Here is a 55,711-nt window from a genome sequence, read left to right as displayed (position 1 = left end):
CAACGGCGTGGCCATGTTCGCGGTGGTGCTGCCGGTCGCCCTCGGCGACACCTCCTACCCGCCGGCCATCCAGTCCTTCGTCGCGGAGATCGTGCGGGGCGCCGAGCGCGACAAGCTGCTCGCCCTGCAACGCAGTCTGCGCAACGCCGGGATGGGCGTCGGCGGCCTCCTCGCGGGCGCGGCCCTCGCCCTGGACGACTCCGGGTTCTACGTCGTCGTCCTCGGGGCGGCCGCCGGCTATCTCGTCGCGGCCTGGCTGCTCAGCACGATCCGCCCCGCTGCCCCGGCACAGCCCTCGGGCGGCCGGGTCTCCCGCAAGGGCGGCTACCGGATGGTGGCGCGCAACCGCCCGTTCCTGGGCCTGACGCTCCTGAACATCCCGACGGCCTTCGCCTACATGGTGCTGTCCGTGGCCCTGCCGGTGTACCTCACCCGGGAACTCGACGCGCCCGTGTCGCTGGTGGGCATCGTGTACGCGGTCAACACGGTCGGCATCGCCCTGCTCCAGATCCCGGTCACCCGGTTACTGGTCGGGTACCGCAGAACGCGTGCGGTGGCGCTCGGCGCGGCCGTCTTCGCGCTGTCCTTCGTCACCTTCGCGGTGCTCGGCGGCCTGTCGACCGGGGCCGCACTGATTGCCGGCGTGTTCGCCGCGACCGCCCTGTTCACGGCGGGCGAGCTGCTGCACGGCGCCACGGCCTCCGCGCTGGTGGCCCAGGCCGCGCCGGAGGAGACCCGCGGCCGTCATCTCGCCGTCTACCAGCTGTCGTGGGCCGTGCCCATCGCGCTCGCCCCGACCGTGCTCACCGCCCTGCTGTCGCTGTCGGCCACCGGGATGTGGCTGCTCCTCGCGGCGGGCGCGGCCGGCTCCGCGCTCGGCGTGCTGCGCCTCGAACCCGGGCTGCCCCCGGCCGCGGTGCATCCCGTGCCCCCCGAGGCCGAACCGGGCGTGTCCGAACCCGGCCCCACCAGAAAGGTTGCGTGACCCATGGGGATGTTCAGTTGGCGTGTGCTCGGCGAGGAGGACCCGGAGTTCGCCCGGGAGGAGGCCGCCGGGCAGAGCGGTCTCGTCAGCCAACTACGCCCGCTGATCGTGGAGTTGACCGAGCCCGGCGACCTGGTGTTCGATCCCTTCGCCGGCTGGGGCACGACCCTGGTGGCCTGCGCGGCCGAGGGACGGCTCGGGGTCGGCCTGGAGATCAACCCGGCCCGCGCGCAGGAGGCGGCACGGCGCGTCGCCCGCCACCCGGAGCAGCGCATGCTCTGCGGCGACGCCCGCACGCCCCCGCTCGAACCCGACAGCGTCGACCTGGTCCTGTGCGACCTGCCGTACTTCGGCACGGCCCTGGACCTCGAAGCGCCCGACCCGGGGCAGCTGTACGCGCTGCGCGACTACGACGCCTATCTGGCGGCGCTCGACGAGGCCTTCGCGGCCGTCGCACGGGTGCTGCGGCCGGGCGCCCATGCGGTCGTCGCCGTCCAGAACCGGCGGATCGCGGACCGGTTCGTCCCGCTGGCCTGGGACGCCGCACGGGTGCTCGGCCGCCATCTGACCCTGGGCGACGAGCGCGTCCACCTCTACGACTGGCCGGTCAAGGACGACGACGACCCGCTGCGCACCAACCGGTCGCACGAATATCTGCTGATGGCCCGCAAGTGAGGACGCCCGGGAAGTGAGGACGCCCGGGAAGTGCGCCCGCCCGGCCGGGCGGGCGCACCGGACGACGGTCAGCCCGCCCGCCAGGGCCGGAGCTTGTCGGGGTTGAGGACCGCCCAGATCCGCTTGATCCGGTCGCCCTCCACGTCGAACGCCAGCACCGACACGGAGACGCCGTCCACCTGGGCGACCAGCCCCGGCTGACCGTTGACCGTGCTCTCCAGCAGCATCACGTCGGGCACCGCGTCCATCCGGCCGGCGAAGAAGTGCGCGATCTGCTCCGCGCCCTCGACCGGGCGGGGCGCGGCCGGGACGAGTCCGCCGCCGTCGCCGGTCGCCGTGGCATCGGGCGCGAGCAGCCCGATGAGGGCGTCGATGTCCTTGGCCTCCCAGGCCTGTTTGAAGGCCCGGACGGTGTCGGCGCGCAGGGCGGCCGGGGCCGCGGCGGACTGCGACGCGCGGATCCGGCGGCGGGCCGACGAGGCCAGCTGCCGGCAGGCCGTCGGCGTCCGGCCGACGATCGCGGCCACTTCGGCGAAGGAGTAGCGGAAGACGTCGTGCAGGATGAACGCGACCCGCTCGGCCGGGGTCATCAGGTCGAGGACGACGAGGAAGGCCATGTTGATCGACTCGTCGAGGGTGATCCGCTCTGCCGGGTCGGCCGCGGCGGTGCCGCCCCACCGCCCGCTGACCCACTGGCTGCCGTCCGGCAGCGGCTCCGGGACCCATTCCCCGACGTAGCGCTCCCGTCGGGCCCGGGCCGAGCCGAGCAGGTCGAGGCAGATGCGGCTGGCGACCGTCGTCAGCCAGGCGCCGGGCGTCTCGACGGCCTCCCGCTGCTGCGGCGACATGGCGTACCAGCGGGTGTAGGTCTCCTGCACGACGTCCTCGGCCTCGGTCAGCGAGCCGAGGAGCCGGTAGGTGAGATTGATCAGCTGCTGCCGCTCGCTCATGATCGCGCTCAGGCTCGGATCGGGCCTGCCGTGCTCGGACGCGGACGGGTTGGTCATGGTGTCGCCGGCTCCCTCGGTCGCTCTGCCCCCGTTCAGTTCGACGAGACAGGGCGGCGGAATGTGAGTCGGGCGCCGCGTCGCCTCACATCGCGCAGGGCTGCGTCGTCGTAACTGATGAACGGAAACCCTATCCCGGTGATGAGAGAAGGAAACCGATGTCTGAATCTGTGAATGTCTCGATCATTTACTACAGCTCCACGGGCACCGTGCACGCGTTGGCGCAGGCGGCCGTCGAGGGTGCGGAGCAGGCCGGCGCCAAGGTGCGGCTGCGCAAGGTGGCGGAGACGGTCGCACAGGAGGTGATCAACACCAGGCAGGAATGGGTCCAGCACCTCGAGGACACCGCCGACGTCGCCCAGGCGACCATCGACGACGTGGACTGGGCGGACGTGGTGCTGCTGGGCACTCCCACCCGTTTCGGCAACCCGGCCAGCCAGCTGCGGGCGTTCATCGAGACCACGGGTCCCCTGTGGTTCCAGGGCAAGCTCGCAGGCAAGGTGTACTCGGCCTTCACCAGCTCCAGCACCCCCCACGGGGGCCAGGAGTCCACCCTGCTCGCGCTGTCGAACACCTTCTACCACTGGGGCGGCGTCATCGTGCCCCCCGGCTACACCAACCCGGTCCAGGCCCAGCAGGGCAATCCCTACGGCGCCTCGCACGTGGTCGCCGGCGGCGCGCCCGGTGAGGAGTCCCTGGGAGCGGCCCGCCACCAGGCCCGCCGCGCGGTCGAGATCGCGGCCGCTCTCAAGGCCGGCCGCGCGGCCTGATCCGAACGGAGTTCATGGGCGGCTGACCGCCGAAGACTCCACCGCGCCCACGGTCGCCGCCGCCGACGACTGCCGTCGTCGGCGGCGACAAGGCACCGGCTCATTCCCTCGCCAGGAGCTGGGCCGGGGCGATCCGGGACATGGTCCGGACCGGGATGGACAGGACACCGCAGACCAGGACGACCCCGGCCAGCGTAGCCAGGAGGGCGGCTTCGGCCATGAGCAACAGCCGTCCCTCCCAGAGCCCCTGACCGATCATCAGGACCGTGGACAGCCCGGCGACGGCGCCGGTCAGGCCGCCCAGCAGGGCGAGGGCGGCGCCTTCGTACAGCGCGAGCCGGCCGAGTTCGCGCCTCGACCAGCCGGCCGCGCCGAGCACGGCGAGGTCGGCCGCGCGCTCCCGCTGGGAGAGGACCAGGACGTCCACCGCGCCGGCCGCGCCGAGCAGCAGGGACAGGGCGACGCTGAAGTAGTCGGCGGTACGGGCCTGGGCGACGACGGCGTTGCCCAGGAGCGAGCCGGCCACCTCGCCGCGGAAGGCCAGGGTGAGGGAGAGCAGCACCGTGAACGCGGCCACGCCGAGGGCGAGTCCGGCCGCGCCGAGCACGGTGCGGCCGGGCGTGCGCAGCAGGTTGTTCAGCGCGAGGCCGATGACGGTGCGAACGGTGGCCGCGCGGCGCGTGCCGGTCACGGCCGGCAGGACCGCGTCCAGCGGCCGGACCCGGGTCGCCCGCCACGCGGGCAGCGCGCCGGCGGTCAGCGCGAGCAGCAGGGCGACGGGCAGGACGAGGGCCGCCTTCGCCGCCGAGGTGGGCAGGCCGAGCAGGGCGCCCAGGCCGTAGGCGAGGAGGGCGCCGAGCGTGCCCGCGGCGAGTCCGATCGCCGCCAGTTCACCGAGGATGAGCCGGAGGATCTCGGACGCGCTCCAGCCGACGCAGCGCAGGGTGCCGATCTCGGTGCGGCGCGAGCGTACGGACGCGAGCGCGGCCTGCGCGAGGAAGAGTCCGCAGACCACCAGGACCAGGCCGAACAGCACCGCGCTCTTGGCGTCCACGGCCCGCAGGATTCTCAGGGCGACGCCCTTGGCGACCCAGTACTCGGTGACCTTGACGTCGCTTGGCAGGGTCACGGTCTGCGGGGCGGGCGAGGTGCCGACGGTGACGTCCACCTGGAGCGTCGGGTAGGCGGTACGGATCTGTCCGGCGACGGAGTTGACGCGGGCGCGCGAGGCGGGATCGACTCCGGTCACTCCGGCCACCCGGATGCGGATGGCGCTGACCGGTGCTTTCTCCTGCGCGGTCGGCTTTTTGCGGCTATGGGTGAGGACGGAGAGCGAGTCGAGGGTGGTGAGCAGGGTGGGCGGCGGGCTGAGGTAGCCGCCGAGGTTGCGGTCCGGGCGCAGTGGTCGGTTGCCGAGGGCACTGCGGGAGGTCTGGTCCGCGCCGGTGACCTGGGGGGAACGGTAGGTCTCCAGGGGAACTTGGGATAAGGGGGAGAAGCCGTGCAGTTTGTCGGTGTCGTAGCGGCCGACGATGTTCAGGACCGGTGTGGGACCGCGTCCGGCGTTCTCGTTCGTGCACGTCTTGAAGGCCATGCAGTCGGTGGAGGCGTGGGGCGTGACCTCACGGAACTGGGTAGCCGTGTTCTCCTCCGGGACGTTCTCCGTCAGGTCGTTCTCGTAGTTGGTGTTCCACAGGCCGGGGGGCTGGGCGGGCTTGGCCCGGACGGCGAGGCCGTCCTCGGTCTTGCTGTAGTCGACGGGGCCGACGGTCCAGTACAGATCCGCCACCAGGTTCTCGGCGTCCCTGACGGTGCGGAAACCGGTGGCGAGGTCGGCGGTCACCTCGCCGACGGGGCTGCCCTTCAGGCCGTTGACGTAGTCATGGGCCCGAGGGCCGGCCAGCTCGGCGGGCAGGGCGGCGGGATCGCCGACGTCGAGCCGCTGGACGGTGGCGTTCAAGGCGCCGGCGGTGAGGGCGCGGCTGCTGAGGATGACGGGGACCTGGTAGTCGTGCTGCCGCTCGGCCTCCACGGGGTTCTGGTCGAAGGCGTCGGGCCCCCAGACGGGCTTGTCCTCGTCGGTGAGCTTCCGGCCGGAGGTGACCGCGCCGCCCAGACCGACGAGTCGGTCCTCGGCGACCGGGTCGATCGCCGACAGGAGCACCGGGTAGGCGACCGGGATCTGTGCCGTGGCCTTGCCGTCGCCCGGTACGCAGGTCATCTGGGAGCGGGCGTCGGGCGTGAAGGCCGTCTCGGGGACGGGGTTCCACTGGAACAGTGGTTGGGGCAGCCGTTCACCCAGGTTGTCGAAGGTGTCCCCGTTCTTGTCCTCGTTGTAGAACCAGCACACCGCGTACTTCTTGTCGTCGGCGATCTCGTGCTGGAGGCCCGGCCAGATGGTCTCGGCCTCGTTCCACTTGTCGTACGTGACGATCGGGTTGCGGGTGAGGTAGACGTACTGGTCGGCCATCGGGTAGGTGCCGAGCCCGGCCTTCAACGTCGGCGTGAGGCGCAGGAGTTGGGCAGGTGCGTCGCTGTCGCGGAATGCGGAGACGTCCACCGGGACCGTGCTCTGCACCATGAGGTAGCCGACGTTGGCGACCGGTGCGGCGGTCTCGACGCCGGCGAAGGACTTGACGCGTTCGTACTGGGCGAGGGTGATACCGCCGAAGATGCCGGACAGGAAGTTGGCCTCGACCAGGCCCTGTTCCTTCTCGATGTCGGTGCCGGTGCCCGGCGGGCGGACCAGTATGTCGTAGGCGGAGCGGGCACTGTCCTCGACCAGGCCGGTGGTGTGGGCCTGGCTGGTGGTGACCGTCGAGGTGAGCAGGGTGAAGCTGGTGGCGGCGACCAGGATTCCGGCGGCCAGGCCCAGGGCGCGGGAACGGCGGCGCCAGAGCTGGGAGCGGATCATGCGGATCACGGACGCAGCCCTCCGAGACGGTCGAACACATCGGTCGCGGGGGTCAGTTGTTCGTCGGCCACGACCCGGCCGTCGCGCAGCCGCACGATCCGGTCACAGCTCACGGCGACCTCGGGGTCGTGCGTGGTGAGCAGCAGGGTCATGCCGTAGCGCTCGCGCAGCGACAGCAGCAGGTCGATGATCTCCCGGCCGGTCGCGCTGTCCAGATTGCCGGTCGGTTCGTCGGCGAGGAGCAGACCCGGGCGGTTGATCAGAGCGCGGGAGACGGCGACGCGTTGCTGCTGGCCGCCGGAGAGTTCGGAGGGCAGCGCGTCGGCGCGGGCCGCGAGACCCACCGCCTCCAGCAGTTCCATGCCCCGGGCTCTGCGGTCGAAGTCCACGCGGCGGGGCAGCACCGGGGCGAGCACATTGTCCAGCACGGTGAGCGCGGGCAGCAGGTGGAAGCGCTGGAACACGAATCCGATACGGCGTCGGTGCGCGTCCAGCCGACGGGGGATCAGTTCCTCTCCGTCGACCTCGACGGTTCCCTCGTCGGGCCGGTCCATGCCGCCGATCAGGTGCAGCACCGTGGACTTTCCGGAACCGGAGGGGCCGGTGACCGCGACCGCCTCGCCGTCGTCGATGTTCAGATCGACGGCGTCCAGGGCGACCAGCCCCGGATACCGGCGGGTCACGCCTGTCAACCTCACACCCACGGAGCACTCCTCATACATTGCGACAATGCAGCGGTACATTGTCACAATCCAGGAGGTGTGTAAATTGCCGCTGCACCACGCCGTGCTCGCCCTGCTGACCGAGGGCGAGAGTCATGGTTACGAACTCAAGGGCCGCTTCGAGGAGGCCATCGGCCCGCAGTGGGGCGGCCTCAACATCGGCCACCTCTACCAGATCCTGGACCGGCTGGTCCGCGACGGACGCGTCACCCGGTCCCAGATGGCCCAGACCGACCGGCCCGACAAGACGCTCTACCGGCTCACCCCTTCCGGGCAGGAAGAGGTGCTGCAGTGGGCCACCAGCGCCTGGGTGCGCACGGGCGGGTTCCGCGACGAGCTGTTCCTCAAGCTGTTCGGCGCGAGCACGCTCGGCACCCAGGCGCTGGACGCCTTCGTCACGGCGCAGCGCCAGACCTACCTCTCCGAGCTCGCCGGCCTGACCCGGCTGCGGCGCACCCACGCCGGCGACCCGCTGATCTCCCTCCTCCTCGACGCTGCCATCGGCCACACCAAGGCCGACCTGGAGCTGGTCGAGGGCGCGGCCGAGCGACTCGCGCCGGTGGCCGAGACGGCGGCCCGCGCCGACAAGGGCACCGCCGAAGCGGACCGCCGCCGCCCGGCCTGAGCGAACTCACCCGCGGGCCCGATGCCTCGCGGCGTGAGCATCAAGGCATCGCGTCCGCGCCCAGCCGCGACGGCCCAGACCCTGGCCGGTCTCGACCTGCCCCCGCAGGAGGTCCTGCACCACCTGGACGAGCAGGCCCAGCGGCTGGGCACGGACCGCATGGCGACCTGCCTGTACGCGGTCTACGACCCGGTCTCGCCTCCGCCGCCGGTTTTGCTGCACCTGGGCGGCCAAGCCGAGGTGCTGCGGGTGCCTGTCATCCAGTCCTCGCGGGCCTGTTCGATCTCGGCCCGGGTGCGGCCGACGAAGTTCCAGAACATATCGAACTTCGTTGCTGTTTTTGCAGGTCAGCGCTCTTCTGGCTGGCTGCCGGTCAGCAAACCGTCAGCATCAGTCGGTGGAGTTGGTTGGCCGTGGCGCAGGATTCGTTGGGGAAGAGGCGGGCTTCTCGACCCAGGACAAGGCCATCGAGCGCCTGTTGGAGATCTACAACGAGAAGAAGGCGACCCCGCAGGCTCAGACGAAGGCGGAGCGTATCCGGAAGTACGGGGCGATGCGGTTCGAGGAGTACGCCGAGGAGTGGAAGGCCGGGCAACGACACCTGGCCGAGGCCTCGGTACGGCACCTCGACTCGCTCCTGGAGCATCATCTCTACCCGGCACTCGGGAGCCGACGGATGGACTCCTTCGACCACAAGGTGGTTGACGGCTTCATCCGCACCATGGAACGCAGCGGCGCTGGTCTGGCCACTCAGTCCAACGCCTTCGACAAGCTGCGCGCGATCCTCCTCGACGCACAACGGCTCGGTGTCTTTCCCGACAACCCGGTGGTCGGCGTGAAGCCGCCGCAGTACAACCCTGAACGGGCCGTGATCCCGTCTCCCGAACAGTTGCGCGCGATACGCGCCGCAGGCGATGACGCGTTCATGTTGATCGTCGACCTGATGAGCGGCTGCGGTATGCGCAACGGTGAGGCGGCGGCGGTGAACCTCAACAACATCGTGGCCGAGGACGTGTATCGGGTAGCTGAGCAGGTCATCATGTCCACCCGGCGGCACGGACCTCTCAAGCACCGGAAGTTGGGTGAGTACCGAGATGTTCCCCTCCCCGCTCGGGTAAGAGAGACGATCAAGTGGTACACCGAGACGCATGGAACCATCGACGGATACCTGCTTCGACAGGCCACGGACCCCAACAAGCCGTATCCGCACTGGGGGGTGGGAAATCAGTGGCGTCGGATCAAGGCAGCGGGCGAGGTGGACATCCCGTCAGGGATGGTGCTCTACGGGAACCGTCACTTCTTCGCGTCGAACTGCCTGAGCAACGGCGTCCCGATCACGGACGTGGCTGAGTGGATGGGACACAAGAGCGTCGATATCACCTTCAAGGTGTACCGGCACCTTATGCCCGGCTCGATCAGCACGGCAGCGAAGGCGCTCAACCGTAGCCTCGCTGATTGAGCTAGAGGCTATGGATGGCTGAGGGGGCGCGTAACGTGGCCGGGATCCGTTGCCTGGTGTCTGCCGGGACGGGATGCTCACGCCAACGGCCTCATTGCTGAGGGTGGCACTGGTGGGTCCGGTCTTCGAGACCTCAACGGCCGACGCCTCCAAGGCGGTCACCGCCTGTCGGCTGCCCTTCGTGGGCCAGCCGCTGGGGTCGGTCACCGGCCGGCACGGACACCGGGACGACGCGAGCGGCAAATCCACCGCTTGGCCGGTACGGCGTGGGAGCACAGCGCAGCTCCCACGCCGGACAACGCGGGTTGTCTGCTAGGAGGGTGGGTCAGTAACGGGTAGGCGATCAGTTGGCCGTGATCGATGGGATCGGTCGCGGTCGGCCCTGTTGGTGTCCTGCGGGGGTGGTGAGCGGGGGACCGGGATTTCGGCCTGCTGACCGGCCGGGGAGGCCCGGCCGGTCAGCAGGCCAGGGCGGCGAGCCCGGTGGTTCCGGTGTGTCGGAAGATCTTGCGGAGGTTGTGGCAGGCGGCCAGCAGGCGCCACTCGCCGCGGGCACCGCCCTCGCCGCGCAGGAGGAGCTGGCGGCCGTTCTGGCAGGTCATGATCTGGCCGAAGACGGGTTCGCCGATGGCCTTGCGACGCCGGTAGGCGGCCTTGCCGGGCTTGGTCCGCTGCTTGCGGGCCATGCGTTCCTTCAGCGTGGCGTTCGCCGGTATCCGTCCGTGTGGTGCGGGCGGGACCTGTTCGTCGTGGGCCAGGCGGCCGGTGGCCATGAACGTGTCTGTGCCGCAGGCCAGTTGGCGGTCTCTTGCGGCCTCAAGGTTGGCCTCGGAGCAGTAGCCGGCGTCGACCAGGGCCTGCTTGGGATGGATGCCGGTGTTCGCCGTGCACTGGTCGAGCATCGTGGTGTAGTTCAGCGCGTCCGAGGCGTTGGTCGTCACGTCGGCTGCGGTGATGACCTGGTGTTCGGCGTCCACGACGGCCTGGGCGTTGTAGGCCTGGATGAAGGCGCCGTCGCTGTTCTTCATGATCCGCGAGTCGGGGTCGGTGAAGTTGGCCTGCGCCTTGGGCTTGGGACGGGCCTTCGCGGCAGCCTTGTACCCGGCGTCGGTGACGGCCTGCTCGTCGCCGGTGCCGGTGCGCTCCTGGCGGCGGCATTCGATCTCCTGGGCGTGCTCGCGTGCCTTGCCAGCGGCTTCGGCCTCGATCTGCGCGCGGGCGGCCTGCAGTCTGGCCAGGCGCTTCTGGCGCCGGTCGAGCTCGACGGGCAGGTCCACGTCCTTGCCGTCGATTGTGAAGGCGGCCTCGATGGTGAGCGGGCCGGCCGGTAGCGCGCCGGCCGGCGGACGGACGGCCGGCTCGGACACGGCTTGGAGCGGCGCCGACCCGATGCGCAGGGCCTCCAGCCGGACACCGGGGACCTCGGCGGCACTGCGCCCGAGGGCTTGGACGGCCGCTTGCTCGGTGATCGACGTCCCGTCGTGGGGCCCGCCGAGCGGGAGCGGCCGGCCCAGGTCGCGCTGGCGTCGTACTGCCTGCGTCCACGCCTCGGTCACTGGCCTCTCACGCTCTTTCTCCACGGCCGCGGTTCTCTTCCCGCGGCGCTCTGCCCGAATGTCCGCGAGAGGTCGGGACAGGAGCCTCGGGCCGCTCGTCGGACCACCCCGTCTCACGCTCCACAGCCAGGCAAAAGGTGCTAAAAATACTATAATTCGAGTAATAGGTGCCTTATGTCCTCATCAGGGAGGAATATCCCAATGACTGAGAACACCGGCGTCAAGCTCGGCGCTGCGCCCGGTTCTCGCGGCCGGACGACCATCGCCGATGTGGTGGTGGAGAAGATCGCCGGAATGGCGGCACGGGACGTGCTCGGCGTCTATGCCCTGGGCAGCGGATTCGCCCGCTCGATGGGATCCATGCGAGAGCGGATGCCCGACGCCGGCAGCGGCAAATCCGCCACACGAGGGGTCGGCGTCGAGGTCGGAGAGCTGCAGGCGGCCATCGATCTGGAGATCGTCGTCGACTACGGCGTCTCGATCACGGACGTGGCCGGTGCGGTGCGGGAGAACGTGATCTCCGCGGTGGAGCGGATGGCGGGTCGGGAAGTCGTGGAAGTCAACATCACGGTCAGCGATGTGAAACTGCCGGAGGACGAGGAGGACGAAGGGGGGGAGCGGCAGCGGATCCAGTAGCCGGGGAGGAACAGCGCACTTGAGTGGAGGAGCGCGAAATGAGCAGGGCCGTGGTGGGCTTGATGGCCGGAATGGCGCTGGGTTTCGCCGCGTATTTCGGTGACTTCTGGGCTTTCCTGCTGGTGCTGGTGCTGGGCCTCGTCGGTCTCGTCATCGGGCGGTTCACAGAAGGTGATCTCGAACCGGGCGACTTCGTCCACCGCCGGGACCGGCAGGATCGGATCCGCGATGACCGGCGACAGGCCCGGGGAGACTGGCGGCGGTGAGCGGGGAAGCCGATGAGCGCCCGGGCGTCCCCCGCGGGGAGCGCGGGGCGACCGCCGTCACCGACCGGGTCGTCGCAAAGATCGCGGCCCGGGTGGCGCGGGAGGCGCTGAGCCGGTTCGCCGAGTCGGCCGGCCACGTACCACCCGGCCGCCGGATGCCACACGTGAGCACATCGGTACGGCGGGCACCGGAGCGCACCAGCGCAGGACGGGACGCCGAGTCCGCCGCCGGACGGCAGGCGGTGCTCGGCGAGGCACGGCTGCACATCACCGTTGAGCTCGGCTATCCGTCCGACATCGGGGCGCAGTGCGCCGCGGTGCGCCGGGAGGTCACCGAACGGATCAGGACATGGGCCGGCATGGAGGTGTCCGACCTCGCGGTATCGGTCGAGCAACTGCACTCGGCGCATACGCGGCACACGGATCGGGAGAGGGTGAGGTGAGACGAGCGCGAACACCTCGCGGCAGCCGACCGGTGACAGCGACCTCTCCTCCGGTCCGGGACAGGCGGCTCCGTCCGCCGACGGCACCCAGGGGCGGCTGCGGGCGCCACGAAGGTGACCGACGGATCAGGCCGGCCGGCGCACCGTTTCTGGTCCACGCGGCGGCTCCCCGCCGCCATCGTGGCCCTGCTGTCCGCCGCGGCCGTCGGACTGCTCCTGTACGACGTGGTTTCGGTGCGGGCAGGCCGGAACGCGATGCACTGGCGGCGGCGGCTCGCCGAGGAACTGGCCACACGGCCCCTGGACGACGTCTGGATGATCGTCGGGGCCGCTGTGGCGATGGCCCTCGGCCTGGGGCTGTTCCTGCTGGCGGTGACGCCGGGACTGCGCAGACTGCTGCCCATGCGGCGGCCCACCGGCATCCCTGGGAGAGAGGACGTCCGAGCCGGGCTCGACCGCCGCGCGGCCGCTCTGATTCTGCGCGACCGGGCCATGCAGGTGCCCGGTGTCCAGTCGGCACAGGTCGATGTCGGCCGCCGGAAGGTCAAAGCCCGGGCACGGGCACATTTCCGCGATCTTGAGGAGGTCCGCGGGGACCTGGACGCCGAGCTGGGCGAAGCCGTGACGTCTTTGGCCCTGGCCCGGGAACCCACACTGGCCGTCCGCGTCCGGCGCCCCAAGAAGGGCTGAGGTGATGCTGATGCTCAAGACGGCGAACCGGGTGCTGCTCGGACTGCTCGGCCTCGCACTGTTCGCCCTCGGCGGCGGCGTGCTGCTGGGCGCACTGGACCTGCAGCGCCACTGGGATTTCGACGTGCCGGGCTGGTGGCCCTTTCGTGGGCCGGACGATGTGGTGCTGGGCGCCGAGGGACGCACCCGGTGGCGGGAAGAGGACTGGTGGTGGCCGACCGTCATCGCCGTGCTCGCCGTGCTGCTGGCCCTGCTGCTGTGGTGGCTCCTCGCGCAACGCAGACACCGCCTGGACCGTGTTCTCGTCAACAGCGAAGACGGCGCGGCAGCCCGACTCGACGGCCGCACGCTGGAGAACGTCATCGAGCAAGAGGCGCAGGCCTTGGAGGGGGTCTCGCGGGCCCATGTACGGCTGACGGGCCGACGTACCGCTCCGACCGCACGCGTGCGGCTGCTGTTGGAGCCTCACGCCGATCCAGCGCGGGCTCTCGGGCAGCTGAGCCGCGAAACGCTCGCACACGCACGAGACTCGGCCGGCCTGGACCGCCTCCCCTCGAAGGTCCGCCTCCGGGAAGCCCGCCACCGCGCCCAACGCGCCGCCTGAGATCCTCTGGGCCGAAGCCCCGTGGGGGTACAGGCAGCGAGGCGCCCGGGATTCTGGGAACCCGAGCGTTCTGGCACGCGGAGGATCCAACGAACAGCTCGCCGCCTGGCGCACTCGCTTTGCTGACGGCGTGCTCGAAGACACCGGCCCTGGTCGTCGTCGGCATCATCCTGAGACCTTGGAGTCGGTGGGGCACGTCGTCGGCAGACGCCACCTCCACCCTGGTGGCGGCCTTTTGCGCCGGGGCCGTCACGTACCCACCCTCGGCGACGCGACATCGAGCACAGGCACAACGTGTCCTGCCGTACCGCGAGACCACGCAGATTTCGCATGGTTCCTTCCCGGGAGGCATCCCGTCATGGTCCTCTTCCTGATCCTGCTCATCGCCGGAATCGCTCTGGTCACCATCGGCGCGGCCGTCGACGGCATGCTCTACCTGATGTCCATCGGCGTACTGCTTCTGATCGTCGATCTGCTCTACCTGGCGGCCCGCTCCATCTGGCGCTCCACCCGGCGCCCGGCCCGCTGACCGGCTCCCGAAAGCCCCAGATCAGCCCGGGCCTGACAGCACAACAGCCAGGCGCAACCGTTGGTGCACGGTGCACCCGGCGCGGTTCAGCGGCCTTGAGCGCACGAACACCGGCCACCAAGCCCTCGACGCCGACGGTTCACCCCGCGTCGGCGGGGAGCACGAGGTGCCACGGCCGTAGTCCTCGCCCATCACCGGTTCACCCCCGCGAACGCGGGGTGAACCGGGCGACAGTACGTCGCTCCTGCACGGCGCGATCCTCGAATCGAACCTCACCCGCCAACTCCTCGGAGACCCCGGGACCCACGACCGCGCCCGCCGTGCCATCCGCGACCGTCTGGCCCGGGCCGCCAGCACCCGGCAACCGACGGCCAACACCACTGAAGGCCACGTCAGTTAGCAGAGCTCGCGCCGCCACGGAGCTCGGGATCAGGGGCACCTCACTTCAGCAGCTGTAGTCGTATCGATCTTGACCTGACCGGACGGGAGTCCCGAGGGGGTGCGCGCCATCGCTCTGCGGGCCGTCCGGCGGGGGCGGTCCGGCCCGTCGCCCCCTATGTGGGACTATCGGGCCGTGGTTGGTGCGGCTTCGGTACGCAAGGAGACTGCATTTGACTTTTCTGGGCGCCAGTGACCGTTTACTCCCTGATGGGTACTATGTCGTGGCCGAGGTCTGCGGTCCACGATTCGGGCCGGTCCGCAGCGTCGACCGGTCGGGAACGCAGGCGGGGCAGCACGTGGCACAACAGCCCCTGGAGTGGCGCGGGGCGGTGGTGGTGCCCGGCGAGATCGGGGACGCGGTGGGTGATGCCGGGGTGTTGGCCGTGTGCTTCGCTCCGTTGCTCCGGGCCGCTCCGCCGTTGCGGTCCGTCTGTGTGGCTCGTGCGGGGCTGGAGAACGTCGAAGTTGCCGCAGCGACTGCCCGCGGTGTGGACGTTGCACCGGTGTCCCGCCGCAAGGCCACGGCCGTCGCCGAACTCGCCGTCAGGCTGATCCTTGCGAAAAGGAGGCATGCCGACCGGGACGACGCCTCGGTCAAGGCCGACGGAGGACTTCGGCGGTCCCGGCCGGGAGAGCGGCGGCGCTATGGCCGAAGCGGGGCTCGACGTGCACGACCAGGAGCCGCTCCCTGCGGACAGCTCTTGGCGCTCGTGGACAATGCCGCGATCGCGACGTTTTACGCCGGTGACGCGACGACCACGATGCCGCGTTCGGCGCGGCTTGTCGCCGGGGCGATCGCCGAGTTCGCTGCGTCCGGCTTGTGCCGTGGCGGTCGACGTCCGCGAACTGAGGTGGGTGTGAGCGTTGGCGCGTGAACTGGTGCTCGGTGTCGACGCGGGACACACGGTGACGAAGGCCGTGCTGTTCGACGCCACTGGCCGACCGGTCGCGCGGGGCAGCGGCATGCTTCCGCTGAGCACCCCTCGGCCCCACTGGGTCGAGCGGGACATGGACGACGTATGGCGAACGGCGCGGCAGGCCATCGCGGCCTGTCTCGCCGAGGCGGGTCCGGACGCGGGCCGGGCCGTCGCCGCGGTGGGACTGGCCGCGCACGGCGACGGTCTGTACGCCGTCGACGGGCGGGGCCGGCCGGTGCGGGCCGCGATCGTGGCGATGGACACGCGTGCCGAGCCGGTGCTGGAGGAGTGGCGGGGCACTCCGGTCTGGTCGCGCGCCCTGGAGTTGTCGGGCACGGTGCCCTTCGCGGGTTCCCCGGCCGCCCTGCTGGCCTGGCTCGTCCGCCATGAGCCCGAGGTGGTTCACGAGGCCCGTTGGCTGCTGTCCTGCAAGGACTGGCTGCGGCTGAGGCTGACGGGCGCGGTGGCCACCGATCCCACGGATGCGAGCGCCTCGTTCACGGACATGCGGCGGGGCGGCTACTCGCCGGAGCTGCTCGATCTGTACGGTCTCGGCGCGCTCTCCGACCTGCTGCCGCCGGTACTGGCCTGCGACGCGGTGAGCGGGACCGTCACCCCCGAGGCCGCGGCCCTCACCGGGCTCACCGCCGGCACACCCGTCGTCACAGGCGCCCATGACGTCGACGCTGCCGCGCTCGGGATCGGCGGCACGGTGCCGGGCGAACTGTGCCTGATCGCCGGGTCGTTCAGCATCAACCAGGTGGTCGTCGAGCACCCGGTCGTCGATCCGCGCTGGCAGGTCCGCCACTTCGTCCGCCCCGGACAGTGGATGACCATGTCCACCTCACCGGCGTCCGTGGCGAACCTGGAGTGGTTCCTGCGGGCCACGGGCAGCCCGGCCGAGCAGCGGGACGGCGTTCACGAGACGATCGGCCGCGAGGTCGAGGCCCATCTGGCGGGACCGTCCGAGGTGTTGTTCCACCCGTTCGTCTATGGCTCCCCGCATCCGCATCCCACCTCCGGGACGTTCCTCGGTCTGCGCGGCTGGCACGAGCGCGGGCATCTGCTGCGGGCCCTGATGGAGGGCGTCGTACTCAATCACCGCTGGCACGTCGACGCGCTCTGTTCGAAGCTGCCGGTCACCGGGGTGGCCCGGCTGACCGGGGGTGCCGCGCACAGCGAGGTGTGGAGCCAGATGTTCGCCGACGCGCTGCGGCGGCCGGTCGTCGTGACCGACGTGCGGGAGAGCGCGGCCCGGGGCGCGGCCCTGCTGGCCGCCACGGCCGTCGGACTGCTCGACGACGTGACGGACCCGCGCGCCGGCGCCACCGTCCTCCGACGCCACGAGCCCCGTCCCGACCGGGTCGCCGTGCTCGACGAGGCGTACGAGGTGTACCGGGAGGCGCTGGAGGCCCTCGGGCCGGTCTGGGCCCGCCTGGACGCGCCGGAGGCCTGAGGCCCGTCCGCCGGATCATGCCTCATAGGCGGGTTCCGGCGCTCTCACCTGCGCCGATGCGGCGCTGTGGAGATCCGCCAGGAGCCCCCAGTCGACCTCCCGGCACCCTCCTCGCACCCCCTCCGAGTCATCTTAACGATAAGTAACGAAAAGTTATCTCGCAAAATGCGTTAACAAAGGTGCAGTCTCCTGCTAATAATTCCGCCATCGAAACGCGCCCGACCCCCCAGGGACGCATCCCGCACGAGAGGTCCCCCGTCACATGCGATCGACCAGATACGCCCTCATAGCCGGCGCCGCCGCCACCGCTCTGCTCGCCACCGCCTGTTCCGGAGCCGGAGCCGGCGGGTCCTCGGACGGGGGCAAGAGCATCAACGTCCTCATGGTCGGCAACCCGCAGATGGAGGACATCGCGAAGCTGACCAAGGACAACTTCACCAAGGACACCGGGATCAAGGTCAACTTCACGATCCTTCCCGAGAACGAGCTGCGCGACAAAGTCACCCAGGACATCGCCACCCAGGCCGGCCAGTACGACGTCGCCACCATCGGCGCCTACGAGGTGCCCATCTGGGAGAAGAACGGCTGGCTGCACGACCTCGGCGCCTACGCCGACAAGGACACGAGCTTCGACAAGGCCGACCTGCTCAAGCCCATGGTGCAGTCGCTCACCGGATCGGACGGCAAGCTCTACGCCCTGCCGTTCTACGGCGAGTCCTCGATGCTCATGTACAACAAGGACGTCATGAACGCGAAGGGCATCACGGTGCCCGAGCACCCGACCTGGCAGCAGATCGCCGACATCGCGGCGAAGGTCGACGGCGCCGAGCCCGGCATGAAGGGCATCTGTCTGCGCGGGCTGGCCGGCTGGGGCGAGCTGGGGGCGCCGCTGACGTCCATGGTCAACACCTTCGGCGGCACCTGGTTCACCAAGGACTGGAAGGCGCAGGTCAACACCGGCGGCTTCAAGAAGGCCACCGAGTTCTACGTCAAGCTGGTCAAGGAGCACGGCGAGTCCGGCGCCCCGCAGGCCGGGTTCACCGAGTGCCTGAACGCGCTCAGCCAGAAGAAGGTCGCGATGTGGTATGACGCGACCAGCGCCGCCGGTTCCCTTGAGGACCCCGCCTCCAGCAAGATCGCGGGCAGTGTGGGCTACGCGTACGCGCCGACCGTCGAGACGGACAGCAGCGGCTGGCTGTGGGCCTGGTCGTGGGCCATGCCGAAGACCACGAAGAACGCGGACGCCGCCTCGCAGTTCATGCTGTGGGCGTCCAGCAAGAAGTACGAGAACCTGGTCGGCGAGAAGCTCGGCTGGGCGCGTGTCCCGGCCGGCAAGCGGGCCAGCACGTACGAGATCCCGCAGTACAAGAAGGCCGCCGCGTCGTTCGGTGACATCACGCTGAAGTCCATCGAGGGCGCCGACCCGGCGAACCCGGGCGTCCAGCCCCGGCCGACCGTGGGCATCCAGTACGTGGCCATCCCCGAGTTCCAGGACCTGGGCACCAAGGTCACCCAGGAGATCTCCGCCGCCATCGCCGGCAAGACCAGCGTGGACAAGGCGCTCGACGACGGTCAGAAGCTCGCCGAGGAAGTCGCCAAGACCTACCAGAAGTGACCTTCAGCGCCCGGCCGGCCCTGACGCCGGCCGGGCGCCACTTCCCCGAACCCCGGCCGTCACCGGCGGAGGAAAGTTCTCATGACCACGCTCACCGCACCTCCCAAGCAGGCTCCCCCACCCGTCCGTCCCCGGAAGTCCTCGGGCTCGGCGGCCAAGTGGAAGCGGCGCGTCCCGCTGCTCCCCGCGCTGATCTTCACCATCGTCGTCACCCAGCTGCCCTTCGTGGCCACGCTGATCATCTCCACCTTCCAGTGGAACATCCTCAAGCCGGGCGAGCGCCACTTCGTCGGCCTGTCCAACTTCACGTTCGTCTTCACCGACGAGCGGCTGCGCACGGCGGTCCTCAACACCGTCGTGCTCACCGCGTCGGTGGTGGTCATCAGCGTGATCCTCGGCCTCGGCCTGGCCATGCTGCTCGACCGGCGGTTCGTGGGCCGCGGGCTGGCGCGCACCCTGCTCATCGCCCCGTTCCTGGTCATGCCGGTCGCGGCGGCGCTGCTGTGGAAGCACGCCATCTACAACCCCGACTACGGCCTGCTCAACGGCACCCTGAACGCCGTATACCGGCTCTTCGGCGCGGACAACGGCCCCACCGTCGACTGGATCTCCTCCTACCCGATGCCCGCCGTCGTGGTGTCGCTGGTCTGGCAGTGGACGCCGTTCATGATGCTGATCCTCCTGGCCGGTCTCCAGGCGCAGCCCGGTGACGTCCTGGAGGCGGCCCGCATGGACGGAGCGTCCGCGCTCCAGACCTTCCGCCACATCACGCTGCCGCATCTGCGCCAGTACATCGAGCTGGGTGTACTGCTCGGCACGATCTACGTCGTGCAGACCTTCGACGCGGTCTTCACCATCACCCAGGGCGGCCCCGGCTCCCAGACGACCAACCTGCCGTACGAGATCTACCTGACCATGTTCCGCAAGTACGAGTACGGCGAGGCAGCCGCCGCCGGTGTCGTCGTCGTGCTCGGCGCGTTCGTCATCGCGACCTTCGCGCTGCGCACCATTGCGTCGCTGTTCCGCGAGGAGACATCCCGATGACCCACGCAGCCCTCGCCCCCCGAGGGGGCAGGTTCCGCAAACTCCTCCGTGGCAAGGACGACCCCAACTCCCCGCGTCTGTCGCCGCTGTGGACGTTCGTCGCCTGGCTGGCCACGCTGGCGTTCTTCGCGCCGGTGGCGTGGATGGTGCTGACCTCCTTCCATCAGGAGGCCGACGCGGCGACCAACCCGCCGACCCCCTTCGCCCCGGTCACCTTCGACCAGTACAAGCTGCTGTTCAGCCGGGACATCACGCCCTTCCTCCTCAACTCGGCCATGGCCAGCATCCTTTCGACGGTGCTGGTGCTCGCCCTGGCGGTGCCGGCGGCGTACGCGCTGTCCATCAAGCCGGTCGAGAAGTGGACCGACGTGATGTTCTTCTTCCTGTCCACGAAGTTCCTCCCGGCCATCGCGGCCCTGCTGCCGGTGTACCTGATCGTCAAGGACGCCGGGATGCTGGACAACGTCTGGACGCTCGTCATCCTCTACACCGCGATGAACCTGCCGATCGCGGTGTGGATGATGCGCTCGTTCCTCGCCGAGGTGCCCAAGGAGATCCTGGAGGCCGCCGAGGTCGACGGCGCGGGCCTGCTCACCGTGCTGTGGCGGGTCGTCGCCCCGGTCGCCATGCCCGGACTCGCCGCCACCTCGCTGATCTGCTTCATCTTCAGCTGGAACGAATTCATGTTCGCCGTGAACCTCACCGCGACCCAGGCGTCCACCGCGCCGGTGTTCCTGGTCGGTTTCATCACCAACGAGGGTCTGTTCCTGGCCCGGCTGTGCGCGGCGGCCACGCTGGTGTCGCTGCCGGTCCTCATCGCCGGATTCGCCGCCCAGGACAAGCTCGTACGAGGTCTCTCCCTGGGAGCCGTCAAGTGAAGGCAGCCGTCATCACCCAGCCGGGCAGCGTCGAACTCGCCACCGTCGACGACCCCGCTCCCGGCCCGCGCGAGGTCGTCGTCGAGGTCGCGTCCACCGGAATCTGCGGCACCGATCTGCACATCCTCCAGGGGGAGTTCGCCCCGAAGCTGCCGATCATCCCCGGCCACGAGTTCGCCGGGGAGGTCGTGGGCCTCGGCAGCGAGGTCACCGAACTCGCGATCGGCGACCAGGTCGCCGTGGACCCGTCGCTGTACTGCTTCGAGTGCCACTACTGCCGCCTCGGCCACAACAACCTCTGCGAACGCTGGGCCGCCATCGGCGTCACCCACCCGGGCGCCGCCGCCGAGTACGCCGTGGCGCCCGTCGCCAACTGCATACGACTGCCCGACCACGTAGACGTCCAGGACGCGGCGCTGATCGAGCCGCTGTCCTGCGCGGTGCGCGGCTACGACGTCCTGCGCAGCCGGCTCGCCTCCCGTGTGCTCGTCTACGGCGCCGGAACCATGGGCCTGATGATGCTCCAGCTCGCCAAGGCCACCGGCGCCGCGAGCGTCGACGTCGTCGACATCAACGCCGAACGTCTCGCCACAGCCCGGCAGTTGGGCTGCTCCGCCGGTGCCGGGTCCGCCGACGAGCTCGGCCGGCCGAACTACGGCTGGGATCTGGTCATCGACGCCACCGGCAACGCGAATGCCATCCAGGACGCTCTCGGCCGGGTCGGCAAGGGCGGCACCTACCTGCAGTTCGGGGTCGCCGACTACGCCACGCGGGCCACCATCGAGCCGTACAGGATCTACAACCAGGAGATCACCATCACCGGCTCGATGGCCGTCCTGCACAGCTTCGAACGTGCCGCCGACCTCTTCGCCACGGGTGTCATCGACCCGGCCGTCTTCATCAGCGACCGTCTCCCCCTGGCCGCGTTCCCGGACGCGATCGCCCGTTTCCAGGCCGGTATCGGCCGCAAGATCCAGATCCAGCCCGGTCTCGCCTCCGCGTGAACACCCGAACCGAACGGACCCCCACCATGACCGAGCAGATCCGCCGCGTTCTCGTCCGCTCCCTCGACGACATCAGCATCGAGCACGTGCCCGCCCCGGTCCCCGGGGACGACGAACTCCTCGTACGCACCACGGTCGTCGGTGTGTGCGGCTCCGACACGCATGCGGCGGCCGGGCACCATCCCTTCATCGACCTGCCCTACCGCCCCGGTCACGAGGCGGTCGGTGTCGTCGCCGCGGCGGGGAAGGCGGCCGGGGACTTCGCGCCCGGCGAGCGGGTGATCATCGAGCCCAACCTGTACTGCGGCACCTGCCCCCAGTGCCGTTCCGGCCGCTACAACATCTGCCAGGAACTGAAGGTCTTCGGCTGCCAGACGCCCGGCGCGATGACCGACCTGTTCACCATCCCGGCCGGCCGCGTCCACCGTGTCCCGGACGGTATGACGGACATCGAGGCCGCCCTCGTCGAGCCGCTGGCCACCCCGGTGCACGCCGTGGCGAAGGCCGGTGACCTCACCGGCCGTACGGTCGTCGTGCTCGGTGCCGGGCCCATCGGGCTGCTCGTCCTCGCCGCCGCCCGGCACGCAGGCGCCGCGAAGATCGTCGTCACCGACCTGCTGGACGGCAAGCGAGAGCGCGCCCTGAGGCTCGGCGCCGACGAGGCCCTGCCCGCCGGCGCCACCGACCTGGTCGAGCGGGCCCACACGGCGCTCGGCGGACCGGCCGACGTGGTCTTCGACTGCGTCGCCCGCGAGCAGTCCATGGCCCAGGCCACCGACCTGGTCACCAAGGGCGGCACGGTCATCGTCGTCGGCGTCGGAGCCGCAGGAACCACACCCGTGCGCCTCGATCTGGTCCAGGACCGGGAGATCCGCATCGAGGGAACCCTGATGTACACCGGCGAGGACTACCGCACCGCGATGTCCCTGATCGCCTCGGGCGCCATCGACACAGCCGAGATCGTCACCGCCACCTACCCGCTGGAGGAAGCCGCCAAGGCTTTCGCCGCATCCGTCGATCCCGAGCAGGTCAAGGTACTGGTCACGGTGGAAGGCCCGTAGGCCGGTGGGGGGCGGACGGGCCGGGCTTTCACCGGCCCGTGTGGGAAACTTCGAGACCGGAGCGACCGGAAAGGAGGGGCGCTGTGACCGCCCGTACGCGACTGTCACAGGCGGCCGTCGAGGAGCGGCGCCAGGCCGTGCTGCAGTACGTCGCCGAACACGGCGAGACCCGCATCGACGACCTCGCGCGGCACTTCGACGTCAGCCTGATGACCATGCACCGGGACCTCGACGATCTCGCCGGGCGCCATCTGCTGCGCAAGGAGCGCGGCCGGGCCGTCGCCTTCCCGGCCCTCACGATGGAGACGGCCACCCGCTTCCGGGAGAACAGCGCCCTCGCGACCAAGAACGCCCTGTGCGCGGCCGTCGCCGACCGCATCAGACCGGGCAGCACAGTGCTCATGGACGACTCGACCACCCTGTTCCCCCTGGTCCCCGCGCTCGCCGGGCTGGACCAAGTGCACGTCGTCACCAACTCTGTCGGCCTCGCGCAGCGCCTTGGTGTCGCGCCCGGCGTGAGTGTCACCCTGCTGGGCGGCCACTACCGCGGCGACTTCAACTCCTGCACCGGCCCCACCGTGACCCGCGCCCTGTCCCAGATCCGCGCCGACCTCGCCCTGATGTCCGCCACCGCCGTCCTGGACGGCCGGCTCTTCCACCCCCTGAACGACTACGTCGAGGTGAAGCTGGCCATGCTCGCCTCCGCCGAACAGGCGCTGCTCCTGGCGGACCACACGAAGTTCGGCAAGACCGCCACGTACGCCTACGGCACCGTGGCCGACTACCACACCGTCATCACCGACAGCGGCACCCCCGACGCGGAACTGGCGGCCATACGCGACCTCGGCGTCCCCGTGCAGACCGTAGAAGCCGTCGAGTCGGTCGAGGCGGTCGAACCCGAAGAGACCTCCCCGTGATCCACACCCTGTTCGAGACACCGAGCGTCTACCGCCCGGGCGACGCCGCGATGGCAGCGCCCGTGCCCCCGGTCCAGGCCGTCCTGTTCGACTTCAGCAACACCATCTTCCAGATGATCGACCTGGAGACCTGGCTGCGCCGGGTCGGCGCCGCCTCCGGCCGCCTCGCCGTGCTGGACCGGCCCGGCGCGGTGGCCGAGATCTCCGACCAGCTGCGCGCGGCTTTCCGGCTGCCCTCCGTCGTCGCCCTCCAGGAAGGCCGTGATCTCTCTTCCGGCCGACACCTCCGCGCCATGCGCGGATGGTGGGAGCGGGTGGACTTCCTGCGCGGCGCGGAGGAGGGGGCCTATCGGGAACTCACCGCCCCGGACGCCTGGATCCCCTATCCCGACACTGAACCAGTCCTGCGCACCCTCCGCGAACGCGGACTGAGCGTCGGCATCGTCAGCGACTTCGCCTGGGACCTGCGCACCCACCTCGCCCACCACGGGCTGGACGCGCTGATCGACACCTGCGTCATCTCCTACGAGCAGGGTCGCGAAAAGCCCGACCCACAGCTGTTCCTCAAAGCCTGCGCCGACCTCGGCACGGACCCCCGCGCCACCCTCATGGTCGGTGACAACCCGCTCCGCGACGGCGGTGCAGCCGCCTGCGGCCTGCGCACCTACATCCTCCCGGCCGAACACCGCACCGGTGAACGCGGCCTGTCGGACGTGCTGCGGCTGGTCACCTGACGGGGGACACGGTCGAGCCTTCAGGACAGGGGAACTCAGCAGGAACTCGACCCTATGAAGCCAGTTGTCGCAGGAGCAGCGGGTGAGCGGTGTGGGCAGGGCCCACAGCGTGCGGACCAGAGCCGCTGTGGGCCAGGGAGAGTATGCCTTCGCCGGTTCCTTCTCCAGAGGGCGGACGACGGGCCGGGCCGCCTGCTCCTGGCTGATCCGGCAGGGCTTGGAGAGGCCGTCTTCGCTGATGCGGGCGATCTGGTCCCCGTCTTTCCGGCTTCCCGTCCGCCCGGTCGCCCGGACCCGGTTCATTCGGAGGGGAGATTGCCCAGACGCTCGGCCATGTTCAGCTCGAAGTCCTTGTCCTTGCTGAAGCCGGCGGCGTTCAGCTTCGGCATCATCGCCTGCGCTTCGGGCCAGGCGTCCACCCCGGCGAGCACATGGTTCGAGACCCAGAGATCGCCTTCCGAGGGGACGCCGGCGCGCGCGTTGACCAGCTTCTTGCCGACTTCCAGTGCGCGCTTCTCGAAGCGGCTCACGCGCTGGGCGAAGGCGTCGACGAACGTGTCGAGTTCGCTGTCGGGAACGGATCGGTTGACCCAGCCGTAGCGTTCGGCGATGTCCGCGTCGAAGTCGTCCGCACCGAGGACGACCTCAAGGGTCCTTGAGCGTCCGATCAGGGCGGCGAGCCATTCGACGCCGCCGCCGCCCGGGATGGAGGAGCCGGCGACCTCGATCAGAGAGAACACCGCCCGTTCCCTCGATGCGAAGCGCATGTCCATGGCAAGGGCGAACTCGAACCCTTGGGCTCGGGCGCGGCCGCGCATCTTTGCCACGCTGATCACGGAGGACTGCGCGAGTCGGGTCACGAAGGTCGGCCAGTGGTCGAACGACGCGCCGCCCGGCTGGTCCGCCGCCCCATGACCGCGCTCAAGGTCGTGGTGGTTGACGAAGAAGTCGTCGTCTCCGCTCTCGAACACGACGATCTTGAGATCGGTGTCGCGCTCGATCTCGTCCATCAGGACGTTCAGTTCCGCGAACATCTCCGGGTCGAAGAGGTTGAACGGGGGATTGTCGATGACGACGCGCCAGTAGGCAGGCGATTGCCGGATGACATTGAGTCGGTTGGTGACGGCCATGATGTGTAGTCCGTTCAGAGAGTTGGTGCGGGTGGCCATGGAGCAGGCCACCGAAGAGGTACTGCTGGGGCGCAGCGGGGCCGCTGGTCGCCCGGGGATGTTGATCGGGCTGATGCCCTGGGGGAGCGGCTGCGGTCGCAGGGTGGCCCCGGTGTCTGTATGCGCGGGTCCGACGTGATGGGGACGCTGGACTGGGGCGGGTGCGCCGGCTGGAGTGCCGATTCAGGCGGCTGCCTTCGACAGGGTCTCGAACTCGTCGTCGGTGAGCTCGATGGTCGCGCCGGCGAGGTTGTCCTCCAGGTGCGCGACGCTCGACGTGCCGGGGATGGGGAGCATGACCGGGGACCGCTTGAGGAGCCAGGCGAGGGCGAGCTGCGACGGTGAGGCACCGTGCTGCTCGGCGAGTTCGGTGAGCGGGCTGCCTTCGCCGGTGAGCTGTCCGGTGGCGAGGGGGAACCAGGGGATGAAGCCGATGCCCTGCTCGGTCGCCCAGTCGAGCAGCTCTTCCGAGGAGCGGTTGGTGAGGTTGTAGAGGTTCTGTACGGAGACGATCGGCGCGATCTCCTGCGCGGCCTTGACCTCGGCCACGGTGACCTCGCTGAGGCCGATGTGGCGGATCTTGCCCTCGTCCTGGAGCTTCTTCAGCTCGCCGATCTGGTCCTCGAACGGGGTGTCGGGGTCGATGCGGTGGAGCTGGAGCAGGTCGATGCGCTCGACGCCGAGGCGACGCAGGCTCATCTCGGCCTGCTGGCGGAGGTAGTCGGGGCGGCCGAGGGGCGTCCACAGGTTGGGGCCCTGGCGGGTCTGGCCGACCTTCGTCGCGACGATGATGTCGTCGCCGTAGGGGTGCAGGGCCTCACGCAGGAGGTTGTCGGTGACTTCGGGGCCGTAGGCGTCGGCGGTGTCGAAGAAGTTCACGCCGAGCTCGGCGGCGCGCTTGATCACGCGGATGGCTTCGCCACGGTCCTTCGGTTCGCCCCAGACGCCCTGGCCGGTCAGCTGCATCGTGCCGTAGCCGAGGCGGTTGATTTCGAGGTCGCCGCCGAGGCGGAAGGTGCCCGAAGCCTCTGCCGGGCGGGTGTCGGTTGCCTTGCTCATGGGGGTGGTCCCTTCGGATCAGATATCCGGACAGGTCGCCTACCCGTTCGTAGCCGGGGCACGATGACCTGACCGTGTGCCATGACCCCACGATGCAAGGTTGACATATATGTCAGGGTCAAACCGGATCGGGGTGACCGCCCTCACTGCGGGACGTACGGCTTCCCGTTTGACCTTCCACCGGTGTCAACGTTTGACCCTGGGGTCACGACGACAGCGCAAGACCCCGGGGTGCGGTCCAGCTTGCCCGATCTCCCAGGACATCGTGACCGCGAGCGGGCTCGAGTGAACCAGACGTGAAGGAGCAGGGCATGACTGCGCAGGCCATCCGGGTCGGGATCATCGGGACCGGCTTCTGGGCCGGCTACGGGCACATTCCGGCGTTGCGGACGCTGCCGGAGTTCGACGTGGTCACCGTGTCGGCACGCCGGAAGGAGTCGGCGGAGAAGGCGGCCGAGAAGTTCGGTATCCCGCACGCCTACGAGAACGCCCACGACCTGATCAAGGATCCCGACGTCGACCTGGTGGCGGTGCTGACCCCGACTTCACAGCGAGTGCCGCTCGTGAAGGCCGCCATCGAGGCCGGAAAGGACGTCTACAGCGAGTGGCCGCTCACCACCCGCATCTCGGACTCGGAGGAACTGCTCGCCCTGGCCGAGGCGAAGGGTGTCCGGCATGTCGTCGGGCTCCAGCGTCGCCAGGGGCCTGCCGCCCGCTATGCACGGGACCTGGTGGCGCAGGGTTACGTAGGGGACGTACGGGCCGCCCGGATCTCGGTCGGAGTGGACGCCTTCCCGCCCGTCATGCCGGAGAGGGTCGCCTGGACCTTCGACGTCGACGCATTCACCCACGTGCTCTCCATCTACGGCGGGCACTTCCTCGACGTGCTGTTCCAGATCGTCGGACCCCCCAAGGACCTCACCGCGATCACCGAGACCCAGTTCCCCGAGCTCACCGTCCTGGAGACCGGCAAGACGGTGTCCTCCGCCAAGCCCGACGAGGTCATGGCCATCGGCACCCTGGAGAACGGCGGCCTGTTCTCGGTCCAGCTGGAGGGCGGCCAGAAGTTCCCGACGGGCCTGCAGATCGACATCACCGGCACCGAGGGCGTCCTGCGACTGACGAACGACCGCGCCTTCGAGAACACCGAGGACAACGCCCTCCACGGCGTCAACGGGGACAGCGGCAACGGGGCCGCGCTCGCGGTGCTGCCCGTTCCCGAGGAGTACCGGTCACTCCCGGACGCTTCTCTGGACGAGAGCGTGCAGGACCTGGCCCACCTGTACGCCGCGTACGCCCGCGACAAGGCCAACGGCACCAGCGAGGCGACCACGTTCGCCGACGCCGTACGGCAGCATCACCTGATCGACCGGATCCAGCGGTCGTCCGAGCAGTTCTCGGCATAGAGAAGGGGGCACCGCATCGGCTGGGCGGCCCGGCCCCGAGCGACCTGTGGTTCCCCAACGCGGACACCCCATTGCTGCACAGGGCACTCGGATGCTGCCGTCACACAAGGCCGGCAACCCGGACGACGGGCTGGTCACGATCGGCCGGGTCCGCTCCGGCGACTGCCTACGCGGCTCCGGCGGCGCTTCGTGCCGACGTCGCCTCGCTGACGGCGTCGATGTAGCTGTCGATGGCATCCCGGTTTCGGGTGAGACAGTCGATGCGGTCCGTCATCCGGTCGCGCTCGACGGCGAGGAGTTCGAGCAGTTCCGGTTCGGCGTCATCGACGACGATCTTCAGAGGGCTGCCGAGGCACGGCAGCATCTGCTGGATGATCCGGGTGGGAATACCGCTGTCGATCAGCCCGCGGATCTGGGTGACCCGGCCCACCAGATAGTCGTCGTACTCACGGTATCCGTTGGGCAGTCGCCGCGGCTCGATCAGCCCCTGCGCCTCGTAGTAGCGCAGCGACCGCGCGGGTGTGTCCGTCAGCTTCGCAAGCTCTCCGATGCGCATGTGGCCGTCCTCACTTCCCATCTGCGGCTCCGGGTCGACCTTGACACCAATGTCAACCATGCACCGTAAGGTTATGACTCAAGTACAACAGGCGCCCGCCCCCGCCGGCCAGTCGGGTCGCCTTCCGCTCGGCGGCCTGCTCGCCCTCGCGGCCGGCGGCTTCATCACCATCATGCTGGAGACGATGCCGGCGGGAATCCTGCCGGCGATCAGCGGCGACCTCGGCATCTCGGAGTCGGCCGCGGGCCAGACAGTGACCATTTTCGCGATCGGATCCATCGTCGGCGCCATCCCGCTGATCAGCGCGGATGGGGTGGCCGCGCAGGCGACTCCTGCTCCTGGCTCTGACCGGATACGCCGTGACCAGCGTCGTCACCGGCCTGTCCGGCTCCTTCGCCCTCACCCTCGCGGCCCGGTTCGCCGCCGGACTGTTCGCGGGCGTGCTGTGGGCGATCATCGCCCCCTACGCCCGGCGCATGGCGGCACCGCACCAGCAGGGCAAGGCTCTCACCATCGCACTGGCGGGCACCCCGATCGCGCTCGCGATCGGCACCCCGTCGGAACGCTCCTCGCCGACCTGATCGGATGGCGCGCCACCTTCGGGGTGATGACGCTGCTCGCAGGTCTGGTGATCGTCTGGGTGCTCGCGGCAGTGCCGGACTTCCCCGGACAGGCCAAGGGAGAGCGCACCCCCGCGGTGCAGGGTCCCGGGAGGCCGCGGTGCGGACGGTGGCGTCGACGAGCCGGCGCAGTTCGTGGCGGAGGGCGGCGATTGCTTCCCGTTGGCGTTGCAGGTCTTGCAGGTCCCCGGCTGCCGGGGCGTGCGGGGTGGTGGTCGAGGTGGTGCGGGGTGCGGTCATCAGGTGTCTCTGTGTGGGTGGCGTGGCGGCGGGCGCGTTGACGTGGTCAGCGGGCGGCCCGGGGTGGGGTGGTGTCGCGGACGAAGACGGGCTTGAGGTGCTTCTCGGGGAGTACGTCGGGGAGTTGTTCCCAGTCGAGGACGTGGGAGACGACGCGTTCGGGGGCGACGATGCCGGTGGTGGCGAGGTCGAGGGCGTCGGGGAGGTGCGCGCGGACGTTGTCGCGGGCGATGCGGAGAGTGACGCCGGTGAGGTACATGTCGAGGAGGGGGAGTTCGCCGGGGCGGAAGTGGTTGCCGGCCGACTCGCAGATGCCTTCCGGGGCAAGGGAGTTGACGGCGAGGGTGAGCTGGTCGACGCGGCCGGTGGCCTCGACGGCGAGGTCGAAGCCGTGGCGGATCGGTTCGATCGCCTCGGCGGTGCGGGCGCCGAAGCTCTCGGCGAGCTTGCGGTGTTCGGGGTCGGGGTCGACGTAGAGGACGTCGGAGGCGCCCAGCGCGCGGGCGATGTCGCAGACGTACAGTCCGATGCTGCCGCGGGCGATGACCAGCACCCGGGCGGCGGGGCGGGCCTTGAGGCGCGGGGCGACGAGTCGCCAGGACAGGGACCAGTTGTCGCTGGCCGAGGCCATCGCGACCGGGTCGAGGCCGCCTGGCAGCGGGACCAGCATGGCGTCCGCGTACGGGACGTGGACGAGGTCGGAGAAGAGGCCGCCCCAGTTGCCGCCGATCGGCGCTCCGTACATCGCCATGTGCGGGACGGAGGTGCAGTGGGCGGTCAGTCCGGTGCGGCAGCGGTCGCAGGTCCCGCAGTTGATCGACCAGGGCACCACCACCAGGTCGCCGGGTGCCACGGTCGTGACGGCGTCGCCGACGTCGACGACCCGGGCCACGCACTCGTGGCCGAGGGCGAACGGCGGGTCGATGAAGCCGTGTCCGGCCAGGATCGCGGTGTCGACGTCGCAGGAGGTCGCGGCCACCGGGGCGACGATCGCCTCCTGGTCGGACCGGAGTTCGGGATCGGGGGCCTCGCGCCATTCGACCGAGTTCCGGGCGACGTAGGTCAGTTCACGCATCGGTCTGCTGCCCCTTCGCCAGGGCTACGAGATCGGCGTAGCGGATGACGGAGCCTCCCGCGCCCCAGGTGCCGTCCGGCTGCTCGTGCACGAGGACCCACACCCGCAGCGCGTCGTCCGGGCCGAGGCCGGCGGCCGACAGGACCGTCTTCGTCGCGTCCTCGACCAGGCCGGTCTTGCGCCGCTCGGACAGTGCTCCCTGGGGCACCGTCACCTCCACCAGAAAGCGGGGAGCGTCATCCTCGGCGGTCCTCTGGGCGCCCTCGGGCAGTTCGACGAGGTAGCTCCACGCCTGGGCGCGGAAGAAGGTGGTGTTGGGTGCCCCCTCCCAGCGCAGCAGCACGGCCGCGAGGTCGCGCTGAACGGTGGCGCGGCCCTCCGCGGTGAGGGCGCCGGCGGGCACGGTCAACCGGATCACGGGCATGGCAGCTCCTATGACGAGTGTTATAGACCTCGGTCACGGTAGACTATGACGATTGTTATAGCCAGAGGGGAGTGCTCAGAGGTGGGCAAGAGCAGTGCGCCGTCGCGCGAACGGATCGTGGCCGGTGCCGCCGACATGATCAGCCGGCGCGGGCTGAGCGCCACGAGCATCCGGGAGATGGCCAAACACGCCAAGGCGCCGCTCGGGTCGACGTACCACTACTTCCCCGAGGGCAAGCAGCAACTAGCCACCGAGGTCGTCCGGTTCACCGGCGAGTGGGTGGCCCGCAGCCTGCGCAAGGAGCTGGAGGCGGGCCCGGCCGAAGGGCTGCGGGCCTTCCTCGGCCTGTGGCGGAAGATCGTGGTGGAGAGCGACTTCCACGCCGGCTGCCCGGTCCTGGCGGTGGCCATCGAGGAGCCCCCGGCCGACGAGATCCCACCCGCTCTCGCCGCTGCGGCCGAGGTCTTCGAGCAGTGGGAAAGTCTGCTGGCCGACTCCCTGCAGGCGCACGGCGCCGATGCCGACCAGGCCGCGCAGCTCGCGACGCTCATCGTCGCCGCCGTCGAGGGCACAGTGGCCATGTGCCGAGTCCAGCGCAGCACGCAGCCGCTCGACCGCACCGCCGCACAGCTCCAGGCGCTCATCACCGCTGCGATCAAGGAATGAGCCCCGGGAACGTTGATCTGAGGGTGCGGGGTGGCTCGGCCGAAGCTGTGGGACGTCGATGACGAACTGTGGGGTGTGATCGAACCGCTGTTGCCGAAGGTCGAGCGGCGGACTCGGCATCCAGGTCGGAATCGGCATCCGGACCGGCTGGTGTTCCAGGGCATCCAGTTCCTGCTGCACACCGGGGTCGCTTGGGAACACTTGCCGCAAGAGCTCGGCTTCGGCTCGGGCATGACCTGCTGGCGCCGCCTGGCCGAGTGGACCGAGGCTGGCTTGTGGCCCCGGCTGCACCAGGAACTTCTGGCGAAGCTGCGCAGCGCGGACGTGCTGGACTTCTCCCGGGCGGCGGTCGACGGCTCTCACATCCGGGCGCTGAAGGGGGCCCAAGACTGGACGAACCTCTGTCGATCGGGGCAGAACCGGCAGCAAACACCACCTGATCACTGACGCCACCGGCATCCCACTCGCCGTCACCCTGACCGGCGGTAACCGCAACGACGTCACCCAGCTCATCCCGCTCCTCGAAGCCGTTCCGCCGGTGCGCGGCAGGCGTGGCCCCCGGCAGCGCCCGGACATTGTGCTCGGTGACCGCGGCTACGACCACGACAAGTACCGCCGCCTCGTCCGGGCTCTCGGCGTGAAGCCGGTGATCGCCCGCCGGGGCACTGAGCACGGCTCAGGGCTCGGGACTCACCGCTGGGTGGTGGAGCATGCGTTCGCACATCTGCACTGGTTCCGCCGCGCGCGGATCCGCTGGGAGATCCGCGACGACATCCACGAGGTCCGCTCAGTCTCGGATGCTCCATGATCTGCTGGCGCAGGCTGAGCTCACTCCGATGACAGGTGCCCGTCCCAGGCGCCGAGCACGGCGCTGAGCAAGCCCCGATGAGTTGCGACCCAGTCGGACGGTAGATCGATGGGCACCCGCACGGTCGTCATCGAGATCAGTTTGTCTTCAACCACCACCTCGGGGCAGTCACGCTCGCCGTTCAGGTCGATGCAGACGGATGGCCCGCGCTGGACGTGCAACCAGGCGATGTCCTCACCGGCCTCCAGGCGGTCCAGTGCCTCGGCCCACGAGGTGAGCCGCGATCGCCACAACGAGAGGTCCACGCGGCCGGCCACGAACGGCGTGTCGACGACAATCTCTGCGGCGAGCCCACCGGCCACACCCTGCAAGGGGCCAAGCACGGTGATGCGCACACTGTTGCCTTCGTCATCGCACAAAAGAGCCAGATCCAACTGCCCAGCCGGCACCACCGACCTCGCCGGTTTCCAAGGCCCTGAGCGAAGCGGTCACCACCTCCTCGACGGGCATGCCTCCGCCGTCGTGTACGCGCGCCACATCACCGGCTACCGGATCCTGACCCCGGGTGAGATGGAACTCGGTTGCCGTCAGCCCGGGGCACAGCACCTGGACACGAACCGGCGCACCGTCCAACTCTGCGGCGAGGGTTCGACTGAAGGTGACCACGTACCCCTTGGTCCCTCCATAGACCGCCCGCACCGGCAGAGGGTCCGGCGGAAGCGAACCGGCGAAGGTGAGGGTGGAAGCCACATTCACCACGGCGCCGCGGCCGCGTGCCAGCATGCCCGGCATGGCTGCACGAGCGAGCCGGGCGAGCGCCACCACGTTCACGGCCATCACCTTCTCCAGCAGTGCTGTATCGGTCTAGGCGAAGGGGCCGCCACCAGCACCAGATCGTGACCATCCGCAGCGAGCCGACGTGCGTAGGCCGCACCGATGCCCGAGGAGGCACCGGTCACGATGGTCGTTCCCTCGGCGGGAAGGGATTCGGGATGGGTGGTCATGAAGTCCTCCTTGTGTTCGTGATTCGACGGAGGCGTCCCTCAGGTGGACACCGCCCGGGTCCAGGACCGTCGACGGCTACGCGGCGGGGATGTTCCTGGCTTCGGCAGTGATGATCTGCAGGGCCTCGGTGATGCGGTCGTGGTGGGTGCGGTGGGAGACGACGCAGACGCGCAGGGTGTAGCGGCCGTCGACAACTGTGCTGGAGAGCACGACGCGTTGGTGGCCGTTGATCCGCTCCAACAAGCGGCGACTCGCCGCATCGGCCCGCTCGGCGGCGGCCCGGCTGCCGTCGGCGGGGCGGATGCGGAAGATCACGGTGGACAGGTCCGGGCGCTGCGGGACCTCGAGTGCCGCGATGCCGGACAGTGTGTCGTGGACGTGTTCGGCCAGGTCGAGCTTCTCGTCCAGGGCCTCGCGGAAGGCGTCCACGCCGTGCAGGTGCAGGGGGAGCCAGGCCCGCAGACCCCGGATCTCGTGGGTCAGCTCGGGCCCGAGCCGGCCGGAGTCCGGGACGCTTGCCGGCGTTCCCATGTCCTGGAGGTAGCTGCCGGTGCCGTCGTGTGCGGCGTGCAGGGCGGCGAGGTCGCGGACGACCAGTGCGCCGGTGCCGAACGGCATGAACAGGGTCTTGTGCGGGTCCAGGGTGATGGAGTCGGCCTTCTCGATACCGGCGAGGCGCCGGGCGCCGCGTGCGGTGAGCCGGAAGAAGCCTCCGTAGGCCGCGTCGACGTGGAACCACACGTCCTCGCGGCGGGCCAGGTCCGCCAGCTGGGGCAGTGGGTCGACGGTGCCGGTGTCGGTGGTGCCGGCGGTGGCCACCAGAAGGAACGGCCGCAGCCCGGCGTCCCGGTCGGTGCGGATCATCGCGGCGGCGCCTTCGGGGTCCATGCGCAGGTCGGCAGTGTGCGGCACGGTCCGTATGTGCGCGGCGCGGATGCCGGCGAGGCGGGCGGCCTTGGCGACGGAGTGGTGGGCGAAGGCGGTGGTGTAGACGGTGCCGCCGGCGAGATCCTCGCCGAGCCTGTCGTGGCGGGCGGCGACCGTCGCGGAGAAGGTGGCCATCGAGCCGCCGCTGGTCAGCAGGCCGCCGCTGCCCTCCGGGAGGCCGCACACCTCTTGGGCCATCCAGCGGATCACGCTCTCCTCCAGCGCGGCGAGGGCCGGAGCCACCGAGGCCAGGCCGCCGTAGCGGTTGGTTGCGCGGTTGTAGAACTCGGCGAGCGCGGCCGTGTACAGGCCGCTCCCCGGGATGTAGGCCAGGTGGCCGGGCCCGGCGGTCTCCAGAGCGCAGTCGGCGGCCTCGTCCAGGCGCGCGAGCAGGGCCTTCAGGTCGCCGCCCCGGGCGGGGGGCGGTGCCAGGAAGGACTCCGCGAGGTCGGCCTCGGCCTGCGGGGACAGGGGGCTGGTCGCGGGACGGGCCGCGAGCTTGTCGGTGCGGTCGACGACACGGTCCAGGACGAGACGGCCCATCTCGGTCATCGCGGCGCGGTCGGGTTCCAGGGGGAAGTGGTGCATGAGGCAGTCCGATGCGTGAGAGAGGTACGAAGGCGGCGGTCCGGCACACCGGCCGGAGCACATGACCAGGATGCGCCGCGAAGCTCGGCACGCGATGGCGCAATCAGCGCCCGCGCGGCCCTGTGACGCGGGATTATTCGCCAATCCGGCTAGTACGCTGAATTTCATGCCACGCCCCCTGTACGACCGCATCGACCGGGCGATCCTGGACCACCTCCAGCGCCACGGACGCACCCCCAACGTCGACCTCGCCGAGGCCGTACGCCTGTCACCCTCGTCCTGCCTGCGCCGCACCAAGGGGCTGGAGGAGGACGGGGTCCTGGCCGGCTACCGGGCCGATCTGGACCGCGAGCGCCTCGGCCTCGGGCTGACGGTGTTCCTCTCCCTCAAGGTCGAGCACTCCCGCACCACCTCCCAAGTGGTCGAAGAGGCACTCAAGGCGATCGAGCACGTGGTCGCCTGCCATGTGGTCTCCGGCGACGCCGACTTCTTCGTCGAACTCGCCGTGCCGGACCTGCGCACCTTCGAGAGAGTGCTAACAGACCAGATCCTGGCCATCGGCCCTATCCGCGACGCCCGCAGCACCTTCTGCATCCGCACCGTCATCGACCGCGGCCCGCTCCCCCTCAGCTCCTGGACCGCCCCGCGGGCATGACCGGACAATCCGGCTTCATCCGCTTGAGGAACACCACGATTCCCCGGCCCGAAGATGAAGCAGCAAGCCGAGCAGGCCGCCGCTTTCGTGGAGGCATGATCACCTCGCTACTCTGCGGCTGATGGCTGGGCTAGGACTTCGGGGCCGAGATCCCCGTGGGTTCAAGGAAACCGAAGGTCCTTCAGCCTGAACCCACGGGTGCACCGGTCTGCTTCAGGTCGGTAGACCCGTGGGTTCGGTTGGAACACGAGGATGCTGCGTGAGTCGAAGAGCTTCGGTCGTGACATCGGCGTCGACCTGCGCCAGTGTTCTGTCGCCGTATTCGAGGATGTCGTAGTCGTCGTCCAGGTTGGCGAGTCGCTCGGCCAGAGGCAGCTCGTGCCCGAAGCGCTGATGGATCCTGAAGGCCAGCTCGCGTGGCGTCAGTTCGCCGGCCAGCATCCGCGATGTCTGCTCGGCAGCTTCTCCTGCTCGCGCTCGCGGTCAGCTCGGCGGCGGGCGACACCGACAGGGCGACCGTGGCCGCTCGGCCCGGATGGTTCCCTGACGCGGCCTGCGAATCGACCAGGCTGTCGACACTACGGCGACCGCGGGTCCCGCGGTCGCCGTCTTACCGCACCATCGGACGGCGCTCCGTGCACGTCGGCCAGGCCGACGGATACTCGAAGCCGCCCACCGTGCTCTTCGGGGCACCGGGCCGGCTTGCGTGGTCCGTCTCGAGGACGGATCTAGCGTGCGAGCAGACACGCTGCGCTGCCCATCGCACCGGCGCAGGCGAGGAGGGCGGAAGCACAGGCCGCGTGACGCTTGAGCAGACCACGTCGGAGCTCGGCGTACCGCGACTCGTACTCCTGCCGGAGCTGGGCGGCGCGCTCGGTGGTGCTCAGCAGCATCTGGCGAGTGAGGTCACTGTGCTGGCGAACGAAGTGGTACGTGACGTCCTCGGCCTGGGCCGTGGTCAGCCAGGAAAGCCGTTCGCAGAGGCGCTCGGCTTCCCGGTGCGCCTGCTCGTGGTATGTGCGTGCGAGGAGAAAGCCCTCGACCGTATCGGCCCGCCCCCTGCCGCGTCCGTCGTGCGGCGCCTCGCGTCTGCCGCGCTTCACCGCGGATCGCCTTTGTGGCTCTCGGCGTCGATCGCGTCGCGCCTGCCGGCGTTCTCACGCTGTTCGAGCTCCGCCAGCTCCGGGTGGTGCAGGTCGAAGGCGGGGGATTCGGAGCGGATGCGCGGCAGGGTGAGGAAGTTGTGGCGGGGCGGCGGGCAGGAGGTGGCCCACTCCAGGGAGCGGCCGTAGCCCCACGGGTCGTCGACCTCGACCCGCTCACCCTTCTGGGCGGTCTTCCAGACGTTGTAGAGGAAGGGGAGGGTGGACAGGCCGAGGAGGAAGGCGCCGACGGACGAGAGGGCGTTGAGAGCGGTGAAGCCGTCGGCAGCCAGGTAGTCGGCGTAACGGCGGGGCATGCCTTCCGCCCCGAGCCAGTGCTGGACCAGGAAGGTGGTGTGGAAGCCCACGAAGAGCGTCCAGAAGTGGATCTTCTCCAGCCGGTGGTCGAGCATGGTGCCGGTCATCTTCGGCCACCAGAAGCTGAACCCGCCGAACATCGCGAACACGATCGTGCCGAACAGGACGTAGTGGAAGTGGGCCACGACGAAGTAGCTGTCGGTGACGTGGAAGTCCATCGGCGGCGAGGCGAGCAGCACGCCGGTCAGACCGCCGAAGAGGAACGTCACGAGGAAGCCGACCGCCCACAGCATGGGCGGCTCGAAGGAGATCGAGCCATTCCACATCGTGCCGATCCAGTTGAAGAACTTCACCCCGGTCGGCACGGCGATCAGAAAGCTCATGAAGGAGAAGAACGGCAGGAGCACCGCCCCGGTGGCGAACATGTGGTGGGCCCACACCATCACGGACAGGCCGGTGATGGCGATGGTGGCACCGATCAGACCCATGTAGCCGAAGATCGGTTTCCGGGAGAACACCGGAAGGATCTCGGTGACCACGCCGAAGAACGGCAGGGCCAGGATGTAGACCTCGGGGTGGCCGAAGAACCAGAACAGGTGCTGCCAGAGGATCGCTCCGCCGTTCTGCGGATCGAAGATGTGGGCACCGAACTTCCGGTCCGCCTCCAGGGCGAGGAGGGCCGCGGCCAGGACCGGGAAGGCCAGCAGCACCAGCACAGAGGTGAGCAGCACGTTCCAGGTGAAGATCGGCATGCGGAACATGGTCATGCCGGGCACGCGCATGCAGACGATCGTGGTGATGAAGTTGACCGCGCCGAGGATCGTGCCGAACCCGGCCAGCGCCAGTCCCATGATCCACAGGTCGCCGCCGACATAGGCGGTGTGCTCGCCGCCGCTCAGCGGCGTGTAGGCGGTCCAGCCGAAGTCGGCGGCGCCCTGCGGCGTGAGGAAGCTGCTCAGCACCATCAGGCCGCCGAAGGCGAACAGCCAGTACGAGAACATGTTCAGCCGCGGGAAGGCGACGTCGGGGGAGCCGATCTGCAGCGGCATGATCGCGTTGGCGAACCCGGCGAACGTCGGCGTCGCGAACAGCAGCAGCATGATCGTGCCGTGCATCGTGAACGACTGGTTGTACTGCTCCTGGGACAGGATCTGCAGCCCGGGACGGGCCAGTTCGGCCCGGATCGCCATCGCCAGCGCCCCGCCGACCAGGAAGAAGGCGAACGACGTGATCAGGTAGAGATGGCCGATCTTTTTGTGATCGGTCGTGGTCAGCCAGGCGACGATCACCTGGCCCTGAATGCGGCGCCCGGCCGCCGGTACCGGAGAAACGGGTTCGGTATGGGTCGCCATCGGACTCCTCGATCGGCAGCAGCGCGTGCACGGCCAGGGCGGGGCGGCGCACGTGGATCCGCCCTGCCGGTCGCGAGGTCGGGCGGTGCGTGACCAGCCCGGCGGAAACTAGTCCGGTTGGTGCCAAGCCGCACTCGGCAGAGGATGTTTCTGGGCTCAATGGACGCAGGATCCATCCGGTCGAGTGGTGTCCGCCTCGACCTGGGGTCCGCTCACCGGGTTCGGCGCGAGTCCGCGGCGGGCGGCCTGTCCACGGCGCGCTCTCTCAGCCGCACCCCGCCGTCCCACGACGGCGATCCGGGGGCTTCCCGCCATACTCACCGGCGACCCCGGCTCGGACACGCCCTCGCTCTCGACGGGCGGAGCGGTTTCCGTGCCGCGGCGCCAATTCGCACAGCAGCGCCGTGGCGTCGTCGTTGAGACGCCCGTCGTGGTGCTCGAGCACGGCGCGGACGAGCCGGCGAAGCGTTTCGGGAGCGGCCGGGCCGTCAGGTGCCCACGCGCCCGGAACTGGAGCGGTTCTTCTTCCTCGATGACGACGACCGCGACCTGATCGCGCTGCGGCGTACGGACGCGCACCGGCTGGGCATGGCGGTGCAGATCTGCACCGTCCGCTACATCGGCCGGTTCCTGGGCGACGACTGTCGACGATCAAGTTACGCGATTCCAGTACCGCGACTTCACCGACCGGCGGTGGGGGGCGTGAGTTCCGCGGGTTCCTGTATGGGCGGGCGTGGACGCACGCCGAGGGGCCGGTGGCGCTGTTCAACCACGCGGTGACGTGGCTGCGGAAGAACCGGGCGCTGCTGCCGGGGGTGTCGGTGCTGGCCCGGCAGGTGTCGGAAGCCCGTACGGCGGCCGAGCGGCGCCTGTACGAGGCGGTGGCCCGTGCCGCGCACCGGGCCGATCCGGCGCTCGCGTCGGCGCTGGCCGGGCTGCTGGTGGTGCCGGAGGGCAAGCGGGTCTCGGAGCTGGAGCGGCTGCGCACGCCGCCGGTGAAGTCGACGGGCACTGCGATGGTGCGGGCGATGGAGCGGGTGGAGGAGATCTCCGCGTTCGCGCTTGGGCGGGTGATCCTGTCCCGGGTGCCGGTGAACCGGCTGTCCACGCTGGCCCGGTACGGGCAGCTGAGCAAGGCCCAGACGATTCTGCGGGCACCGAAGCCGCGGCGCACGGCGCTGTTGACGGCGGTGGTGCGGCAGTTGGAGGCGCAGGCGGTCGATGACGCGCTGGACCTGTTCGCGGTGCTGATGGCGAACCGGCTGATCAGCCCCGCGCGGCGAGCCTCGGAGCGGGAGCGGTTGGCGATGCTGCCGCAGTTGGAGAAGGCGCCGCGCATCCTGGCGAAGGCGTCGAAGATTCTCACCGAGGAGCTGGACCTGGTCGCCGAGCACGACGCGGACCTGGACGTCGCCGCGCTGTGGGCGGCGTTGGAGGAGGCCATGCCGCGCATGGCGGTGGCCGGGGCCGTCGCGACGGTGGAGGCCTTGGTGCCCGAGGACGACGGATCGGCTGAGGCGGCGATGCGGGAGAAGCTCGGCCTGCGCTACAACACCGTGCGCCCGTTCCTGTCCCTGCTGGGTGAGTCGGAGGCGCTGGACGCGGGTCCGGCCGGGCGGCGCATCCTCAAGGCGGTGCGCCGCCTGCCCGCGCTCTCGCGCCGCCGGGTCAAGGACCGGCCGCTGCTGCCCCGCGAGGTCGACGCCGACCTGGTGCCCGCGATGTGGCGCCGGGCGGTGTTCTCCAACGCCAAGCTGCCCCAGGGCGCCGTGGATCGCGACGCGTATGTGGTGTGCGTGTTGGAGCAGCTGCACCGCGCGCTGAACCGGCGCGACGTCTTCGCGGCTCCCTCGAACCGGTGGGCGGACCCGCGCGCCCGGCTGCTGGACTTTCTGCGGTGGGAGGCAATGCGCCCGGACGTGCTTGCGGGCCTGTCCCTGACCGAGGACGCGACCGAGTATCTGGCCCAGCTCACGCGCGGGCTGGATGCGGCGTGGCGGCAGATGGCCGACCGCCTGGAGGAGGCCGGCGCCGACGCGAAGGTGGAGATCGTCGTTCCCGAGGGCGCGGGGCGTGCCCGGCTGAGCGTGGACAAGCTCGGCGCGGTGGGCGAGCCGGAGTCGCTGACCTGGCTGAAGGCCACCACGGGGGTGATGCTGCCCAGGATCGACCTGCCGGACCTGCTGTTCGAGGTCCACTCCTGGACCGGGTTCCTCGACTCCTTTGGGCACGTCTCCGACCGGCGTACCCGCATGGAAGGGCTGCTCGTCTCCCTGGTCGCCCTGCTGGTCTCCCAGAGCTGCAACATCGGGCTGACCCCGGTCATCGACCCGACCAACAAGGCGCTGACCCGCTCGCGGCTCTCGCACGTAGACCAGAACTACGTGCGTGCCGACACCATCGCCGCGGCGAACGCCGCGCTGATCGGCGCGCAGTCCCGCATCGAGCTGGCCCAGATGTGGGGCGGCGGCCTGCTTGCCTCGGTCGACGGCCTGCGCTTCTTCGTCCCCGTCCGAAGCATCAACACCGGGCCTTCGCCCAAGTACCACGGTTACAAACGCGGCGTGACCTGGCTGAATGCCGTCAACGACCAGGTCGCAGGGATCGGTGCGATGGTCGTGCGCGGCACCCCGCGCGACAGCCTCTGCACGCTGGACACGTTACTGAACCTGGACGGCGGGGTGAAGCCGGAGATGGCGGCGACTGACAACGCCTCGTACTCCGACATGGCCTTCGGCCTGTACAAGATGCTCGGCTTCCGCTTCGCCCCGCGCTTCCGCGACCTGGCCGATCAGCGGTTCTGGCGGGCCGACCTGCCCGAGGGTGAGGGACCGGCCGCCGGTTACGGGCCGCTGGGACGTGGCCTGCAACAAGGTCAACTGCAAGAAGATCGCCACGCACTGGCCGGACATGCTGCGGGTGGCCGGGTCGCTCATCACCAACCAGGTGCGGGCCTACGACCTGCTGCGGATGTTCGGCCGCGAGGGGCACCCGACCCCGCTGGGGGCGGCGTTCGCCGAGTACGGGCGGATCGACAAGACCATGCACCTGCTCGCCCTGGTCGACCCGGTGGACGACACCTACCGGCGCCTGATGAACCGGCAGCTCACCGTGCAGGAGTCCCGCCACCGGCTGGCCCGCGCGATCTGCCACGGCGGCCGGGGCCAGATCCGCCAGGCGTACCGCGAGGGCCAGGAGGACCAGCTCGCCGCCGTCGGCCTGGTCCTCAACGCCGTCGTCCTGTGGAACACCCGCTACCTCGACGCTGCCGTCGCCCAACTCCGCGCCGAGGGCCACGACATCAAGGACGAGGACGTCGCCCGCCTCTCCCCGCTCAAGGACCGGCACATCAACTGGCCCTGTTCGAGACGGGTGACCGGGTCTTCGGCGGGTTCGGCGTCGTGATCACTGTCCTGGCGGTGATCGGCCTGATCACCAGCGCGGCCCAGAACTTCTACGGTTCGTCGCTCACGATTCTCAGCGCGGTCGACTCCGTACGGCCCATCAAGGCCACGGTGACCAAACGGCTCGTTGCGCTGATCGCCGCCGGCGTGATCGCCGTGTTCATCGCGGCGAACGCCAACGACAGTCCGGTGGTGTTGTCCAGGACGCCGAGACAGTTCGGTCCGAGCATCGGGCGGTCCACGGCGTGAACAGGTACAGCATGATCGCCAGGAAGCTGCCGAACGCCACCGTCGGCGAGGACGGCGACCCGTGATCCGGCGGGCGGCCGGGTACGCACCACCTCGCCGAGGAGCGGCAGTCGATCACCCAACTTGAGGCCGCGATCCGCGCCCGAGAGATCGGGGGCGATAGCGACATCGCCGAACACTTCACGAAGCAGGGCCACGAGTGTGGGTGACCAGCCGCAGCGACGCCGGCCGGGAAGCCGCACTCGCCCTCCGCGCCACCAGGGCGTTCTGCCGGGCCAGCCCGTCGGCTCCGGTCGGTCCGGGTCGAGCATGTCGTCGCCGGTCCAGCCCGGGGAGGCGGCGAGCGGGTCGTCCGCGTCGATGGACCTGGCGTATGCCGCGAGCCGCCGCCGATCGTGGCTCCGAGATAGGTCCACCAGAACGTGGCCCGGGTATTGACCGTCTTCGGCAGGTAGCGCGAGCGTGGGTGGTGTCGTCCGACCAGGCGCGTTCCCTAATAGGACCTACCGAGGCTCCATCCGGCAGACTCGGTGCCTGGTAGCCGCCATCAGGTGAGCACTCTTTGTTCCCTGGACTCCGAGTCCTGTTGACAGATCGTGCCCCTGCTGGTCGGCCAGGGGCGAAATCGCTGATGGGATGTCGTGCCCGCCCGGTTGCGGCGTGAGCACAGCCTTATTAGGTCGCTGATGGTTCTCCTGCGGGCTACTGCCGATCGAGGTCGATGACGGAGGACGAGTTGCTGTTCGTTGGGGACGACTGGGCCCAGGACCACCACGACGTCGAGTTGATGGACGCAGCAGGCCGTCGGCTGTCCAAGGCTCGCCTGCCGGAGGGCGTCGCGGGAATCGAACGACTGCACTCGATGATCGGTGCGGAGCTCGGCGAAGACAGCAAGGCCGAGGTCGTGATCGGAATCGAGACCGATCGGGGCCCGTGGGTGCAGGCGCTGATCGCCGCCGGCTACACGGTGTACGCGGTCAACCCGCTGCAGGCCTCCCGGTACCGGGAACGCTTGGCTGTCTCGGGGGCCAAGAGCGACGGGGCCGACGCGCACATGCTCGCTGACATGGTGCGTACCGACTCCCACCAGCTCCGCCCGATCTCAGGGGACACCGCCGACGCCGAAGCGGTCAAGGTCGTGACACGCGCACATAAGACCCTGATCTGGCAACGCACCCGCACCACGCAGCGGCTGCGGCACGCCCTGCTCGACTACTTCCCCGCCGCCTTGGCGGCCTTCGACGACCTCGACACCCTGGAACTACTGGCCAAGGCAGCCGATCCGGTCGCCGCTGCGAAGCTGACGACCACACAGATCAGTGCGGCCCTCAAGCGCGCCCGCCGACGCGGCATCCCCGACAAGGTCACCAGGATCCAAGCCGTACTGCGCGCCAAGCACCTGGGCCAGCCCACCGCTGTGACGGCAGCCTACGCCGTCTCCGTTCGCGCGCTCATCGCGATGCTGGTCACCTTGAACGAACAGGTCAAGTTCCTGCACGCGCAGGTCGAGGACTTCTTCGGCCGACACCCGAACGCCGAGACCATCCGGTCCCAGCCCGGACTGGGAGCGATACTCAGCGCCCGGGTACTCGCAGAATTCGGCGACGACCCTCACCGTTACGCCAGCGCCAAAGCCCGCAAGAACTACGCCGGCACCACCCCGATCACCCGCGCCTCCGGCAAGAAGAAGATCGTGACCGCCCGGCACGTTCGCAACGACCGGCTCATCGACGCCCTGATCGCCCAAGCATTCTCCGCACTGCGTGTCTCCCCAGGCGCCAGGGCCTACTACGAGCACCAACGCGCCCGCGGCATCGAGTTCAACGCCGCCCTGCGCCAACTCGCCAACCGGCTCGTGGGCATCCTGCACGGCTGCCTCAAAACCGGCACACCCTACGACGAGGCGACCGCCTGGTCCCACCGAGCCCACGCACTCGCCGCGTGACACCTCAGCCCCTGGGATCGCTGCGTTCCTCGCCGATCGGCGGCCTTGTTGCCGCGAAATTCCCTCGGCTACAGCTCGGGCAGCCGGTCACCGGGATCGGGAGACTGTCGCTTCTCCAGCCAGTAGAGGTAGATCTGCAGGTCGGATGCCAGGCCGCCGCCGATGTAGGACTCGAAGTCGCGGACGGCAGCAGCGATGTCCTGGCCCTGTGCGGCATCGCTCTCATCCCATGTGCTCCGCTGGTCGGACAGGTATTGCAGGACCTGTCCGCGGTTACGCCACCACTCCCGGACGGCTTCCGGTGTCCACCGGGAGTCGCCGTCACAGCCGTACCCCCCGAACGGGTCGTCGCCTGCCGCGTCAACCAGCACGGCGGTCTCCGCAGGCGTTCTGGGCTGGCGATAGACATACTCGGTAAGGTATTCACCCCCGTAGAGGACGTGGGCGGGCGCTGCAAGCCGTCCGGTGCAGCACGTGTCGGTCTCCCCGCCGTAGAAGGGCCCGGGGACGTTGAGCCACAGCCGGTCCTCCCAGCGGCCCTGAAAAGCATCGTGGTCGCTGCTGCGGACGGTAGTCATCGGGTCGAAGTAGAGCGTCACCCGCCGAGACTAGGGCATCCGTTCGAGCTGAACGCCCGCGCGACAAAGGCAACCCACGCACCTACTGATTTGACACTCCAGCTCATGGGATGTCTGTCAAGTTCAGCGTGTCGTCGGCTTCGGGCTTCTCTTCTCAGCCCCGCTCTGCACGGGTCCTATCCGGGCCGTCGGAGGAGGAGATGAGCTCTGCCTGGGAGGAACTTGGTACGGCGTGTTCAGGAGGTGGCGAGGCCGATGCGTTGCAGCCAGGCTTTGATGTCGCTGTTGGCTTGGTCGACCTTTTCGCCTTGGACTGCCAGTCCTTCTATGAAGGTGGCGCCGGGGCAGGAGGCTGCGTAGTCGCGTGCGGTGGTGCCCAGGCCGCTCATGGCGTGTGTCGTGAAGGGTGCGACGGCCTTGCTGGAGAAGTCGAGTTTCTCGGTGAACGTCGTCATGATCATGGGGGCGCGCACGTTCCAGATGGGGCTGCCCAGCAACACGGTGTCGTAGCCGGCCAGGTCGGGCAGCGGGCCCCTGATGACGGGGCGGGTGTCGGCGTCTTGCTCGCGGACGTTGCGCCTGACGGTCGCGTCGTAGTCCGCCGGGTAGGGATCGGCGGCCTCGATCCGGTGCGCGTCGCAGTCGATGATGCTGCGAATCGTGCGGGCCATCACTTCGGTATTGCCGACCTTCAGCGTGGTGCGCCCGCCGTAGTAGTAGTTCTCGCCTGGGCGGGAGAAGTAGGCCAGCAGCACCTTGCCACGCGCTGTGGCGGTCGCCGATGCGTGCGGTGTGGTCTGTCGGCGCACGGGGTCGTCTTCGTCCGTGGTGGATGAGCAGCTGGTGAGGTGGGGTGCGGTCACGGCGGTGATTCCTGTCAGCAGCGCGGCGCGCAGGAGGGTGCGTCGTCGGGCTGCGGTGGCGGGGGCCTGATGGGTCACAGATGGGCCCTTCGTGGAGGGATCTGGCAGCGGGAACGAGCGGGGCGAGCGGCGCAACACGTGCGGCTGCCGCTCGCCCTGGACCTCGGACGGTGGTTCAGGCGTCGAGGCAGTGCTGGGCGCTCGACGGCGTTCGGCCCCACGCCGCGGGCCCGGCCTTGGTCGGCCGGCCGATCAGAAGAAGGTGGGCAGGCGCGGGGTGTAGGGGTCTTCCAGTGCGGCGATCTCGTCGTCGGTCAGCGTGAGGTCGAGCGCGGCGACGGCGTCGGTGAGGTGGTGGGTCTTGGTGGCGCCGACGATGGGCGCGGACACTACGGGGTTCTTCAGTACCCACGCCAGCGCGACCTGGGCCATCGGGACACCGTGCGCGTCGGCGATCTTCTGGACGGCGTCGACGATGGCTTCGTCGGTGTCGACGAACATGGGGCGGCCGGCGAAGTCGGTGTCGGGGGTGGTCTTGGCCCGTGCGGTGCTGTCCTGGCCCCAGGGGCGTGCGACACGGCCGCCGGCCAGGGGGCTCCAGGGGATGGAGCCGACGCCGGAGTGGGCGAGCAGGCCGAACATCTCGCGCTCCTCCTCCCGCGCCAGCAGGCTGTACTGGTCCTGCATGGACACGAAGGGCGTCCAGCCGTGGCTGTGGGCCGCGTGCTGCATGGTGGCGAACTGCCAGGCCCACATCGAGGAGGCGCCGAGGTAGCGGACCTTGCCGGCCTTGACGACGTCGTGCAGAGCTTCCATGGTCTCCTCGACCGGAGTCTGCGGGTCGAAGCGGTGGATCTGGTAGAGGTCGACGTAGTCGGTGCCCAGCCGGGTCAGGGAGGCGTCGATCTGCTCCATCACGGCCTTGCGCGAGAGGCCCGATCCACCCGGTCCGTCGTGCATGGGGGAGAACAGCTTGGTGGCCAGGACGACGTCGTCGCGCTTCGTGTACTTCTTGATCGCGCGGCCCACGATCTCCTCGGAGGTGCCGTTGCCGTAGATGTTGGCGGTGTCCCAGAAGGTGATCCCGGACTCGACGGCCTGGCGGAAGATCGGTTCGGCGCCGGCGTCGTCCAGAGCCCACGGCATTTGCGAGGTGTCGCCGAAGCTCATGCATCCGAGTGCGATGCGGCTGATCTTCAGTCCGGAGGTGCCCAGACGGGTGTACTGCATGACGTGGCCCTCATCGTCGGTGCAGCCGGTCGACACCGGCTGCCTCGTCGTCGAGGCTAGGTAGCCGCCGGTGGCGGTGGGAGATGCTGTCAGCACCCCTTACTGAGCAAGCGACCTCCCTACCGTCGCGGTATGGGCAGCTGGGGGTGCGACGCTTCCTGGCCCCACCCGACCGGCGCGGATCACCACCGGGCCAGGTCGGCCGGCGCTGCGGTCAGGTGCGCGAGACGATCCGCAGCGCGGCATGATCGTGCGATGGCGAGGCGGGCGCCGCTGAGGGGGGTGCTGGCAGCATCTCCCACGTTCGATGTGGGGCTCGTAGCGTGAAGGGCATGAACAACCGCAGCGAGGTACGGGACTTTCTGATCTCACGCCGCGGGAAGGTCACCCCCGAGCAGGTGGGCCTCGTCGATCACGGCGGCACCCGCCGTGTACCGGGTCTGCGACGCAGCGAGGTGGCGGACCTGGCCGGGGTGTCGGTGGAGTACTACACCCAGCTCGAACGCGGCAACGTGCGCGGCGCCTCCGAGAGCGTCCTGGACGCCGTGGCCCGGGCGCTGCTGCTGGACGAGGCCGAGCGGGCACACCTGTTCGACCTGGCGCGTGCGGCCAACAGCGGCACGGCGGTACGCCGCCGCCCGGCGGTGCAGCGGGTACGTCCGGCCATCCAGGCGATCTTGGACAGCCAGCTGTCCCCGGCCTATGTCACCAACGCCATCGGGGACGTCATGGCCACCAATACGCTGGGCAAAGCCCTCCTGTCTCCGCTGTACGAGGACCCCGCCCGCCCGGTCAACGCCGCACGGTTCCGCTTCCTGAATCCCCGCGCGGCCGGCTACTACCTCGACTGGGAGGCCACCGGCCGCGACAGCGTCGCCGCGCTGCGCCTCCAGGCCGGCAAGAACCCCTACGACAAGGCACTCACCGATCTGATCGGGGAGCTGTGCACCCGCAGCGAGGAGTTCCGGACCCGGTGGGCTTCGCAGGACGTCCGTCTGCACCGCACGGGAGTCAAGCGGTTGCATCACCCGGTCGTCGGTGACCTTGAGCTCTCCTACGAGGCTTTGGATCTGCCTGCCGATGCCGGTCTCGTGCTGATCGTCTGCACCGCGGAACCCGGCTCACCCAGCCGCCAGGCTCTCGATCTGCTCGCCAGCTGGGCTGCGGCGCCGGACCCCGTCGAGCCCGCTCAGGAAGAGCCGAGCGACCGCGGCCGGTAGCCCCTGGCACACATTTCCCAAAACCGTCGTGCCCGCCGCCGACCACCGGCTGAGCACGGGCAACGAACCGCCGTTCCCACACGCGCCGGTGCGCACCCTCGCGCCCTTCAGCACCACCCCGAAAGGTTCACCATGTCCAAGATCCCCCATGTCACGCTGAACAACGGTGTCCAGATGCCGATCCTCGGCTTCGGCGTCTTCCAGGTCCCGGCCGAGGAGACCGAGCGGGTCGTCACCGACGCCCTCGCCGCCGGCTACCGCCACCTCGACACGGCCGCCGCCTACGGCAACGAAGAGGCCGTGGGCAAGGCCGTCAAGGCCAGCGGCATCGCCCGTGACGAGCTGTTCATCACCACCAAGATGTGGGTCAACGAAAAGGGCGAAGAGGGCGCCAAGGCGGCCTTCGACACGTCCCTGCGCCTGCTCGGACTGGACTACCTGGACCTGTACCTGATCCACCAGCCTTTCGGTGACTACTACAGCTCTTGGCGCGCCATGCAGGACCTCCACCGTCAGGGCCTGATCAAGGCGATCGGCGTGTCGAACTTCTACGCCGACCGCCTGGTCGACCTGATCGACCACAACGAGATCGTCCCGGCGGTCAACCAGATCGAGACCCACCCGTACTTCCAGCGCGCCGACGACCAGGCCCTCATGGCCGAGCGCGGCGTGCAGATCGAGTCGTGGGGTCCGCTGGCCGAGGGCCGCAACAACATCTTCAGCGACCCGACGCTGAGCGCCATCGGTGAAGCGCACGGCAAGTCCGTGGCCCAGGTAGTGCTGCGCTGGCTGATCCAGCGCGGTGTCGTGGTGATCCCCAAGTCGTCGCGACCGGAGCGCATGGCCGAGAACCTCGCGGTCTTCGACTTCGAGCTGACCGGCGACGAGATGGACCGCATCGCCGCGATGGACACCGGCGCCAGCATCGTCTTCGACCACCGCGACCCGCAGACGGTCAGGGCCATCGGCGGGTACCGCCTCGGCTGAGAACGCCCTTTCCTTCTCGCGGACATCGGCGTGCGAGCGACACATCCATGTGGGAGAAACCAGCCGGTCAGCTGCTGGCCCAGGGTGTCCTTCAGGTCAGCCGTGCCTCGTGCGTGGCGGTCAGTAACAGGTAAGGGCTCATCCAGCCCGGCGGCCTCTCAGCCATGCGGGCTCATGAGCCCGCATGCATCTCAAAGGAAGGGCTGCGCAAGGTCGTGGTCGTCGTATTCGCGCTCGTCAGTGCCGTCCTGCTGGCACTGTTCGGCGCACTCCACTGGTACGTGTGGCGCCGCCTCATACGGGACGCCACACCCAAGGGCTCGCTCCTCCGGCGAGCAGGAAGCGTCGCCTTCGTGGCCGGGCTCCTGCTGTCGGTGGGTGCCATGACGGCAGAGGGCGAAAGCGTCCCCTTCCTTGTACAAGCGTCCCCTTCCTTGTGCAGAGGATCCTGGCCTGGCCCGGGTACCTGTGGATGGCGCTGTTCCTGTACCTGCTGCTCGCGCTGCTGGCCGGTGAGGCCGTGCGTCCTGTGCTGCGGCGGTGGCTCGCGCGTCGCGGCGCCGGCGCAGGTCTACAGCAGAGGGTTCTGCCGGCGGCTCAGCCCGCGGAAGCGCAAGGGGGTGACGGCGACGCGGAGGAACTCGTGTCGGCCGACGCGCCACCGCCGACACCAGCGCACCGCGGCGATTCCGATGCGGCACGAAGCACCGCCGGGTCCGTCACCGTACTGGACCCCCCGAACGCACTGGAGTCCGCTCCGGCGACCGGCACCGCCCCCAGCGGCCCGTCACGCCGCCTCTTCGTCTCCCGCGTCGTGGGTGGCACCGCGGCAGCTGTCGCCGTCGGAACCGTCGGTTATGGCACGTACGGTGTGCTGCGCGGGCCGAAGGTGAAGCGCCTCACCGTTCCGTTGGCCAAACTCCCGCGCAGCGCGCACGGGTTCCGCATCGCCGTGGTCAGCGACATCCACATCGGTCCCATCCTGGGCCGCGGCTTCTCCCAGCGGGTCGTCGACACCATCAACGCGACCCAGCCCGACCTCATCGCGGTCGTCGGCGACCTGGTGGACGGCAGCGTCGAGCACCTCACCCCGGCCGTCGAACCACTCGCCCAGCTCCAGGCACGACACGGCACGTACTTCGTCACCGGCAACCACGAGTACATCTCCGGCGCCGAGCCATGGATCGAGAAAGTACGGGAGCTGGGGCTGCGCCCGCTGGAGAACGCCCGCACGGAACTGCCCGGCTTCGACCTGGCCGGCGTCAACGACGTCCAAGGCGAAGCAGAAGGCCAGGGCCCCGACTTCAGCAAGGCCCTCGGCGACCGCGACCGTACCCGCGCCGCCGTCCTGCTCGCCCATCAACCCGTCGTCATCCAGGACGCCGTCCGTCACGGCGTCGACCTCCAGCTCTCCGGCCACACCCACGGAGGTCAACTCTGGCCCGGCAACTTCCTCGCCGAACTGGCCAACCCCACCGTCGCCGGACTCGAACGCTACGGCGACACCCAGCTCTACGTGAGCCGCGGCGCCGGCGCCTGGGGCCCGCCCGTCCGCGTAGGCGCACCGTCCGACATCACCGTCATCGAACTCGCCTCAAAGCAGGCATAGTCCCCAGCCAATTCAATCAACCTGACCGCCCGGACCACCGAAACCACAGAACGCCCATCGCCAGACGAGCGTGGACATCATCCGAAGCCCACGGACCTGGACCGACTCCGCTGGGCAGAGCGCCAGGCGTTCATCTCAGGATCGGTCTGCTTCGGCCGCTCGCCGAGACCGCCGCGTCGCGGTTGCGTCGAGGCCAGGCCAGGCCAGGCCAGGACGCAACCGGACCAGGGCAGCAAGGTCCGCTTCTTCGTCACCCACGGTGATGCGCCGAGGGTGCTCTCAACAGACGACCACGAAGGGTGTAACCCATGCACGAACAGGACAGCACGCCGAACAGCAGTCGGACAGACCGCCGCCGTCGCGGCTTCCTGGGCGCGGCCGCCCTCGCGGCGACCTCGCTGGTGGCTGTGACGGGAGCCCCGGCCCTGGCACACGCGGCACCGTCGGCCAAGGGCAACGGGACCCGCACGCGCCGTTGTAACCAGGTGACCGCGGCGGTCACGCAGACCGCTCACCGCAGGCTCGGGTCCTTGAAGGTCTCCAGCATCGGTCTGGGCACCCAGACCATGCCGGGCAACCTCTACGGTCCGGTCACCAGCCGCAAGGACATGGTCGCCCTCATCCGGACAGCCGTCGATCAGGGTGTGACGTTCTTCGACACGGCCGAGGCGTACGGGCCGTTCGAGTCGGAACGGATCGTCGGCGAGGCCCTCCGGCCCGTCCGCGACGACGTGGTGATCGCGTCCAAGTTCGGCTGGGACGTCGATCCGGACACGGGGGCCGTAACCGGCCTGAACAGTCGCCCGGACCACATCCGCCGAGCCGTGGACGGCATGTTGAAGCGCCTCAGGACGGACCACATCGACCTGCTCTACCAGCACCGGGTCGATCCCACCGTCCCGATCGAGGATGTCGCGGACACGGTGAAGGACCTCATGGCCCAGGGCAAGGTGCTGCACTGGGGCCTGTCCGAGCCGGGGCTGCAGACTATCCGCCGGGCCCACGCGGTCCAGCCGCTCACCGCGATCCAGAACGAGTACTCCACGCTGTGGCGCGGACCGGAGGACAAGGTCCTGCCGCTCTGCGAGGAACTCGGCATCGGCTTCGTGTGCTGGGCTCCTTTGGGCATGGGCTTCACGACCGGCACGATGAGTCCGTACACCCGGTTCGCGGAGGGAGACCGCCGGACCGCGTTCCCTCGCAACAGCCCGGACAACCTGGCCGCCAACATGCCGCTGGTGCAACTGCTGCAGGACTGGGCGGTGCGCAAAGGTGCCACACCCGCCCAGATCGACCTCGCCTGGCTGCTGGCCCAGAAGCCCTGGATCGTGCCGATACCCAGCACCACCAGGCTGTCCCACCTCCTGGAGAACATTGGCGCGGAAGAAGTCAGGTTCAGCCGTGACGAACTCCAGGAACTGAACGCCGACGTCGCACGGATCACCATCCAGGGCGACCGGCTTCCGCCGGCGGCCCTCGCGATGACGGGTGTCGAAGCACCGACCCGCTGACCGACGACGCCCACCTGACGGCCCAGAACACAACGGCCTGCGCCTGCTGCGCGACGCGGCCTGGAAGGCGCTGACCCCGAGGCCGCCCAGTGAGCAAGCGCACCCGACGGGCTGCCCCCACCGCGCAGGCAGGGGCGGCCCGGCCCACCGTCACAGTGTGCCGAGGTTGTTGCTGTGGCACCGCGGCCAAAGTCCCGCGCCTGGACCACGAAGCGCAGCTCACCGACTCGCGCACTTCGCTGGCCCGCGTCGCGATGGCCCGGCGGACCGACTGCCTGGGCGCCTGCGAGCGCGCCAATGGCATCGCCATCCAGCCCTCCGTCGAAGGCCGCAAAGCCGGGGGCCGGCCCGTCTGGCTCGGCCAGGTCAACGACCCCGACAATGCCGCCGACATCACCGCCTGGGTCAAGAATGGTGGCCCCGGCCTGGCCGACCCACCCGACATCCTCGACCTTTACACCTGCCAACCGTCTCGCCCCGTCCGACACGAACTCGACGACCGATCCCCGAGTTGAGAGCCTCCGCCGCGGCGCAAGATGGCGGCCCGCCAGAAGTGTCAGTGCGCGCCCTCGCTCCACCCTCGATTCTCATCGGAGCGGCGCCTGGCGTGCGTCGGGGAGCCACACCTTCGGCCTTCGAGAAGTCCAGCGGGCCCTTGACCGCGTTCACGGGATCCGGTCGGGGCGAGGCTGGGCCGGCAGTGCCCTGACGGGGGAGCCGGGTTGAGACAGCGCACCACGCAGTTGCCGGTTCTCCGCAGTGAGTTGGTTGACGGCGCGTACGACGTGGTCGACGTCGGTGCGCAACTGGTCCAGCTCCGTGACGTCCTGCTGGCGGAGTTCCTTCAGTTTGACGATCTGCTCGCGCAGGCGGATCTCGGAGTCCGGGATCTGTCCGCGGGCCCTGACCTGCGCGTAGAAGTCGTTCTTGAGGTCGGGGTGGCGCTGGGTCAGTGCGTTGCGGGGTACGCAGGCTTCCTCGGCCAGGGCGACGACCGTCAGAGCACCGTTGGAGTGCTGCGGGGTCCCTTGCAGGATGCGGTCCATGGCCGCGCGGATACGGTCGCGTTCGTCGGGTGCGGGGCTCATGCGGTGCCGTCCTGGAGGGTGATGCGGGTGCGGTCGTGGGCTGCGGCGAGGTCGCGCAGGCGCTCGGCGTTGCCGTGCAGCCGCTCGCCCAGCGGGCCGGGGACGTGGGCTGCCCGCTGATCGAGCGCGGCGGCGCGGCGCCGGAGGCCGACGGCGTGCTGATCGGTACGGGCGATGTTCGTGCAGGCGGGGACGCACCGGTCGAGACTGGGGGTGTCCTTGATGTCGCGGTGGCACAGGGCCTTGTCGCGCTTGTAGACACACATCAGCAGCGTGCTGGGGTTGTCGTAGACGGCCAGTTGAGGGTTGGCGCGGATCTGGCGGGCCTGCCGGGCGGTGATGACATTGCCGGTGTACTGGGCCGCGGTGGCGACGGCCTTGATGGCCCGGCGGGCAGCGGGCCCGGAGATCCCGATGCCGGCCTCGAGATCGGCGTTCAGGTCGGCGACGGTGTCGATGCCGGCGCGGGCCGTCTCGATGTCGAGGAGGTCGTGGATGCCGTCCCGGCTGCGCGCGGCGTATCCGGCTGATACGGAAGTCCGCAGAGGGCCGTACTGAATCGCGAGAGCGACCAGCCCACCGGGCCGACGGGCGATGTGCCAAGCCAGGCTCCTGCGGAACCGCTCAGTACCGATCTTCCCGTGCGGATCCGGCGGGATGAGCTCATGAACCAACCCGCGGGCAGCCGCCTCCTCGTTGGCCCAGGTGACGAAGTCCTCCACCCGGATACCCAGCGTGTGAACGGTGAGGGAGCCGGTGCCAGCCCGGGTGCCGCGCAGGTCGTGGGCGTGGTGGTCGAACAGCAGCCCGCCGTCGGGAACCATGCGCTCCAGGACACGGCTCTGCACGCGAGGAGGAACAGCAGATGTTCACCACTTCGGGAGGCAGATCCGAGGGTTGCAGCATTCGAACTGTTCAAGAGCTGCGGCAGCACCGGTTGCCGGTGCTCAGTGGCGGTACGCGGCTGTCGCGGCCTCGATGAAGGATCGGATCAACGGGTTGGTGTCACCTTCGTTCCACACCGCCACCACTCGGCTCGGCACCATGTCGGTCAACGGCACCACGGCCAACTCCGCGGGCAGGTCGTGTCCGAGCGGGGCCAGGCCGACCGTGCCGTTCCACAGCACGGCCTGAAGGCATTCCTGGACGGCGCGCACCACTGGGCCCTCGCGCGGCCTGCCGCCGTTCCAGTACGACTGCCAGATGGGGTCCGTGCCCTGCGGGAACTGGAACCAGCGGCGGTCGCTCAGCTCGGCCAGCCGCAGCCGGTCGCGGCGGGCCAGCGGATCGTCGGCGCGCAGGACCACGCCGACCGGATCGGTCCGCAGCGCCCGCACCGTCAGGGCAGTCTCGTCGAACGGCGCCCGGGTCAAGGCGACGTCGACCAGTCCGGCGCGCAGCCCGCACGTCGGGTCGGTCAGATCGGTGTCGCGAATGCGGATGTCGATGCCGGGGTGGCTTCGGCGATAGGCGGCGGCCAGCCTGGACACTCCCGGGTCGGTGCCGTCACCCAGGATGCCGAGGGTGATGGTCGCGACGCCGGCTGCCGCGCTCACGCGTACACGGACGCGCTCGGCATGGTCGAGCAGGGCCCGCGCCTCGTCGAGGAGCACCGTGCCCACGGGAGTGAGCGTGACGCCGGCAGGCGAGCGGGCGAACAGCAGGGCCCCGGCATCGGCCTCCAACTGCTTGATCGCCCGGCTCAGCGGCGGCTGACTCATGTGCAGTCGGGTGGCGGCCCGGCCGAAGTGGAGTTCCTCGGCGACGGCCACGAAGTAGCGCAAGGTCCGTAGCTCCACGCTGCAACGATACCCATGACGTATCGGCGCTGCGGGATGGGTCTTGGACAGCCGTGGGACCCCGGCGGTGCACTTGGGGCATGACCGAAGAAGCGAAGACCAGCGAGTCGCAGGCCGACCCCGCCGTATCGGTGGTGGGTCCCGGCGACGGCGAGACAATCGTTCTGGGCGCCACACGCATGCGCGTTCTGGAGGACGGCAGCCACACCGGGCACCGCCTCGCGATCGCCGAGTCCGTCCTCGCCCCGCACTCCCAGGGACCGCCGCAACACCGCCACGCCCAACACGACGAGGGCTTCTACATCCTCTCCGGCACCGTGCGGTTCACCGTCGGGGACGAGGACCACGACGCCACCACGGGAACGCTCGTGATGGTTCCGCCCGGCACCCCGCACACCTTCGCCAACCTGACCGACCAACCCGCCGTCATGCTCAGCACATTCACCCCCGACCTGTACGTGCAGTACTTCCGGGACCTCCAGAAGGTGCTCGCCGGCGGCCGGCCGCTGACGCCACAGGCCAGCATCGACGCGATGAGCCGCTACGCGACCGAGCCCGCCACCAACCTCGCCTGAAGCCGACGGGACGGAACGGTCAGGCCGCCCTCCTGTCGACCAGCGGGGCCGTGGCACTCCCGCCTCTCGGCGTCCGGATCCCTCGGACGCCGGACCGGGCCTGATCCAGGGCTCTTCTGGCAATCGGAGCAGTCGACGGGGCCCGTGAACCGGTGACCCATGAACGGGAACTATGAACATCGCCTATTGGATCGTCGCGGGACTGCTCGCCCTCTTCTACTTCTACGCGGGCACGCTGAAGGTGATCCGCAGCCGCGATCAACTCCGACCGATGATGGCCTGGGTCGACCGCATACCCTTGCCCGCCCTCAGGGCGCTGGGGACGGCCGAGATACTCGGCGCGACCGGCCTGATCCTGCCGCCGCTGACGGGCATCGCGCCCTCGCTGGCGCTGGCCGCGGCCATCGGCTTCGTCCTCCTGCAGACCGGTGCGATCGCCGTCCACCTGACCGGCGAAGACCGCCGGATCACACTCAACGTCGGGCTCACCACCACCGCGGCCGTGACCGTCTGGCTGGCCACCAGGCTGTGATGGAGCACAGCCCTCGACTGGTGGATACGACTGCGGGGCCAGCCCTCGCACGGCCGCTGTCATTTCTCGGTTCTGGCACAGATCTTGGGGAGCGGTCGCGGAGTGTCACCAGGGCAACAGCATGAGGTGGGTCGGCCCGCAGGGCGGTTTGCCGGGACAGTCC

Annotated in this window: 53 protein-coding genes and 5 pseudogenes (1 of these 58 cut by a window edge); 36 read left to right on the top strand and 22 right to left on the bottom strand. The window is 69.6% G+C overall.

Annotation, left to right across the window (positions count from 1 at the left end):
* Together ACWCPF_RS19545 and ACWCPF_RS19540 are read left to right on the top strand one after the other, a co-directional pair.
* On the top strand, positions 1-985 hold the 3' portion of the coding sequence (locus ACWCPF_RS19545) for an MFS transporter (RefSeq protein WP_451046288.1). The gene continues 281 nt to the left of window position 1, outside the view; only the last 985 of its 1,266 coding nucleotides appear in the window; the start codon falls outside the window, past its left edge; its stop codon occupies positions 983-985.
* Positions 986-988: 3 nt separating this feature from the next.
* A complete protein-coding gene (locus tag ACWCPF_RS19540; protein WP_451046287.1) occupies positions 989-1,660 on the top strand; it encodes a TRM11 family SAM-dependent methyltransferase in 672 nt (223 codons plus the stop codon).
* A 68-nt stretch (positions 1,661-1,728) separates the two neighbouring features.
* Here ACWCPF_RS19540 and sigJ read toward each other — a convergent pair whose 3' ends face one another.
* A complete protein-coding gene (gene sigJ / locus ACWCPF_RS19535) occupies positions 1,729-2,667 on the bottom strand; it encodes an RNA polymerase sigma factor SigJ (RefSeq protein WP_451046286.1) in 939 nt (312 codons plus the stop codon).
* Positions 2,668-2,825: 158 nt separating this feature from the next.
* Between sigJ and wrbA the strand changes: the two genes are divergently transcribed.
* Complete coding sequence (gene wrbA / locus ACWCPF_RS19530; protein ID WP_451046285.1) at positions 2,826-3,437, top strand: NAD(P)H:quinone oxidoreductase; 612 nt, start codon at positions 2,826-2,828, stop codon at positions 3,435-3,437.
* A 100-nt stretch (positions 3,438-3,537) separates the two neighbouring features.
* Here wrbA and ACWCPF_RS19525 read toward each other — a convergent pair whose 3' ends face one another.
* Together ACWCPF_RS19525 and ACWCPF_RS19520 are read right to left on the bottom strand one after the other, a co-directional pair.
* The gene (locus ACWCPF_RS19525; RefSeq protein WP_451046411.1) at positions 3,538-6,351 is read right to left on the bottom strand and encodes an FtsX-like permease family protein; all 2,814 of its coding nucleotides are present in this window, start codon (positions 6,349-6,351) and stop codon (positions 3,538-3,540) included.
* Between the two features lie 5 nt (positions 6,352-6,356).
* Positions 6,357-7,073, bottom strand: a complete 717-nt coding sequence (locus ACWCPF_RS19520) for an ABC transporter ATP-binding protein (RefSeq protein ID WP_451046284.1) — start codon at positions 7,071-7,073, stop codon at positions 6,357-6,359.
* Between the two features lie 7 nt (positions 7,074-7,080).
* On the opposite strand from ACWCPF_RS19520, the gene ACWCPF_RS19515 reads away from it, so the two are divergent.
* The 3 genes and pseudogenes from ACWCPF_RS19515 to ACWCPF_RS19505 all read left to right on the top strand — a co-directional run bounded on the left by ACWCPF_RS19515 (position 7,081) and on the right by ACWCPF_RS19505 (position 9,157).
* Positions 7,081-7,698 carry a PadR family transcriptional regulator gene (locus tag ACWCPF_RS19515; protein WP_451046283.1) on the top strand — a complete coding sequence of 206 codons (618 nt, stop codon included), beginning with the start codon at positions 7,081-7,083 and terminating at the stop codon, positions 7,696-7,698.
* 69 nt (positions 7,699-7,767) lie between these two features.
* Positions 7,768-7,953: pseudogene (locus ACWCPF_RS19510) on the top strand (SpoIIE family protein phosphatase); the annotation flags it as partial.
* 76 nt (positions 7,954-8,029) lie between these two features.
* Complete coding sequence (locus tag ACWCPF_RS19505; RefSeq protein WP_451046282.1) at positions 8,030-9,157, top strand: tyrosine-type recombinase/integrase; 1,128 nt, start codon at positions 8,030-8,032, stop codon at positions 9,155-9,157.
* 458 nt (positions 9,158-9,615) lie between these two features.
* Here ACWCPF_RS19505 and ACWCPF_RS19500 read toward each other — a convergent pair.
* Positions 9,616-10,464, bottom strand: a pseudogene (locus tag ACWCPF_RS19500) (transposase); the annotation flags it as partial.
* A 450-nt stretch (positions 10,465-10,914) separates the two neighbouring features.
* Between ACWCPF_RS19500 and ACWCPF_RS19495 the strand changes: the two are divergent.
* The 15 genes from ACWCPF_RS19495 to ACWCPF_RS19425 all read left to right on the top strand — a co-directional run bounded on the left by ACWCPF_RS19495 (position 10,915) and on the right by ACWCPF_RS19425 (position 23,948).
* On the top strand, positions 10,915-11,349 hold the full coding sequence (locus ACWCPF_RS19495) for an Asp23/Gls24 family envelope stress response protein (protein ID WP_451046281.1): 435 nt from the start codon (positions 10,915-10,917) through the stop codon (positions 11,347-11,349).
* Between the two features lie 38 nt (positions 11,350-11,387).
* Entirely contained in the window at positions 11,388-11,615 is a 228-nt protein-coding gene (locus tag ACWCPF_RS19490; protein WP_451046280.1) for a hypothetical protein, read from the top strand.
* The gene (locus ACWCPF_RS19485; protein WP_451046279.1) at positions 11,612-12,058 is read left to right on the top strand and encodes an Asp23/Gls24 family envelope stress response protein; all 447 of its coding nucleotides are present in this window, start codon (positions 11,612-11,614) and stop codon (positions 12,056-12,058) included. Before ACWCPF_RS19490 ends, ACWCPF_RS19485 begins: the two co-directional genes overlap by 4 nt.
* Before the next feature lie 114 nt (positions 12,059-12,172).
* Positions 12,173-12,748 (top strand): DUF6286 domain-containing protein, encoded by a 576-nt coding sequence (locus ACWCPF_RS19480; protein ID WP_451046278.1) that lies wholly within the window; start codon positions 12,173-12,175, stop codon positions 12,746-12,748.
* 10 nt (positions 12,749-12,758) lie between these two features.
* Positions 12,759-13,352, top strand: coding sequence for an alkaline shock response membrane anchor protein AmaP (gene amaP / locus ACWCPF_RS19475; protein WP_451046277.1), 594 nt, complete (start codon positions 12,759-12,761; stop codon positions 13,350-13,352).
* A 358-nt stretch (positions 13,353-13,710) separates the two neighbouring features.
* A complete protein-coding gene (locus ACWCPF_RS19470) occupies positions 13,711-13,881 on the top strand; it encodes a hypothetical protein (RefSeq protein WP_451046276.1) in 171 nt (56 codons plus the stop codon).
* Positions 13,882-14,462: 581 nt separating this feature from the next.
* Entirely contained in the window at positions 14,463-15,197 is a 735-nt protein-coding gene (locus ACWCPF_RS19465) for a hypothetical protein (protein WP_451046410.1), read from the top strand.
* On the top strand, positions 15,187-16,695 hold the full coding sequence (locus ACWCPF_RS19460; protein WP_451046275.1) for an FGGY-family carbohydrate kinase: 1,509 nt from the start codon (positions 15,187-15,189) through the stop codon (positions 16,693-16,695). The genes ACWCPF_RS19465 and ACWCPF_RS19460 overlap by 11 nt, the downstream gene beginning before the upstream one ends.
* A gap of 262 nt (positions 16,696-16,957) precedes the next feature.
* Positions 16,958-18,310 (top strand): ABC transporter substrate-binding protein, encoded by a 1,353-nt coding sequence (locus ACWCPF_RS19455; RefSeq protein WP_451046274.1) that lies wholly within the window; start codon positions 16,958-16,960, stop codon positions 18,308-18,310.
* Positions 18,311-18,391: 81 nt separating this feature from the next.
* Complete coding sequence (locus ACWCPF_RS19450; protein WP_451046273.1) at positions 18,392-19,354, top strand: carbohydrate ABC transporter permease; 963 nt, start codon at positions 18,392-18,394, stop codon at positions 19,352-19,354.
* Positions 19,351-20,232 (top strand): carbohydrate ABC transporter permease, encoded by an 882-nt coding sequence (locus ACWCPF_RS19445; RefSeq protein WP_369032370.1) that lies wholly within the window; start codon positions 19,351-19,353, stop codon positions 20,230-20,232. The genes ACWCPF_RS19450 and ACWCPF_RS19445 overlap by 4 nt, the downstream gene beginning before the upstream one ends.
* Positions 20,229-21,236: a zinc-dependent alcohol dehydrogenase family protein gene (locus ACWCPF_RS19440; RefSeq protein WP_451046272.1), complete on the top strand. Its 1,008-nt coding sequence runs from the start codon at positions 20,229-20,231 to the stop codon at positions 21,234-21,236. The genes ACWCPF_RS19445 and ACWCPF_RS19440 overlap by 4 nt, the downstream gene beginning before the upstream one ends.
* Before the next feature lie 26 nt (positions 21,237-21,262).
* A complete protein-coding gene (locus tag ACWCPF_RS19435) occupies positions 21,263-22,297 on the top strand; it encodes a zinc-dependent alcohol dehydrogenase (protein ID WP_451046271.1) in 1,035 nt (344 codons plus the stop codon).
* A gap of 83 nt (positions 22,298-22,380) precedes the next feature.
* A complete protein-coding gene (locus tag ACWCPF_RS19430; RefSeq protein WP_451046270.1) occupies positions 22,381-23,214 on the top strand; it encodes a DeoR/GlpR family DNA-binding transcription regulator in 834 nt (277 codons plus the stop codon).
* Positions 23,211-23,948: an HAD family hydrolase gene (locus tag ACWCPF_RS19425; RefSeq protein WP_451046269.1), complete on the top strand. Its 738-nt coding sequence runs from the start codon at positions 23,211-23,213 to the stop codon at positions 23,946-23,948. The genes ACWCPF_RS19430 and ACWCPF_RS19425 overlap by 4 nt, the downstream gene beginning before the upstream one ends.
* Before the next feature lie 299 nt (positions 23,949-24,247).
* Here the strand turns inward: ACWCPF_RS19425 and ACWCPF_RS19420 are convergent, their stop codons facing one another.
* Together ACWCPF_RS19420 and ACWCPF_RS19415 are read right to left on the bottom strand one after the other, a co-directional pair.
* Entirely contained in the window at positions 24,248-25,117 is an 870-nt protein-coding gene (locus ACWCPF_RS19420; RefSeq protein ID WP_451046268.1) for an enoyl-CoA hydratase/isomerase family protein, read from the bottom strand.
* 183 nt (positions 25,118-25,300) lie between these two features.
* Positions 25,301-26,176, bottom strand: coding sequence for an aldo/keto reductase (locus ACWCPF_RS19415; RefSeq protein WP_451046267.1), 876 nt, complete (start codon positions 26,174-26,176; stop codon positions 25,301-25,303).
* 311 nt (positions 26,177-26,487) lie between these two features.
* Between ACWCPF_RS19415 and ACWCPF_RS19410 the strand changes: the two genes are divergently transcribed.
* Entirely contained in the window at positions 26,488-27,582 is a 1,095-nt protein-coding gene (locus ACWCPF_RS19410) for a Gfo/Idh/MocA family protein (RefSeq protein ID WP_451046266.1), read from the top strand.
* 166 nt (positions 27,583-27,748) lie between these two features.
* Here the strand turns inward: ACWCPF_RS19410 and ACWCPF_RS19405 are convergent, their stop codons facing one another.
* Positions 27,749-28,198, bottom strand: a complete 450-nt coding sequence (locus ACWCPF_RS19405; RefSeq protein WP_451046265.1) for a MerR family transcriptional regulator — start codon at positions 28,196-28,198, stop codon at positions 27,749-27,751.
* Positions 28,199-28,446: 248 nt separating this feature from the next.
* Between ACWCPF_RS19405 and ACWCPF_RS19400 the strand changes: the two genes are divergently transcribed.
* Entirely contained in the window at positions 28,447-28,719 is a 273-nt protein-coding gene (locus ACWCPF_RS19400; protein ID WP_451046264.1) for an MFS transporter, read from the top strand.
* A gap of 325 nt (positions 28,720-29,044) precedes the next feature.
* Here ACWCPF_RS19400 and ACWCPF_RS19395 read toward each other — a convergent pair whose 3' ends face one another.
* Complete coding sequence (locus ACWCPF_RS19395; RefSeq protein ID WP_451046263.1) at positions 29,045-30,073, bottom strand: zinc-dependent alcohol dehydrogenase; 1,029 nt, start codon at positions 30,071-30,073, stop codon at positions 29,045-29,047.
* A complete protein-coding gene (locus ACWCPF_RS19390; protein WP_451046262.1) occupies positions 30,066-30,497 on the bottom strand; it encodes a tautomerase family protein in 432 nt (143 codons plus the stop codon). The genes ACWCPF_RS19395 and ACWCPF_RS19390 overlap by 8 nt, the downstream gene beginning before the upstream one ends.
* Before the next feature lie 81 nt (positions 30,498-30,578).
* On the opposite strand from ACWCPF_RS19390, the gene ACWCPF_RS19385 reads away from it, so the two are divergent.
* Together ACWCPF_RS19385 and ACWCPF_RS19380 are read left to right on the top strand one after the other, a co-directional pair.
* A complete protein-coding gene (locus ACWCPF_RS19385; protein WP_451046261.1) occupies positions 30,579-31,163 on the top strand; it encodes a TetR/AcrR family transcriptional regulator in 585 nt (194 codons plus the stop codon).
* A 30-nt stretch (positions 31,164-31,193) separates the two neighbouring features.
* Positions 31,194-32,003, top strand: a pseudogene (locus ACWCPF_RS19380) (IS5 family transposase).
* Here ACWCPF_RS19380 and ACWCPF_RS19375 read toward each other — a convergent pair.
* From ACWCPF_RS19375 to ACWCPF_RS19360, 4 genes are all read right to left on the bottom strand, one after another.
* Positions 31,992-32,366: a DUF5959 family protein gene (locus ACWCPF_RS19375; protein ID WP_451046260.1), complete on the bottom strand. Its 375-nt coding sequence runs from the start codon at positions 32,364-32,366 to the stop codon at positions 31,992-31,994. The pseudogene ACWCPF_RS19380 and the gene ACWCPF_RS19375 overlap by 12 nt on opposite strands.
* A 13-nt stretch (positions 32,367-32,379) precedes the next feature.
* On the bottom strand, positions 32,380-32,808 hold the full coding sequence (locus ACWCPF_RS19370; protein WP_451046259.1) for an SDR family NAD(P)-dependent oxidoreductase: 429 nt from the start codon (positions 32,806-32,808) through the stop codon (positions 32,380-32,382).
* Entirely contained in the window at positions 32,808-32,975 is a 168-nt protein-coding gene (locus tag ACWCPF_RS19365) for an SDR family NAD(P)-dependent oxidoreductase (protein ID WP_451046258.1), read from the bottom strand. Before ACWCPF_RS19365 ends, ACWCPF_RS19370 begins: the two co-directional genes overlap by 1 nt.
* A gap of 76 nt (positions 32,976-33,051) precedes the next feature.
* On the bottom strand, positions 33,052-34,491 hold the full coding sequence (locus tag ACWCPF_RS19360; protein ID WP_451046257.1) for a pyridoxal phosphate-dependent decarboxylase family protein: 1,440 nt from the start codon (positions 34,489-34,491) through the stop codon (positions 33,052-33,054).
* Positions 34,492-34,657: 166 nt separating this feature from the next.
* Here ACWCPF_RS19360 and ACWCPF_RS19355 point away from each other — a divergent pair, with 166 nt between their 5' ends.
* A complete protein-coding gene (locus ACWCPF_RS19355) occupies positions 34,658-35,146 on the top strand; it encodes an Lrp/AsnC family transcriptional regulator (protein ID WP_451046256.1) in 489 nt (162 codons plus the stop codon).
* Positions 35,147-35,359: 213 nt separating this feature from the next.
* On the opposite strand, the gene ACWCPF_RS19350 is transcribed toward ACWCPF_RS19355, so the two are convergent.
* From ACWCPF_RS19350 to ctaD, 3 genes are all read right to left on the bottom strand, one after another.
* A complete protein-coding gene (locus ACWCPF_RS19350) occupies positions 35,360-35,587 on the bottom strand; it encodes a hypothetical protein (protein ID WP_451046255.1) in 228 nt (75 codons plus the stop codon).
* Positions 35,588-35,874: 287 nt separating this feature from the next.
* Complete coding sequence (locus tag ACWCPF_RS19345; protein WP_451046254.1) at positions 35,875-36,249, bottom strand: hypothetical protein; 375 nt, start codon at positions 36,247-36,249, stop codon at positions 35,875-35,877.
* Positions 36,246-37,958, bottom strand: a complete 1,713-nt coding sequence (ctaD, locus tag ACWCPF_RS19340; protein WP_451046253.1) for an aa3-type cytochrome oxidase subunit I — start codon at positions 37,956-37,958, stop codon at positions 36,246-36,248. Before ctaD ends, ACWCPF_RS19345 begins: the two co-directional genes overlap by 4 nt.
* Before the next feature lie 492 nt (positions 37,959-38,450).
* On the opposite strand from ctaD, the pseudogene ACWCPF_RS19335 reads away from it, so the two are divergent.
* From ACWCPF_RS19335 to ACWCPF_RS19325, 3 genes and pseudogenes are all read left to right on the top strand, one after another.
* A pseudogene (locus ACWCPF_RS19335) lies at positions 38,451-41,312 on the top strand (Tn3 family transposase); the annotation flags it as partial.
* Positions 41,313-41,359: 47 nt separating this feature from the next.
* Positions 41,360-41,611, top strand: a complete 252-nt coding sequence (locus tag ACWCPF_RS19330; protein WP_451046252.1) for a hypothetical protein — start codon at positions 41,360-41,362, stop codon at positions 41,609-41,611.
* A 736-nt stretch (positions 41,612-42,347) separates the two neighbouring features.
* Entirely contained in the window at positions 42,348-43,556 is a 1,209-nt protein-coding gene (locus tag ACWCPF_RS19325) for an IS110 family transposase (protein WP_451046409.1), read from the top strand.
* A gap of 68 nt (positions 43,557-43,624) precedes the next feature.
* Here the strand turns inward: ACWCPF_RS19325 and ACWCPF_RS19320 are convergent, their stop codons facing one another.
* From ACWCPF_RS19320 to ACWCPF_RS19310, 3 genes are all read right to left on the bottom strand, one after another.
* Entirely contained in the window at positions 43,625-44,155 is a 531-nt protein-coding gene (locus ACWCPF_RS19320; RefSeq protein ID WP_451046251.1) for a ferredoxin, read from the bottom strand.
* A 215-nt stretch (positions 44,156-44,370) separates the two neighbouring features.
* The gene (locus ACWCPF_RS19315; protein ID WP_451046250.1) at positions 44,371-44,997 is read right to left on the bottom strand and encodes a flavodoxin; all 627 of its coding nucleotides are present in this window, start codon (positions 44,995-44,997) and stop codon (positions 44,371-44,373) included.
* 252 nt (positions 44,998-45,249) lie between these two features.
* Positions 45,250-46,227, bottom strand: coding sequence for an aldo/keto reductase (locus ACWCPF_RS19310; RefSeq protein WP_451046249.1), 978 nt, complete (start codon positions 46,225-46,227; stop codon positions 45,250-45,252).
* Positions 46,228-46,559: 332 nt separating this feature from the next.
* Here ACWCPF_RS19310 and ACWCPF_RS19305 point away from each other — a divergent pair, with 332 nt between their 5' ends.
* From ACWCPF_RS19305 to ACWCPF_RS19285, 5 genes and pseudogenes are all read left to right on the top strand, one after another.
* On the top strand, positions 46,560-47,447 hold the full coding sequence (locus ACWCPF_RS19305; protein ID WP_451046248.1) for a helix-turn-helix domain-containing protein: 888 nt from the start codon (positions 46,560-46,562) through the stop codon (positions 47,445-47,447).
* 141 nt (positions 47,448-47,588) lie between these two features.
* Positions 47,589-48,434, top strand: coding sequence for an aldo/keto reductase (locus tag ACWCPF_RS19300; RefSeq protein WP_451046408.1), 846 nt, complete (start codon positions 47,589-47,591; stop codon positions 48,432-48,434).
* 215 nt (positions 48,435-48,649) lie between these two features.
* A pseudogene (locus tag ACWCPF_RS19295) lies at positions 48,650-50,043 on the top strand (metallophosphoesterase).
* A 308-nt stretch (positions 50,044-50,351) separates the two neighbouring features.
* On the top strand, positions 50,352-51,554 hold the full coding sequence (locus tag ACWCPF_RS19290) for an aldo/keto reductase (RefSeq protein ID WP_451046247.1): 1,203 nt from the start codon (positions 50,352-50,354) through the stop codon (positions 51,552-51,554).
* Between the two features lie 89 nt (positions 51,555-51,643).
* Positions 51,644-52,069, top strand: a complete 426-nt coding sequence (locus ACWCPF_RS19285; protein WP_451046246.1) for a (2Fe-2S) ferredoxin domain-containing protein — start codon at positions 51,644-51,646, stop codon at positions 52,067-52,069.
* A 150-nt stretch (positions 52,070-52,219) separates the two neighbouring features.
* Here ACWCPF_RS19285 and ACWCPF_RS19280 read toward each other — a convergent pair whose 3' ends face one another.
* The 3 genes from ACWCPF_RS19280 to ACWCPF_RS19270 form a co-directional block, all read right to left on the bottom strand.
* Positions 52,220-52,642, bottom strand: a complete 423-nt coding sequence (locus ACWCPF_RS19280; RefSeq protein WP_451046245.1) for a hypothetical protein — start codon at positions 52,640-52,642, stop codon at positions 52,220-52,222.
* Entirely contained in the window at positions 52,639-53,490 is an 852-nt protein-coding gene (locus tag ACWCPF_RS19275; protein ID WP_451046244.1) for a hypothetical protein, read from the bottom strand. The genes ACWCPF_RS19280 and ACWCPF_RS19275 overlap by 4 nt, the downstream gene beginning before the upstream one ends.
* Positions 53,491-53,589: 99 nt before the next feature.
* On the bottom strand, positions 53,590-54,441 hold the full coding sequence (locus ACWCPF_RS19270) for a LysR family transcriptional regulator (protein ID WP_451046243.1): 852 nt from the start codon (positions 54,439-54,441) through the stop codon (positions 53,590-53,592).
* A gap of 80 nt (positions 54,442-54,521) precedes the next feature.
* Here ACWCPF_RS19270 and ACWCPF_RS19265 point away from each other — a divergent pair, with 80 nt between their 5' ends.
* Together ACWCPF_RS19265 and ACWCPF_RS19260 are read left to right on the top strand one after the other, a co-directional pair.
* Positions 54,522-55,016 carry a cupin domain-containing protein gene (locus ACWCPF_RS19265; protein WP_451046242.1) on the top strand — a complete coding sequence of 165 codons (495 nt, stop codon included), beginning with the start codon at positions 54,522-54,524 and terminating at the stop codon, positions 55,014-55,016.
* A 172-nt stretch (positions 55,017-55,188) separates the two neighbouring features.
* Positions 55,189-55,548, top strand: coding sequence for a DoxX family protein (locus tag ACWCPF_RS19260; RefSeq protein WP_451046241.1), 360 nt, complete (start codon positions 55,189-55,191; stop codon positions 55,546-55,548).
* Positions 55,549-55,711: the final 163 nt, after the last annotated feature.

The sequence above is a fragment of the Streptomyces sp. NPDC001858 genome (assembly GCF_053594615.1).
The sequence above is the reverse complement of the archived record's forward strand: the minus strand, read 5'-3'. Positions and strand labels throughout refer to the sequence as shown.

What these genes read in the sequence shown, in the direction of transcription:
- ACWCPF_RS19405 (WP_451046265.1), bottom strand. Translation starts at nt 28,198, where the DNA reads ATGGTTGACATTGGTGTCAAGGTCGACCCGGAGCCGCAGATGGGAAGT.
- ACWCPF_RS19520 (WP_451046284.1), bottom strand. Translation starts at nt 7,073, where the DNA reads ATGTATGAGGAGTGCTCCGTGGGTGTGAGGTTGACAGGCGTGACCCGC.
- ACWCPF_RS19260 (WP_451046241.1), top strand. Translation starts at nt 55,189, where the DNA reads ATGAACATCGCCTATTGGATCGTCGCGGGACTGCTCGCCCTCTTCTAC.
- ACWCPF_RS19490 (WP_451046280.1), top strand. Translation starts at nt 11,388, where the DNA reads ATGAGCAGGGCCGTGGTGGGCTTGATGGCCGGAATGGCGCTGGGTTTC.
- ACWCPF_RS19355 (WP_451046256.1), top strand. Translation starts at nt 34,658, where the DNA reads ATGCCACGCCCCCTGTACGACCGCATCGACCGGGCGATCCTGGACCAC.
- amaP (WP_451046277.1), top strand. Translation starts at nt 12,759, where the DNA reads ATGCTCAAGACGGCGAACCGGGTGCTGCTCGGACTGCTCGGCCTCGCA.
- ACWCPF_RS19305 (WP_451046248.1), top strand. Translation starts at nt 46,560, where the DNA reads ATGAACAACCGCAGCGAGGTACGGGACTTTCTGATCTCACGCCGCGGG.
- ACWCPF_RS19455 (WP_451046274.1), top strand. Translation starts at nt 16,958, where the DNA reads ATGCGATCGACCAGATACGCCCTCATAGCCGGCGCCGCCGCCACCGCT.
- ACWCPF_RS19265 (WP_451046242.1), top strand. Translation starts at nt 54,522, where the DNA reads ATGACCGAAGAAGCGAAGACCAGCGAGTCGCAGGCCGACCCCGCCGTA.
- ACWCPF_RS19540 (WP_451046287.1), top strand. Translation starts at nt 989, where the DNA reads ATGGGGATGTTCAGTTGGCGTGTGCTCGGCGAGGAGGACCCGGAGTTC.
- ACWCPF_RS19415 (WP_451046267.1), bottom strand. Translation starts at nt 26,176, where the DNA reads ATGAGCAAGGCAACCGACACCCGCCCGGCAGAGGCTTCGGGCACCTTC.
- ctaD (WP_451046253.1), bottom strand. Translation starts at nt 37,958, where the DNA reads ATGGCGACCCATACCGAACCCGTTTCTCCGGTACCGGCGGCCGGGCGC.
- ACWCPF_RS19280 (WP_451046245.1), bottom strand. Translation starts at nt 52,642, where the DNA reads ATGAGCCCCGCACCCGACGAACGCGACCGTATCCGCGCGGCCATGGAC.
- ACWCPF_RS19400 (WP_451046264.1), top strand. Translation starts at nt 28,447, where the DNA reads ATGGGGTGGCCGCGCAGGCGACTCCTGCTCCTGGCTCTGACCGGATAC.
- ACWCPF_RS19310 (WP_451046249.1), bottom strand. Translation starts at nt 46,227, where the DNA reads ATGCAGTACACCCGTCTGGGCACCTCCGGACTGAAGATCAGCCGCATC.
- ACWCPF_RS19290 (WP_451046247.1), top strand. Translation starts at nt 50,352, where the DNA reads ATGCACGAACAGGACAGCACGCCGAACAGCAGTCGGACAGACCGCCGC.
- ACWCPF_RS19420 (WP_451046268.1), bottom strand. Translation starts at nt 25,117, where the DNA reads ATGGCCACCCGCACCAACTCTCTGAACGGACTACACATCATGGCCGTC.
- ACWCPF_RS19390 (WP_451046262.1), bottom strand. Translation starts at nt 30,497, where the DNA reads ATGCCCGTGATCCGGTTGACCGTGCCCGCCGGCGCCCTCACCGCGGAG.
- ACWCPF_RS19495 (WP_451046281.1), top strand. Translation starts at nt 10,915, where the DNA reads ATGACTGAGAACACCGGCGTCAAGCTCGGCGCTGCGCCCGGTTCTCGC.
- ACWCPF_RS19360 (WP_451046257.1), bottom strand. Translation starts at nt 34,491, where the DNA reads ATGCACCACTTCCCCCTGGAACCCGACCGCGCCGCGATGACCGAGATG.
- ACWCPF_RS19435 (WP_451046271.1), top strand. Translation starts at nt 21,263, where the DNA reads ATGACCGAGCAGATCCGCCGCGTTCTCGTCCGCTCCCTCGACGACATC.
- ACWCPF_RS19525 (WP_451046411.1), bottom strand. Translation starts at nt 6,351, where the DNA reads ATGATCCGCTCCCAGCTCTGGCGCCGCCGTTCCCGCGCCCTGGGCCTG.
- ACWCPF_RS19350 (WP_451046255.1), bottom strand. Translation starts at nt 35,587, where the DNA reads ATGCTGGCCGGCGAACTGACGCCACGCGAGCTGGCCTTCAGGATCCAT.
- ACWCPF_RS19395 (WP_451046263.1), bottom strand. Translation starts at nt 30,073, where the DNA reads ATGCGTGAACTGACCTACGTCGCCCGGAACTCGGTCGAATGGCGCGAG.
- wrbA (WP_451046285.1), top strand. Translation starts at nt 2,826, where the DNA reads ATGTCTGAATCTGTGAATGTCTCGATCATTTACTACAGCTCCACGGGC.
- ACWCPF_RS19470 (WP_451046276.1), top strand. Translation starts at nt 13,711, where the DNA reads ATGGTCCTCTTCCTGATCCTGCTCATCGCCGGAATCGCTCTGGTCACC.
- ACWCPF_RS19410 (WP_451046266.1), top strand. Translation starts at nt 26,488, where the DNA reads ATGACTGCGCAGGCCATCCGGGTCGGGATCATCGGGACCGGCTTCTGG.
- ACWCPF_RS19515 (WP_451046283.1), top strand. Translation starts at nt 7,081, where the DNA reads ATGCAGCGGTACATTGTCACAATCCAGGAGGTGTGTAAATTGCCGCTG.
- ACWCPF_RS19445 (WP_369032370.1), top strand. Translation starts at nt 19,351, where the DNA reads ATGACCCACGCAGCCCTCGCCCCCCGAGGGGGCAGGTTCCGCAAACTC.
- ACWCPF_RS19370 (WP_451046259.1), bottom strand. Translation starts at nt 32,808, where the DNA reads ATGGCCGTGAACGTGGTGGCGCTCGCCCGGCTCGCTCGTGCAGCCATG.
- sigJ (WP_451046286.1), bottom strand. Translation starts at nt 2,667, where the DNA reads ATGACCAACCCGTCCGCGTCCGAGCACGGCAGGCCCGATCCGAGCCTG.
- ACWCPF_RS19450 (WP_451046273.1), top strand. Translation starts at nt 18,392, where the DNA reads ATGACCACGCTCACCGCACCTCCCAAGCAGGCTCCCCCACCCGTCCGT.
- ACWCPF_RS19365 (WP_451046258.1), bottom strand. Translation starts at nt 32,975, where the DNA reads ATGACCACCCATCCCGAATCCCTTCCCGCCGAGGGAACGACCATCGTG.